The sequence below is a fragment of the Wenjunlia tyrosinilytica genome (assembly GCF_014646055.1).
Lineage (GTDB): Bacteria > Actinomycetota > Actinomycetes > Streptomycetales > Streptomycetaceae > Wenjunlia > Wenjunlia tyrosinilytica.
Map to the genome: position 1 here is coordinate 1 of NZ_BMMS01000043.1, position 40,607 is coordinate 40,607.

The 40,607-nt window shown below is 68.4% G+C and carries 35 protein-coding genes, 2 pseudogenes and 1 CRISPR repeat array; of the genes and pseudogenes, 8 read left to right on the forward strand and 29 right to left on the reverse strand.

The features are described from left to right. Nucleotides 1–486: 486 nt before the first annotated feature. From IEY86_RS31990 to IEY86_RS32060, 15 genes are all read right to left on the reverse strand, one after another. Nucleotides 487–3,288 carry a BTAD domain-containing putative transcriptional regulator gene (locus IEY86_RS31990; protein ID WP_189135409.1) on the reverse strand — a complete coding sequence of 934 codons (2,802 nt, stop codon included), beginning with the start codon at nt 3,286–3,288 and terminating at the stop codon, nt 487–489. A gap of 44 nt (nt 3,289–3,332) precedes the next feature. Next, nucleotides 3,333–3,785: a pilus assembly protein TadG-related protein gene (locus IEY86_RS31995; RefSeq protein WP_189135410.1), complete on the reverse strand. Its 453-nt coding sequence runs from the start codon at nt 3,783–3,785 to the stop codon at nt 3,333–3,335. Then, on the reverse strand, nt 3,782–4,162 hold the full coding sequence (locus tag IEY86_RS32000) for a TadE/TadG family type IV pilus assembly protein (protein WP_189135437.1): 381 nt from the start codon (nt 4,160–4,162) through the stop codon (nt 3,782–3,784). The genes IEY86_RS31995 and IEY86_RS32000 overlap by 4 nt, the downstream gene beginning before the upstream one ends. Nucleotides 4,163–4,212: 50 nt before the next feature. Beyond that, complete coding sequence (locus tag IEY86_RS32005) at nt 4,213–4,626, reverse strand: TadE/TadG family type IV pilus assembly protein (protein ID WP_189135411.1); 414 nt, start codon at nt 4,624–4,626, stop codon at nt 4,213–4,215. 4 nt (nt 4,627–4,630) lie between these two features. Then, nucleotides 4,631–4,828, reverse strand: a complete 198-nt coding sequence (locus IEY86_RS32010) for a hypothetical protein (RefSeq protein ID WP_189135412.1) — start codon at nt 4,826–4,828, stop codon at nt 4,631–4,633. Nucleotides 4,829–4,879: 51 nt separating this feature from the next. Continuing rightward, complete coding sequence (locus IEY86_RS32015; protein ID WP_189135413.1) at nt 4,880–5,779, reverse strand: type II secretion system F family protein; 900 nt, start codon at nt 5,777–5,779, stop codon at nt 4,880–4,882. Beyond that, the gene (locus IEY86_RS32020; protein WP_229698946.1) at nt 5,776–6,690 is read right to left on the reverse strand and encodes a type II secretion system F family protein; all 915 of its coding nucleotides are present in this window, start codon (nt 6,688–6,690) and stop codon (nt 5,776–5,778) included. The genes IEY86_RS32015 and IEY86_RS32020 overlap by 4 nt, the downstream gene beginning before the upstream one ends. Next, a complete protein-coding gene (locus tag IEY86_RS32025) occupies nt 6,687–8,036 on the reverse strand; it encodes a TadA family conjugal transfer-associated ATPase (RefSeq protein WP_189135415.1) in 1,350 nt (449 codons plus the stop codon). The genes IEY86_RS32020 and IEY86_RS32025 overlap by 4 nt, the downstream gene beginning before the upstream one ends. Further along, on the reverse strand, nt 8,033–8,845 hold the full coding sequence (locus IEY86_RS32030) for a MinD/ParA family ATP-binding protein (RefSeq protein ID WP_265805983.1): 813 nt from the start codon (nt 8,843–8,845) through the stop codon (nt 8,033–8,035). The genes IEY86_RS32025 and IEY86_RS32030 overlap by 4 nt, the downstream gene beginning before the upstream one ends. Nucleotides 8,846–8,886: 41 nt before the next feature. Further along, nucleotides 8,887–9,579 (reverse strand): SAF domain-containing protein, encoded by a 693-nt coding sequence (locus IEY86_RS32035; RefSeq protein WP_189135417.1) that lies wholly within the window; start codon nt 9,577–9,579, stop codon nt 8,887–8,889. Nucleotides 9,580–9,667: 88 nt separating this feature from the next. Next, nucleotides 9,668–10,306: a hypothetical protein gene (locus tag IEY86_RS32040; protein WP_229698948.1), complete on the reverse strand. Its 639-nt coding sequence runs from the start codon at nt 10,304–10,306 to the stop codon at nt 9,668–9,670. A gap of 200 nt (nt 10,307–10,506) precedes the next feature. After that, on the reverse strand, nt 10,507–11,049 hold the full coding sequence (locus IEY86_RS32045; RefSeq protein ID WP_189135418.1) for a hypothetical protein: 543 nt from the start codon (nt 11,047–11,049) through the stop codon (nt 10,507–10,509). Nucleotides 11,050–11,328: 279 nt separating this feature from the next. Beyond that, entirely contained in the window at nt 11,329–11,817 is a 489-nt protein-coding gene (locus tag IEY86_RS32050) for an ATP-binding protein (RefSeq protein ID WP_189135419.1), read from the reverse strand. A 410-nt stretch (nt 11,818–12,227) separates the two neighbouring features. Then, nucleotides 12,228–12,503, reverse strand: a complete 276-nt coding sequence (locus tag IEY86_RS32055) for a hypothetical protein (protein WP_189135420.1) — start codon at nt 12,501–12,503, stop codon at nt 12,228–12,230. A 165-nt stretch (nt 12,504–12,668) separates the two neighbouring features. Continuing rightward, on the reverse strand, nt 12,669–13,064 hold the full coding sequence (locus IEY86_RS32060; protein WP_189135421.1) for a helix-turn-helix domain-containing protein: 396 nt from the start codon (nt 13,062–13,064) through the stop codon (nt 12,669–12,671). Between the two features lie 186 nt (nt 13,065–13,250). On the opposite strand from IEY86_RS32060, the gene istA reads away from it, so the two are divergent. Further along, a complete protein-coding gene (gene istA, locus IEY86_RS32065) occupies nt 13,251–14,756 on the forward strand; it encodes an IS21 family transposase (RefSeq protein ID WP_189135422.1) in 1,506 nt (501 codons plus the stop codon). Continuing rightward, nucleotides 14,756–15,547, forward strand: coding sequence for an IS21-like element helper ATPase IstB (istB, locus tag IEY86_RS32070; RefSeq protein WP_189135423.1), 792 nt, complete (start codon nt 14,756–14,758; stop codon nt 15,545–15,547). The genes istA and istB overlap by 1 nt, the downstream gene beginning before the upstream one ends. A 1,049-nt stretch (nt 15,548–16,596) precedes the next feature. On the opposite strand, the gene IEY86_RS32075 is transcribed toward istB, so the two are convergent. The 3 genes from IEY86_RS32075 to IEY86_RS32085 are packed head-to-tail and all read right to left on the reverse strand — an operon-like array spanning nt 16,597 to nt 17,919. Continuing rightward, nucleotides 16,597–17,070 carry a DUF6302 family protein gene (locus IEY86_RS32075; protein ID WP_189135424.1) on the reverse strand — a complete coding sequence of 158 codons (474 nt, stop codon included), beginning with the start codon at nt 17,068–17,070 and terminating at the stop codon, nt 16,597–16,599. Then, the gene (locus IEY86_RS32080) at nt 17,057–17,506 is read right to left on the reverse strand and encodes a DUF6415 family natural product biosynthesis protein (RefSeq protein ID WP_229698949.1); all 450 of its coding nucleotides are present in this window, start codon (nt 17,504–17,506) and stop codon (nt 17,057–17,059) included. Before IEY86_RS32080 ends, IEY86_RS32075 begins: the two co-directional genes overlap by 14 nt. Continuing rightward, nucleotides 17,506–17,919: an ATP-binding protein gene (locus tag IEY86_RS32085; RefSeq protein WP_189135440.1), complete on the reverse strand. Its 414-nt coding sequence runs from the start codon at nt 17,917–17,919 to the stop codon at nt 17,506–17,508. Before IEY86_RS32085 ends, IEY86_RS32080 begins: the two co-directional genes overlap by 1 nt. Before the next feature lie 859 nt (nt 17,920–18,778). Between IEY86_RS32085 and IEY86_RS32090 the strand changes: the two genes are divergently transcribed. Together IEY86_RS32090 and IEY86_RS32095 are read left to right on the forward strand one after the other, a co-directional pair. Beyond that, a complete protein-coding gene (locus IEY86_RS32090; RefSeq protein WP_189135425.1) occupies nt 18,779–20,140 on the forward strand; it encodes an NsdA family TPR-like regulatory protein in 1,362 nt (453 codons plus the stop codon). After that, a complete protein-coding gene (locus tag IEY86_RS32095; protein ID WP_189135426.1) occupies nt 20,137–21,018 on the forward strand; it encodes a DUF1932 domain-containing protein in 882 nt (293 codons plus the stop codon). The genes IEY86_RS32090 and IEY86_RS32095 overlap by 4 nt, the downstream gene beginning before the upstream one ends. Before the next feature lie 190 nt (nt 21,019–21,208). Here IEY86_RS32095 and cas2e read toward each other — a convergent pair whose 3' ends face one another. The 8 genes from cas2e to IEY86_RS32135 form a co-directional block, all read right to left on the reverse strand. Further along, the gene (cas2e, locus tag IEY86_RS32100) at nt 21,209–21,538 is read right to left on the reverse strand and encodes a type I-E CRISPR-associated endoribonuclease Cas2e (protein WP_189135427.1); all 330 of its coding nucleotides are present in this window, start codon (nt 21,536–21,538) and stop codon (nt 21,209–21,211) included. A gap of 2 nt (nt 21,539–21,540) precedes the next feature. Next, complete coding sequence (gene cas1e / locus IEY86_RS32105) at nt 21,541–22,479, reverse strand: type I-E CRISPR-associated endonuclease Cas1e (protein ID WP_189135441.1); 939 nt, start codon at nt 22,477–22,479, stop codon at nt 21,541–21,543. A 56-nt stretch (nt 22,480–22,535) separates the two neighbouring features. Beyond that, nucleotides 22,536–23,192, reverse strand: coding sequence for a type I-E CRISPR-associated protein Cas6/Cse3/CasE (cas6e, locus tag IEY86_RS32110; RefSeq protein WP_189135428.1), 657 nt, complete (start codon nt 23,190–23,192; stop codon nt 22,536–22,538). Next, nucleotides 23,189–24,043, reverse strand: coding sequence for a type I-E CRISPR-associated protein Cas5/CasD (cas5e, locus tag IEY86_RS32115; RefSeq protein WP_189135429.1), 855 nt, complete (start codon nt 24,041–24,043; stop codon nt 23,189–23,191). Before cas5e ends, cas6e begins: the two co-directional genes overlap by 4 nt. Beyond that, entirely contained in the window at nt 24,040–25,167 is a 1,128-nt protein-coding gene (gene cas7e / locus IEY86_RS32120) for a type I-E CRISPR-associated protein Cas7/Cse4/CasC (protein WP_189135430.1), read from the reverse strand. The genes cas5e and cas7e overlap by 4 nt, the downstream gene beginning before the upstream one ends. Then, entirely contained in the window at nt 25,167–25,811 is a 645-nt protein-coding gene (gene casB, locus IEY86_RS32125) for a type I-E CRISPR-associated protein Cse2/CasB (protein ID WP_189135431.1), read from the reverse strand. Before casB ends, cas7e begins: the two co-directional genes overlap by 1 nt. 71 nt (nt 25,812–25,882) lie before the next feature. Then, entirely contained in the window at nt 25,883–27,463 is a 1,581-nt protein-coding gene (casA, locus tag IEY86_RS32130; RefSeq protein ID WP_229698950.1) for a type I-E CRISPR-associated protein Cse1/CasA, read from the reverse strand. Between the two features lie 843 nt (nt 27,464–28,306). Continuing rightward, on the reverse strand, nt 28,307–31,189 hold the full coding sequence (locus IEY86_RS32135) for a CRISPR-associated endonuclease Cas3'' (protein ID WP_189135443.1): 2,883 nt from the start codon (nt 31,187–31,189) through the stop codon (nt 28,307–28,309). Between the two features lie 171 nt (nt 31,190–31,360). Then, nucleotides 31,361–32,731: a CRISPR direct-repeat array (repeat unit 29 nt; unit sequence GTCCTCCCCGCCGACGCGGGGGTGTTCCG). 1,400 nt (nt 32,732–34,131) lie between these two features. Between IEY86_RS32135 and IEY86_RS32140 the strand changes: the two genes are divergently transcribed. Both IEY86_RS32140 and IEY86_RS32145 read left to right on the forward strand, forming a co-directional pair. Continuing rightward, on the forward strand, nt 34,132–34,383 hold the full coding sequence (locus tag IEY86_RS32140) for a hypothetical protein (protein ID WP_189135432.1): 252 nt from the start codon (nt 34,132–34,134) through the stop codon (nt 34,381–34,383). Beyond that, nucleotides 34,286–34,660, forward strand: a complete 375-nt coding sequence (locus IEY86_RS32145) for a DUF5956 family protein (protein ID WP_229698951.1) — start codon at nt 34,286–34,288, stop codon at nt 34,658–34,660. The genes IEY86_RS32140 and IEY86_RS32145 overlap by 98 nt, the downstream gene beginning before the upstream one ends. 4 nt (nt 34,661–34,664) lie before the next feature. On the opposite strand, the gene IEY86_RS32150 is transcribed toward IEY86_RS32145, so the two are convergent. Continuing rightward, nucleotides 34,665–35,252: a hypothetical protein gene (locus IEY86_RS32150; RefSeq protein WP_189135434.1), complete on the reverse strand. Its 588-nt coding sequence runs from the start codon at nt 35,250–35,252 to the stop codon at nt 34,665–34,667. Nucleotides 35,253–35,736: 484 nt separating this feature from the next. On the opposite strand from IEY86_RS32150, the pseudogene IEY86_RS37075 reads away from it, so the two are divergent. Both IEY86_RS37075 and IEY86_RS38305 read left to right on the forward strand, forming a co-directional pair. Then, nucleotides 35,737–37,061 (forward strand): annotated as a pseudogene (locus IEY86_RS37075) (IS701 family transposase). Next, a pseudogene (locus tag IEY86_RS38305) lies at nt 36,968–37,696 on the forward strand (helix-turn-helix domain-containing protein); the annotation flags it as partial. The pseudogenes IEY86_RS37075 and IEY86_RS38305, both read left to right, overlap by 94 nt. On the opposite strand, the gene IEY86_RS32160 reads toward IEY86_RS38305, so the two are convergent. Together IEY86_RS32160 and IEY86_RS32165 are read right to left on the reverse strand one after the other, a co-directional pair. Then, entirely contained in the window at nt 37,693–39,375 is a 1,683-nt protein-coding gene (locus IEY86_RS32160; protein ID WP_229698953.1) for an FAD-dependent oxidoreductase, read from the reverse strand. The pseudogene IEY86_RS38305 and the gene IEY86_RS32160 sit on opposite strands and share 4 nt — an antisense overlap. 29 nt (nt 39,376–39,404) lie before the next feature. After that, nucleotides 39,405–40,607: thioesterase domain-containing protein (locus IEY86_RS32165; RefSeq protein ID WP_229698954.1), on the reverse strand; the 1,203-nt coding region annotated here is incomplete at its 5' end.

Here is a 40,607-nt window from a genome sequence, read left to right on the forward strand (position 1 = left end):
CGGCGCCCCGGCACGGCGCCCCGGCACGGCGCCCCGGCACGGCGCCCCGGCACGGCGCCCCGGCACGGCGCCCCGGCACGGCGGCACCCTCGGCTACGCCTGGGCACCGCCGTGCCGTTCACGCACACGCGGAATGAGCGTTCTTGGGCAGAGCCGTAGAGGACTGTCTGGAAGGCGGGTTGGTGAAAGGAAGAAGAGGCAACGCAGCATGAGTGGACTGCGGCCGGAAGCGGGCAACTGCATGGGATGCGTGGGGTCGGGCGCCAGCTGTGGGGAGATCGGGACGCGTTGCTCCACCGATATTCAGTCGCCCTCGCCCGATGGTGGCTCGCAGTGGCCCTGGCCTGCGATACCGGCCCGGGCGGGGTGTCGTATCCAAGCGCGCACCCGGAAGCGGTGGCGGATGCGACACCGGATACGACAGGGCAACCGCCATCGGGCCGCCACACCCAGCAACCAGGCGCGCGGTGTGGTTGAACTGCGGCCCTACCGCGTCTGACGGGCGTGGGTCCTGGGTCCGATCAGTGCCTGGGTGCCGGGCTCGGGTTCGAGGCCGAGGTCATTCAGGTGCCGCTTCAGTCGCATGTAGATGTGCCGGGCAGCGTCGTTGCGCCCGGCGGCCTGGTAGAGACGGATGGTGTGCTGGGCGAGGCGTTCGTGGTCGGGGTGGACGGTGCTCAAGTGCTCCAGCATCGTCAGCACGGCTTCCCGGTCGCGTGGCACGGCGTCGGCGTTCTCGACCCGGCGGGCCACGAGGAGGGCGGCATCGGTGGCCTTCACAGCGAGGTGTTCGCGGATCGTGTCGGCCCACAGGTAGTCGCCGCTCTGGGCGAAGGGCCCGCGGTAGTGGGCCAGGGCATCGCGCAGCGGGGACAGGGCATCCTCGAGTGCTCTTTCCGTATGGGGGGCGGAGAGGGTCTCCTTCAGGCTTTGGCTGAAGTCCGCGAGGTCGGTTTCCACGAGTTCTGGATGGAGTTTGTGGAGTTCTCCTTGGAGGAGGATGAATTCCTGCGAGGTGATTCCGGTAGCGGCTCGCAGGGTGCGACGCACGGCGCGGCGCAGGTTCTTCAGTGCGTTCTGGTCGCTGCCTGGGGCGAGGTGGAGTTTGTCTGCGATGTCGGATGCGAGGAGTCCGGTGGGGTGGGCGGCGAGCAGGGCGAGGAATTCGTGGGCTTCGGGCCGCATGTTGGTGCCGATGGGGTCGGGGTTTCCGCGGGCGTGCAGGGTGACGGGTCCGAGGACATGGAGTCGTACTGGTCTGGTCTGTGCGGGCCGCGGCTCATCAGTCGCGCGCGGGCGAGGGGGGTCGTCGTCCGACGTGGGCTGGGTGGCGGTTTCGGCGGGCCGGCTGTCGGGGGTCGGCCTGGGGGTGGGGAGGATGCGCAGGCGGGGGCGTTGGCCGTGGGCGGTCAGCAGGACCTCGGTCACCTCGCGCCCGGCGTCGGCGGTGAGGTGGAACAGTCGGAGCGGATTGCGGTGTTGTGCGTCCACGCTGGGGCCGTCGGTGGTGCCGTCGCGGTCGATGTGCCATTGGACGGAGCCGGGGAGCGGGGCGCCCAGGGCGAGGACGATCAGGGTGCCGGGGCGGCTGCGGGCGGCCAGTGCCTGAAGCTGTCCGGTGTGGGCGGCGTCCGGGACTGCGAGCAGCACCAGGGTGCCGGGGCTCGACTGCTGAGCGGTGTTGGCCGGGTCCCATCCGGTGGTCGTGTGGACGGTGTCTTGATCTTCCTGTGTGTGGGCGTGGGTGAGGAGGTGCTGTTCGGCAGCCTGGATGGCCTGTGCGGTATCGGGGCTCTGGGTCAGTGCGGTGAACCTGGTGGGTAGTTGGGGCAGCAGGGTCTCGGCCACGTCTTCGGGGACGATCGCCGTGACGCGCGCAGGGCCGGGGCGTTGGCGTTCGGCGGCGGTGAGGATGCCGACCAGCAGCGCTCGTGCGGCGCCCTCGCAGCCGGGGCCGGTCCAGGTGCAGCCTCCGGGCACGGCCAGCTCGTCGAGGGGGACCTCGGTGCTGTCTCGGACGCCGATGGTGACTGTGTCGGCGCTTCGGGGTTGCTGGGGTGGGGTGCGGCGGGTGACCAGGCATTCGGGGTCCTCCTGGGGGCGGGGCAGGGTGGCCGCGTGGGCAGCCTGTGCGGCCTTGGCCACCAGTGGGCTCAGGGCGGGCACCTCCGCCTCCGGGTCGGGTTCGCGCAGACGGCTTCGGTGCCAGTACCAGTAGCGGCGCGCGGCCAGCAGGCCTGCTGCCGTGGTGATGCCGATCAGGCTCGCCTCCCCAAGGCCGATCGAGGCGGGGCCCGGCTTGGGGTCCGTATACCGGGGCGCGCTCTCGTCGTGGCTGCCCGGCCCTGTGGGTGTGTGATCAGCGCTTGCCCGGTGGCCGGTGCCCGTGTCCTGGTCGGGAGTCGGCGGTGGGGGTGCGGTCTCGTTTGGCGGCGCGGGCGGGGTTGAGGGAGCGGTGTCCGGGGCGGGGTCAGGTACTGGGTGCGCGGTGGCGGCGTGGGTGACGGGAATGCTCAGTTGCCAGCCGGGCGTAATCAGGTCCGGATCACTGAGACGGGCTCCGTCGTTTTGGACGCGGTCCTTGTTCAGCGCGTAGATCCGCGGCCATTTGAGTGCGTCTCCCATGTGCTTGTGCGCGATGTCCCACAGGGTGTCGCCTTCGATAACCGTGTACAGGATGTGCCGGACTGCTTCGGTCTCGCCTGATGGGCCGCGACGCTGCGGACCGATCCTGTGCGTCGTATCCGGGGCCGCGGGTGCCGCCGCTACGGCCGGAGAGGTGGGCTGTCGTTCCAAGGCGGGGATGTGAGGTGCTGTCGCGGCGGTGTTCGGCCGTGCCTCGCCGGGTGATGTGAGCTGTTGGGCGGCCGCCGTCTGCGGGCGCAACAGGCCGATCAGTGCGACGACGAGGGTGCCGATGCACAGCGCGGCCAGCGAGCCCTTCACGGAAAGCCCCGCCACATGTTCAGCGTGCGCGTGCCGGTCGCGCAGCAGTTGCGGAAGGTGGGTCGCGTACCAGATGGTCTCGCGGACGGCCGTGCAGGCGAAGGCGGCCCAGCACACCCAGCCCACCACGGCCAGCAGGTCGACTGTCAAAGGGTCGCTGACCGGCTGCGTCAGCCGTTCGCCGACCTCGTTCCAGGAGGCGAGGTGTTCGGGCCAGGGCAGGCCGCCGGCCTGCCACAGTACGTAGGGCATGACGGCCAGCAGGGTGAGCGTGGCAGCCAGGGTGCCGCCCGCCGTGGCGGCTGCGGTCAGACGCCGGCGCAGCTGGGGAGGGTGGGTCATCGCCGCGTTCGCTCTCTTCGGCCGGAAGGGGTGGTGCGCGTGCTCTATGCAGTGGTGCGTTCGGCGTGCGCGGTGGCGGTCGCCTGCGCGGTGATGGTGCGCAGGCCCACCAGTTGCAGGATCTGGGTGCGCTGGTGGTGGGTGACCTGGACGGTTACGGCATCGCCTTTGGCCGATGCGGTGCCGCTGTCTGCGGTGGAGGCGACGTAGGCGCGGGCCGCCGCGGCGGCCCTGTCGCGCATGAGGCGGACATCGTCGCCGCGCCGCAGTCGGCCGACGTCCAGTTCCTGGGCGCCGGTGCGGGCGGCTTCCTGGGCCACGTCCAACGCCTGTGCCTTGCCGGCAAGGGCGAGCCCGCCGTCGACGACGATGCCTGCGAACAGCCACAAGGCGGCCAGGATGCCGACGACGAACGCCGTCACCTGCCCCCGCTCGTCCCCGGCCGCCAGTTGCTGGATACGGGCGGGGACCAGGTGCGCCTGGATGCCTCGGTTCACGGGTCGCTCCGGAAGGTGTCGATGACGGAGTAGGCGGTGTCGGCGAGTACCACATGGCCGGGCAGCCCGGTGCGGGTGAGCCCGCCCAGGCCGGCGGAGCAGGAGACCTGTGCCGTCACGGTGGCGCCTGGCCTCAGGCCGCCGGTGGTCAGACGCACGCTCGGGCGGGTGCAGGAGGCTCCCGCCTCGCGCAGGGCTGCGCTCGCGGCGCGTTCGGCCCGGGTACGGGCGTCCTTGTCGGTGCGGGCCAATGAGGCGGCGCGGGCGGCTTGGTGGGCGGCGTCGGCCACGACGAGGCGGGCGTCGGCGAGCCGCCCGAGTGCCACCACGACCAGGAGTACGAGGACGAGCAGCGGTGTTACCAGCACCACCTCCACCGCCGCCGAGCCCCGCTGCCCGTCGTTGTCCGAGCGGCGCACCCACCGGGTCACGGCCGGCCTGCGCTGGGGGTGGTGATCCTCTCGGTGGGGCCGGAGGCTGTGCCGCAGGCGTGCAGCGCCAGGCCGGGGACAGGGAACACGCGCATCACCGTGCCCTTAACTCGCACGGTGGTCTGGGCGGCGGTGCGCTCGGCGGTCACCGACGGGGTAGTGAGGATGCGGCCGCCCAGCGCGGCGAGGCTGCGCTGGGCCTGGGTGCGGCCGTCAGCTGCGGTGCCGTGCTGGGCGCGGGCGGCGGCCAGGGCCCGTTGGGCGGCGTACTGGGCGATGTGGCGCGCGTGCCAGACCAGGGCGAACTGCACCACCAGCAGTGCGATCAGCAGCAGCGCGGGGACGACGAGCACCAGCTGCGTGGTTGCCGTCCCGCGATCACTGCGCCGTGTGGGAGGCAGTGGGGTCACCAAGCTAGCCGCCCAGGTCGATGCCGTTGGCCTTGGCGGTGACCTTGGCGACGATGATGCCCACCACGGTCAGGCCCAGGATGGCCAGCAGGGCGGTGACGACGATGGTCTCGGTGGTGTAGCCCGCGTCGGAGCGGGCGTGCCGGCGCACTTCGGCCAGGTGGGCGCGTACCAGGTGAGTCAGGGCGGCGAGTGGGAGCATGACGGTGCTCTTTCCTTGGGGTCTGGTGCGGTTGATGGGTTGATGGGAGCGTCAGCTCATCGACATGACGTGGGAGAGGGCCGGGTAGCCGATCAGCAGCAGGAACGCGGCGAACAGTCCGACCACCGGCAGTGACATCTGCTCCGTGGCCGCCTGTGCGGCGCCGTCGGCCTCCGAGATCCTGCGCCGTCGCATCGCCCGTGCCTTCGCCGCGAGTGAGCCGCGGATCTTTGCGCCCTCACTGCCCGCCAGGCTGACGGTCGAGGCGAGTTCGGTCAGGTCGCTGACGGCCAGCTGCCGCCCAAGATCGCCCAGGTGGGGCCAGGGGCTGGTGCGGGTGAGCTGCGCGATGTGCAGCGCGTGTCGCAGTTTTGCCGCCGCCCATCCTTGCGGTGCGGCGACGGCCTGGGCGAGGGCCTGCTGGACTCCGGCGCCGCCCGCGAGCGCGATCACCGTCAGGTCCAGGACGAGGCTGAGGGTGTGGCGCATCTCGCGGCGCCGCTGTGCGGCCTGCTGGCGTACCGACAGGTCGGGAACGAAGAACAGCACCACGGCCAGGGCGAGTGAGCCGGCCAGTGGAACCCACCATCCCGCCGCGATACCGGCCCCCAGGCGCAGCAGCAGCGAGGCGGCCCATGGGCAGATGAGTCCGGTCGTGGCGCAGACCGCCTTGCCCGCCAGGTGCCGGTCCTCTTGCGTGCCGCACACGGCCAGGTCCGCGCGCAGCGAGGCGGTGGGGAATCCGAGTGCCCGCACCAGCGGTACAGCGCGTGTGCCCAGCCGGGTGGCCCACTGCGCGTCGTCTGCCGCGCGCGTACGTGCTTCGGCGGGTGGGGCCGGTGTGTTGAGGGCGGTGAGGATGTCGGCGAGGGCGGGGCGGGGCGGACGCAGCCCGTGGACGAGAGCGGTAGCCCCGGCGCCGAAGAGCGCGCCGAGCAGCAGGACGATCACCGTGTGCCTCCCGGTTTGGTGCCCGCCGCAGCGTGGGAGGCGGCCGGGCTGATGAGGCGGACCGGTTCCTCGATGCGGCCGATCGCGGTCAGGTAGGTGAAGGCGGCGGCGAACAGCAGGCCCACCACCGCGAGGACCGCTTGCCCGGTGAGTGTGTTGAAGGGATCGAGATAGGGGCGGTTGAGGACCACGAGCCCCACCGCCATGCCCAGGGTGACGATCACCGTGACGCGCACTGCGGTGCGCACGCTGGCCCGTCCGGCGTCGATGCGCCGGCGCATGGCCACCTGCTCGCGCACCGACTCCGCCAGCTCACCCAGCAGCGGCGCGAGTTGACTGGCCTGCTGCTCGGCCGCCATGACCAGAGCGGCCACCACCACATCGGCCAGCGGGTCATCGACGTCCTCGGCGAACGCCCTCAGTGCGGCAGGCAGCGGACGCCCCGACCTGACGGCGAGGGCCAGCTCCCGCATGTCCGGCTCGAGCGCGCCCGTGGCGATGTCCGCGGTCGCGAGCACCGCCTGCTCCAGTCCGGCCGCTGCGGACAGGGTGTCGCGCAGCATCTCCGTCCAGGTGGCCAGCGCCTCCATGCGTTCCGTGCGCCGTGCGGCCTGTCGGTCCGGGCCCAGCAGACCGGGAAGGGTGAGCATGGCGACGGTGGTCAGCACCGCCGCCACCGGCCACGTCGTCAGCGCCCCGGCGATCACCCCGGCCGTCACCGCGATCACCACGCGCCGCGTGGTCCACTCCCGGGGCAGGCGCGCCGACAGCGCACGCAACGGGCCGGGGCGCTCCTGCGGCGCCGTGCGCCGCACGGCTCCGTAGCCGATGGCCACCATGCCGAGACCGAACACCGTCCCGCACACCACCGCGGCCGCCGTCCACACGCCGTGGCCGAACAGGCCGCTCACTGCGCCGCCCCCCACCACTGGGAAACGGCGCCCTGGGCGTCGAGCCCCGCCGCCGCCAGGTCGTCGAGGGTCTCGCTGCGCAGCGGGGTGGCAGGCGTGGCGCGTCCGTCGGGGCCGGGCCGGTAGACCTCGTTGGAGACGATCTGCGGCCCGTCCGCGTCGATGACCTCGCGCACCGAGTCGATCACCCGGCGGCCTGCGGTGTCCCAGCCCAGGTGGACGACGAAGTGGACCGCGGAGGCCACCATCAGGTTCGTCGCCTCCAAAGTGAGCCGTTCCGGGGACTGCGCGGCATAGGAGGCGAGCTTGGTGAACACCCCGCGCGAGGTGGAGGCGTGGATGGTGGACAGCGAGCCGTCATTGCCCTGACTCATGGCGTTGCACATCGGGATGACCTCGGCCCCGCGGATCTCTCCGACGATGACGCGGTCCGGAGACATACGAAGCCCCCAGCGCACCAGTTCCGCCTGGTCGATGCCGCCCTGGCCCTCGATGTTCGGCTCCCGTGCCTGCATGGCCACCACGTTCGGGTGCGCCACAGGGTCGGTGTCCAGGCCGAGTTCGAAGGTGTCCTCGATGGTCACCAGCCGCTCGGCCGGGGGGATCTCGTGGGCGAAGGCCCGCAGCACGGTGGTCTTGCCGACATTGGTGCCGCCGCCGATGACGATGTTCTTGCGCGCCCGCACCAGCGCTGTCAAAAACGCGGCGAGCTGCCCGTCGCACACGCCCAGCCGCACCAGCTCACTCATCGAGGCCGCTGGGAAACGGTGGCGGCGGATCGTCAGCGACACCCGGCCGGTCACCGCCATCACCGCGAACAGACGCGAGCCGTCCGGCAGCTGCAGGTTCAAACGGGGCATGCCGCGGTCGAAGCGCCGCTCCTCCCCGCCCGCGTGAGCCGCCAGCGTGCGGACCAACTCGACCAGTTCCTCGTCCGAGGCGGCCACCGGGCCCTCCCGGCGCCATGCGCCGGCCGCGTCCTTGACCCACACCACGTCGCAGCCGTTGACGCAGATGTTCTCCACCGCTGTGTCGGCCAGCAGCCGCTCCAGGCCGCCGGTGCCGAACAGCGCGTCCTCCACCGCCTGGGCGATCCGCTCCTCGGCCGCGGCATCAACGACCGCCCTGCCCTGGGCCAGCGCCAGCCGCCGCTGCTCCCCCAGCTCCTCGGCCACCAGCCGTCCCACGGTCATCCGCCGCGCCATCTCATCCTCCGCGGCCAATCCGGCCGCCTCGCGCTCACCGGCGTACGACGCCAGCCGGGAGGCCACGCGCCGGCGCACCCACACCCCCAGCTCCCGCTCACCGCCGGGCACCGCATCCGGCAGCAACAGCCGCTCGCTCATGACCGGTATCCCTCATCTCCAGGCCCCTGAACGAGCCCCGCCCGCATGCGCCCGGCCATCTGCGTGGCACTCATGGGGGCCATTGCTTCACCGCCCGCTCCTTGTGTCCCGCTACCGCTCTCCCGGGCTTGTGTCAGCCGACGGGCCAGCGACCTCGCGGCGCCGATCAGGTGCGGCATCCGAAACCCGGTCGTGCGCAGACCACCGCGGTACGGACTGTTCATTACGGCCACGCTCTTGGAATCCCAAGGCAGAAAGACCACCCGCTCGATACGGAGCGTCTTCGCGATCTCCTGTGCCGGGTACGGGCACGGACCCACCACGGCGAGCGTCAGCCGCCCGGCACGCTCGACGGCTTTCAGGTCGTACGCGGACACGTGGGTCAGCGGTTCCGCTCCGCCCCGCGCCACCAGCACCACCTGCTCGGCCGCATCCAGCAGCGGCTCGACATCCTCGGTAAGACGCCCCACATCCAGCAGCACCGTTCCCCGGTCGTGGGAATCCCCCCTCAGCACGCGCCCTCCGGCCTCACCGGCCAGCAGCCGCACCGCCTCCCGGCACGGACCACGCCCCGGCACAGCGACCACCGCCCGCACCCCGAAGGGCAGTTCGCTCGCCGCCCCGAGCAGGGAACCCGGATGCGGCCTGCCCGCCGCAGCCGCCACATCCAGCAACGACGGTGCCGCCGGCAGACCGAAGCGGATCATCAGATCACCGCCGGAGGGGTCCGCCTCCACCACCACCGGCCGCACCCCGCCGTCCGCCTCCGCAGGCCACCCCGCAGCCAGCGCCAGCGCCGTCGTCGTCACCCCCGGCGCACCCGTGACCGACCCGAGAACGACCAGCCCCCTCACGGAGCCTCACGCCCCTCGGCCGCAAGCACCACAACACGCGGACGCTCCAACTGCGCCGCCCGACGCGACGCCCCGGTCTCCACCAGCACCGTCACCACCCGCGGCCCACCGGCCGACTCCCCCTCCCGTACTCCGGTCACCGTTCCCGCCACCGCCGAGGCCCCCTTCTCCTCCGCCTCGCCGCGCACGGCTCCGGCACCGGCCGGGCCGGGAAGAACCGCGACACGCTCACCGCGCGCGAGATCCGGTGGCGCACCCCCCGGCTCCACCGCCAACGCCACCTGCGAGAACCCCTTCGGCGGGAAGGCAGCACTCGTGCCCACCTGGCCCGGCGCCAGGAACGACCCGGCCACCAGCGGCACCCTCGCCCGCCGCCCCAGCACCGCGGCCCGATCCTCCAGCGCCACCACACCCGCGTCCGCCGCCACCTCCACCACCCGCAGATCACCCGGCTTCAGCACCCGACCCGCCGGCACATCACGAGCCAGCACCAGCACCGGATCCCTCTCCCCCACCGCCCGCGCGACCAGCGTGAAGCCCACCGCCGAGACCACCACCGCACCCACCCCGGCCCACACCCAACCCAGCCTGCGCCCCCGCCCGCCCGTCACCGCCGGCCGCTGCTCCGGGCCCGAACGGCGCGCCCCCGGCACACCGAGCCCGCCGCCCTTCACGGCCGCAGAAGACATGGAGGTACCCACGATTCACCTCGCGATCAAGAAGATTCCGACTTCCACCAGCCCGGCCCGCCCATCGGGCCGCGCATCCTTCGGGCCGTCAGCGCGTGACGACGGCCTGCACTTCGTCCACCACCAGCCGCCGCCGGCCGCTCATCACCAGGCCCGGTACCACCCCGGACCGACCGCCGCCGCGCCACTCGACATCCCAGGTCACCTCCACCGACACCGTGTACGCCCCACCGGGCGCCGACAGCGACGCCCGGCGATAGGTGTAACCGCAATCCGGCGACGACGCCCTGGGGCTGAACGCGCCCGAAAACGGTGTCCCCGGGCCCCGGCACACCACCTCACCGCCCTCACCCATCAACCACACAGCCTTCCGCGGCCGGGCCGTCGCCGTCACCCGCACCCCCTCCACCGCAGCCGACACCGACACCGGCTCCCACGTCTTGTCCTCCACCCACATCCATGTGGGCACATGGACCACCTGAACGAAGTCCTCATCCGGACTCGTACGGATCAACGGCTTCGGCAACTTCAACCGCTCGACCGCCCTCTGCACGACCACCTCCACGGCAACCTGCTCCCCGCCGCCTCCCGGCTCCGGCTTCATCGCCTCGTCACCATCGAAGCGCGGCAAAATCCCCACACCGCCACCCAGGTCGTACTCCCAACCACTCGACGAAACCGTCGGCGGCCCCTTCGGCCCTCCACCACCACTGCGGGCCTTCACCACCGACCCATGACGCACCGGCCTGCTCCGCCCTGAAACGCCTCGGTGCTGTTCCACCTTCCGAGCCTCGGCATCACACGCACCAGGTGCGCACGTCACGCCGACGCCAGTGCTCAAGCCGTCGTCTGCCATAACGTCATATGACGCGAGCAGTAACGCGATGCACGCACCACCGATCGCCAATGGGAAGGCGAGCCCAGGCCTCAGCACGTCCCCACCGGGCCGATGTGGAGTCGTTCAACCCTCCAGACCCCACCCTGCTGCCGGACCGTCGCATCGATGCGATGGTGGCCACCGGGCACATGATCCTCGAGCTTGCCCTCACTGGTGTAGTGCAGCCAGTCGGTGGCGTCGGCACAGTCTCGAAGCACCATCTTCGTGGCTTCGCTGTTCTCCACGGCAGTGTCGAGGCGAAGGTGTCCCTTGGTGACAACGTCCTTCCTGCGGTCCCGCGCCATCATGTATCGCAGCAGCTCCAACGCCCTTCCGGAGGCGTGAGCCGTCAGTCGCGGATGCTTCGCATCCGATGTCACCGCAGCGGCAGCAAGGTCGTCCCACATGGCCCGGTAGGCGTCGAGTGCCTCCGGATGCTGCTCATGCCGCCTGGGAGACGCCGCTGTCTCGAGGGTCCCCTCAGGTAAGGGGCGGGCGTCTGAGGAGGCACCCGTGCAACCCGCCAGTAGTAGCCCTGCGATCACCGCGCTCACCCCTGCCAGGAGGGCATTGGCTCGCCGTTGCGTCTTCACCACTCCTACCTTCTGTCACACTCTCCACCCGGATGGCAACTCTCAGTGTTCGGATGCGTCTGGAGATACCCGGCGTGGTGGCGGTCAATCACCACGGGAGGGTGACTTCCAATCGGCTTTCGTTCTGGTGCCCGACGATGCGCCTCTTTGGTGTCAATTCCCTGAGAGAAAGCGGGCCTTGTCGCTCGTTCGAGCGACAAGGCCCGCTTTCAAGGGCACCGTGCGAGCCTGATGAAGCGTCCCCGCCTCCCCCGTCGTCGGCGAAGAGGCAGAGTGCTATCAGGGCCGGAATCGGCGAGGAACAGCGGGTAGGGCAAGCCAGGCCGTCTTGGTCCCCCGCCAGCTCCGGAACCCCCATGTGCCTTTGGTCAGTTCATGCACGATATGCAGGCCGCGTCCGCGCTCGGACAGCAGTGCGCACAGCGCCTCCAAGCCACCCCCACGGTCCTCCCTCACCAGGGTGAACGGCGCATCCGCCGGGAACACGGGAATGGCCGGGATGTGCGGATCACGGTCCTCGACTTCACAGATGACCTCCGCGGCGGTTCGAAGTAGTCGCATCTCGTACGGCCCCACCGCATGTTCCATTGCATTGGCGACGAACTCGGAGACGGCCAGCACCACATCGCTGATCACTTCGCCTTCGTAGCCGAGCTGGTCCAAAGCGCAGCGCAGGGCAGCGCGGGCCTGCGCCAGCGCATTGGGGGTGCAACTCGTCCAGCGCCACACGACAAACGGAGGCGCGCAAGCCGTGTGGTGCGGTTTCATCGCCGCCCTCCGCGAGCCGCATCGCGGCGCCTTGGGACGCGGCGATGGCGGCCTCTCCCGGGACGTACACAGGCTCGCGCTTCGACGAGCGCGAAGGGGCCGACTGCCGCAGCAAAGGGCAGTAGAAATACAGCGGTGAAGACAGTCGGAGCCACGAGACGACCTCCTCGGCGATCACGGTCGGACGCAACCACCACACCGTGGACTCCGGAAGAGCGGAACCCCCCTCTCACCAGCACTTTCAGAGACTCTCACTCCGGTCCGCAAGGGATTCACACAGGGCTGGCCCGGCTGTCCCGGATCACGCTGTCGCTGATGCACAGCGCGGCTGAGAGATCGTTTACGGAGACCCTCAGGGAAGGCTCTGTTCCGAGAGTGCAGAAACATGATGCGCACCAACACAGAGTCGCCTACGGCGTACCATCACCGCCTTCGGCATCCTTCGACCGTTCGACACCCTCGATGCGCTGCGCCAACCAGCGCATCGACTCTTCCCGAAATTGCGCCGTGTCCCATTCGGACGGGGTCTTGATTCGAGCGGCATCAAGCAAGCGGTACAGGTCGCGCTGCGTGACATGGCGGCACCACCACTCTTCGACCTCCCACATCACCGCCCGGAAGCGCTGGACAAGTGTGCGCCTCGGTGGCTCCAAGATCCGCCGAATATTGCGCTCACGGTTACTCATCCCGGTCTCCGCCCTGCCGAATCGACCGTGGCTGCCGGGCGTCGTTGGTGTCCTCTTCGACACTGAGGAATCTCCTGTCGTGATCAAACTCGTGCTCGTCCTATGCGCGTGGCCACGTCCCCGCGCGGGCTTTCCACCGATGCCCGGCGCGAGGTCCGGGTGGTGTTACCCGTCTGCTTGGCGGTCGGCCGGGGCAGCGCTGGCACCCTTCGCCAGATACCTGAGCAACGTCGCCGCCATCGGCCCCGACAACTCCTCCACAGACCCCTCAACGACGAAGACGTACACCGGCCTCGACTCGGCTCTGCGCCGTTCCGCCTCCAGCATCGGCAGCGCCGCCGCCAAGAGCCCGCCCGCGTCCAGCACCTCCTCCAGCCGCAACGTGTACCCATCCGTGGGGGTACGGGTGGCGGCCTCCACCTGGCCGACCAATGCCCCCACGTAGCCCAACTTCTCTCCCAACTCCATCTGCGTGAGTTGTGAGCGTCTACGGAAGTGACGGGCCACCTGCCCGAAGTATCTGAGCGCTTCGGAGGGCTGCATCAAACCCTCAACGATCACGATTCCTCCTCCTGTGCTTGTGGTGCAGGGTCGTCGCCCGCTTATCGCCAGCTCTGACGGCGGAAATGCAAAGCTCCCTGTAGGCGGTCTGATCGGCTCCCCGCAGGCGGACACGAGATGTCCCCGCTGAGGGACGCGTGATCCCTCTTGGCTGTCTAGACCACACGACCTGTTCTCTTGGCCGGTGTGAAGAGCAAAGAGGAGATCATGGAGATACTTGAGGCGTACGACCTCACGGGCAGTTACCGTGCGGCGGCCGAGCTGGCCGGGTGCGACCACCACACCGTGAAGCGGTATGTCGAGCTTCGCGACCAGGGTGGGGACGCGACGAAGCGCCTGCCGCGGCCGAAGATGATCGACGACTATCTGTCGAAGGTCGAGGAACTGATCGAACGCTCCGGCGGCCGAATCGGGGCTGACCGGGTGCACGACAAGATAAAGGCGATGGGCTTCACCGGCACCGACCGGACCACGCGGCGGGCGGTCGCCGCGGCGAAGGCGTCCTATCGCGCCGGCCACCGCCGGGTATTTCGACCGTGGATTCCAGAACCTGGACTCTGGGTCCAATGGGATTGGGGCGACGGCCCGAAAATAGCAGGCCGGAAAACATGGCTGTGGTGTGCCTGGCTGGCCTGGTCGAGGTTCCGATTCGTGGTCCCCGTGCTCGACAAAACCCTGCCGACCATCGCGAGTTGTCTGGATGCAACGCTGCGGCAGATCGGAGGAGCCCCGACCTATGCGCTGACCGACAACGAGCGGACGGTCACCAGCGACCATATCGCGCGAATACCGGTCCGTAATCCGCAGATCATCGAGATCGGCCATCACTACGGCCTGACGATCCGCACCTGCGTCCCCGCGGATCCGCAGTCCAAGGGCGGCTCCGAGGCGACGGTGCGGATCGCGAAACGTGACCTGGTGCCCACCGATATCAACTTGCGGCCGGCCTATCGGGACTTCGCGGAACTCGAGGACGCCTGCCGCCAGTTCACCACGGACGTGAACAACAAGGTCCACCGAGCAACCCGACGCCGGCCGATCGAGGCGCTCGCGGAAGAGCAGCATCGCCTGCACCGGCTGCCGGAGAATCCGTTCACCGCGGCCCTGGGCACCACCCGCAAGGTCGCAGGCGACGCGACGATCTCGGTGGATTCGGTGCGGTATTCGGTCCCGCACCAGCTGGCTGGGCAGACCGTCTGGGCCCGCATCCACGGCGACGAACTCGTCGTCACCGCGGTCACCGAGGACGGCGCCGCCGAGGCCGCCCGCCACCGACGGTCCACCCCGGGCAACCCGTCGATCAAGGACGAGCACTATCCGCCACGGGAAGATAAGGCAGGTGAACGGACCCCGAAGGCTGCATCGGCCGAGGAAGCCGCGTTCTTGCAGCTCAGTTCCGGGGCGGCGTCCTGGCTGGTCGAGGCCGCGGCCTCAGGGGCCCGCAGGATGCGGCCGAAGATGGCCGAGGCCGTCCAGCTTGCCAAGCTCCACGGGGCCGGCGAGGTCGACCGGGCCCTGGGGACCGCGGCGATCGCCGGCCGATTCGCCGAGAACGACCTCATCTCGATCCTCGATCACCACATCGGACGTCAGGTTGCTGAGCCGACCCGCGCCTCCGAGGACCACAGCCTCCAGCCGGGCACGTCCGCCTGGTCCCGATTCGGCGTTGCCCCTGAAGGAGACGAAACCTGATGGTCACCCCTCTTCGCAACATTTCAGGCTCGAACGGCGATCCGCTCGCCGAGGCGATTGAGCTGACCCGCAGGCTCAAACTCCCGCACATTCGCCGGTCGTTGACGGATCTCATTCCCACCGCGAAAGCCCAGCGCTGGGACCCGGCCGAGGTCGTCCGAGTGCTGCTGGCCGAGGAAGCCGCGGGTCGGGACGCGGCGAACCTCCGAACTCGTCGAAAGCGGGCCGGATTCCCCGCCGGGAAGACATTCGGCGACTGGGATGAAAGCGCCTCCTCCATCACCCGACAGGTCCAGGATTCGCTGAAGACGCTGGAGTGGATTTCCCGCAAGGAGAATCTCTGTGTCTGCGGCCCGTCCGGCACTGGAAAATCTCATTTCACAGAAGCGTTGGGACAGGCTGCGGTCGAGGCCGGCATGGCGGTCGCCTGGTTCGCGATCGAGGACCTGGGCGCCCTCGTCCGCCGCCACCGCGTCGACGATTCTCTCGCCAGGGCGATGACCCGGCTGATCCGAAGTGACCTCATCATTGTCGACGACATCGGCCTGCTGCCCGTCTCCGCGGACGCCGCAGAGGGCTTCTTCCGGCTGGTGGATGCCGCCTATGAAAGACGCGCAATGGCCGTGAGTTCGAACCTTCATCCGTCCGGGTTCGACGAGATCATGCCCAAGACCCTCGCCACAGCGACCGTCGACCGGCTACTTCACCATGCTCATGTCGTAGTCACTCAGGGTGATTCTTTTCGGCTCACCGAGGCGACCTCGGGCAAGGGGGTGAGGACGTTGAACTGAGCCCGTTCCAGGAAGGATCACGCAGACCAGGCGGGGAGATCCGCTGTCCGCGGGGAGTCCGTGGGGAATTCTCGTGTCCGCCAGCGCATGGGTTCAGCCGTCCGTCACCGGGGGTGAACTCGTGGCCATTGACACAGCTCCGCAGACACGGCAACCCAGAACTCGAGCAGAGATTCCAGTTACGAGTGATGCCTCACCGCCTGATCACCACGACGCCGGGCTCGTTCAGGCGCCCACGACGAGTAGGCAGCTTCGACCGGGCCGACTCCGTCGCGCTCCAGGTCACGGTGCTACGGCACAGGTGCCGCTGAGCGGAGTGGCGGTGACCTCCGCGCCCGTCTTCGCCGCGGCCAGCAAGCCGGACTTGAGGTCTCTCGGCATTCCGCCGGGGCCGAGACCGGACGCTTCTGTGGCCGTTTGGACCTGCTTCTTCTCTGGTCCGGATAGAGCGGCGTCGCATCCGGGGTGCGGGAAGCACGTCATGAGCGGCGATCGGTCTGCGTTCTTCGTCCCGTCTTTCATGAGGCGTGGCAGGATCTGCTTGGCTGCGGGTTGTTCGGTGTCTGCGGCGAGGTCGAGGTCACAAGGGCCAAGCGGGTGCGGAAACACCGTGAGGCTGGGCGCGGAATCCTGGACGAGATAGGGGTAGCACGGGGCACGAAAAGGAGGCGGGGAACGGCCCTCATCGCCTCTTCCACATGCGGCGCACGGATGCTCCTGCCCTCGACCAACTGGACCACGAATCGAGTGCGCAGGCGCTCCGGGGAAGCGTCGGCCGTGTCACTGTTCCCCTCGTTGACACTAGAGCTCCCGGCGCCCGCGCCAGCTTCGGACGCGGCGTTGTCACTCGTTCCCATGACTTCCTCTTTCGCCAATGTTGACAAGGTGCTTTGGTCCTTGCGTGGGCGGACCAGGCGTTTCAGCGGAAGATGACGTGCTGGGCGGCCAGCCCTCGCAGTCCCGGCTCCAGCCGGCTGCGGCGCTTCAGGTCCGCAGAGGGGGCGGTGTAGGGCGATGATTTGGCCGTCGAGCAGCAGTTCACCTGTGTCCTAAAGAGAAGGACACCGTTGCCCAAGAGGGCCGCCCACCCCCTCTACTTGGTTCTTGGGTCTGCGTTCGACGGGCTCCGCAACGAAGGCGAACATGCCAGCGTCCTCATAGCCGTAGAACCGACCCAGGGCGGCATCGTCCCACCTCGGCGCGGTATCGCCCCACTCCACCATGTCGCACCTGTCGGGGTGAGAGCGCGAGACCAGGCGCAGATGAGGGAATCCCGGTCGGCCTTCAAGAATTTCCCGTACGGCGACCGCGTAACGCGGATGGCTAACGGAGTAGGAGCCACCCCTGCGCCGGCCGCCGACGGGGACGGCGAGCAGCGGCGCCCTGAAGATGCGGATGGCGATGCTGTACTCGAGCAGCGAGCGATCGGTGAGTCTGTCCCGGTACCACTCGTAGTCGTACGCCTCTTGCGGTGGCAGTGTCGTCACGCACAGCGGAGGCGTCATTCTCCTACTCGTCGTCATGCGCACACCTCAGGAAGCCATTGGCTGTCAGGCCTTCGAGCAACTCGTTTGTGACCCACCCCAGCCGCCGCAAATGCCCCACTGCCTTTCGGTAGTCACCGGGCAGTTCCTCGGACCGCAGTTCGCGGGCTCGCGCCACAAGCACGTTCATGCGCTCGTCCCTCTCGATCGTGAGGCCGCCTACAGCGATCCGGACCAGCCGCACCAGGCTGCCACGCAGGCGCTCGGCGAGTTCACCCACCTCGTCCTCGCGCGGCGCTTGGTCGCCGAGGACGGCGCCAAGGTCGTCCAGGAGGGTTTCCCCGTCGAAGGGCTCCCAGTCCCGGATCTTGGTGAGAACGCGCTCGAGCGCATCTGCGTCCATCGGCGGCGCCCAGGGCTTGACCAGTTGCCGCCGCCTCGGGCTTGTGGGCATGGTGATCAGCAGGGTGTGCATCAGCGCCTCCGGGCAGGCAGGGCGCACCAGGCAGTGGTTCCGTCAGGGCTGGTGCCACAGAACCCGTGATGCTGCTCGGCGATCCACCGGACAAGGAGGAGACCACGGCCGTTCTCGGCGTCGTCGTCCGGACGCCGGATTCGCGGCCGCCGGGCGGTGCCATCGCGTACGGTGATCCGCAGGATGCTGCCGAGGAGCCGAAGCGTCATGGTGATCTGCGTACCGCGGCTGTGCTCGATGGCGTTGGTGACCAGTTCGGAGACGACGAGTTCCACATCGTCGGCCAGGGCAGCGAGGCCGCAGTACCGCATGCGGGCCTTGGCCAAGTGGCGCATCGCGCGGACGCGGCGGGCGTCCTGCTCCGGAATGTCGTCGTGATCACGGCGTAGGCTGATCGGAAACCTCACGGTCATGGCGTCGCACTCGGGTCGGCGCCGTCCGATCGGCTCGCCTTCGCCGCGCTCGTCGCACAGGAATGCCGTCCCAGTGAGGGGCTGATCCACTGGACGGGATTGCTTTGGGCTGTAGGGCGCCACTGGGAACGTCACGTCGGGTCACCACCGGCCCGAAGCGCCTCGACCCGAAGCGAAAACCTGGGTTTGCGCTCCGACCGTAAGACGCCATGGGTGCGGGGCCGATCCAAGCTCCGCTCATTGTCGCGGCCGTGCACGCTCACCGCGGAGCCATCAACGGGTTCCGTGATGACGGCGAGGCCCGCGGTAGCCGCCAGGAAGCTGCGCCAGGCGGCACGGCATGCAGAGCCCAGCATCGAGCAGTGGCCGCGGAACACCTCCTGGAGAGGCCATTCCCACTCGTCGGCACGCGTGTTCGCCTGTGCACGCTTGTCTGTCGTCGCTGCTCCGCAAGCGCGGCGCTGCAGCGCACTCGTGCGGAGCTGCTGGTTCGCTGGAATCCAGGGTGGTTGGCCGGGCCGCCACTGCCATGAAGGTTCGTGCCTGCGAGGAGTGCTCTCCTGCAGGCCCCATGTGAAGGCCAGTCGACTCATCTTGTACTTCCCCTCGTCCGCGCACCGGTCGACATCAACGGAACGCGACGACACGACTCTGTTCCGCGATGTTGAGATGGGAGTCGCAGCTTGGAGGAGGAACGTCGTCTTAGCGAGTGCCTTAAGGATGTCGTGTGACGTCTTGCTTCGTCGTCCCGTTGTCATCTGGCCCGCTGGGCCCTTCCTCAGGGCGAGTGCACTGTCGCCGCGCCCTTCCGGTGTCTAGCGTGGAGATCAGGTGTAGACACGAGCCCAGGGAATCGGCTATGGAATCGGAACCGCCCCTCTTTCAGATCCTCGTCAACGACCGAGGCTGGCGCGAGTACGAGGTCTTCATTCAGCGGTTCGTCAAGGCCGCACGGCAGTTGGCGGAGCTCGAGGGCCCCGCCTCGATCGCAACGATCACCATCGAGCGTAGGCAGTTCTACCGGTGGATGCACGGAGAGCTAAGGTCTGCCCCAAGACGAGAAGCCAGCCGGGTCTTAACCTTCATGTTCCAGCTCCCCGTAGAGCGTCTGTTCGCTCCCGCCCCTACCAGCTCACGAAGCCTTCGAAATGAGCAGGTGGAAAGCAGCAGTGCAAGTGATTGGTACGAGCACGACGCTGAGGATCTGGTGACGGCAGCGGCGCAGGAGTCGGCGCGATTCGCCGTCAGGGCGGAGAGCAGCAACGTGGGCCCGCACACGATGGAACAACTTGAGTCGGACATCCGGCGCATCGTCACCACCTACCCGAACCGCCCGGTGGGACCCGCCTTTCGGGAGGTCCGTGAACTCCGCAACCGGGCGTTCGAGCTACTGGAGGGTCGCCAACCTCCCCAGTACACCCGAGACCTGTACGTGGCTGCCGGCGTCCTGTGCGGAGTCCTGGCGAACGCGAGCTTCGATCTCGGACGCTATGAGGCGGCGGAGACCCAAGCACGAACCGCATTCATGTGCGGTGAGCTCGCCGGCCACAATGGGCTCCGTGCCTGGGTACGAGGCCTTCAGGCTCTGATCTCCTACTGGGAGGGGCGCCCCCGCGACGCCGTGCGCCTTTCCGAGTCCGGCAGCGCGTTCACTCCTGAGCACGGCACGGCGCATATCCGGCTGGCCAGCATCAGGGCCCGTGCGCACGGCCAGCTCCAGCAGGCCAACGACGCGCTCACTGCGCTGCACGGTGCCGATGCCTTGAGGGACCAGCTCACCAGCGAGGACGACCTGCCAGGCGGCATGATGGCCTTCCCGCAGGAGAAGCAGCTCTTCTACGCAAGCAGCACCCATCTTTGGCTCGGCGGAGGCCAGCATCTGGCCGACGCCGAGGTGCGCGCTGAGCAGGCAGTGAACATGTTCGAAGCCGCGCCTGCCGACCAACGCCGCCTGGGCGAGATGTCACTGGCCCGCATGGACTTGGCGACCGCCCGTCTGAACCGCGGCGATCTCGACGGTGCTGCCGCCCAGATCCATGATGTACTCGCCGTCAGCGCGCGCCGGGGCACCGAGAGCGTCAGGAGGCGCTTGGGCCAGTTCGCCCGCACCCTCGCGCAGAGCCCGGCGGCCGGCTCGCCCGCCGCGATCGGCATGCACGAAGCCATTGCCGCTCACCACGAACACAGCCGCGCCGAGCTCGCACCGGGAGGAACTCCATGACCACGCTGACCGTCCTGCACCCAGGCGCGATGGGCTCAGCCGTGGCCAATCAGGCCGTTGGCGTCGGCCACCAAGTTCTATGGGTGCCCGAACACCGTAGTAGAGCGACGCGCCAACGTGCTGGCAGCGCCGGGATGTCAGCATGCGCCGCCCTTGAGGAAGCGCTCGACGCAAGCGAAGCGGTCCTGTCCATCTGTCCCCCGCATGCGGCCGAAGATGTCGCGGTAGCCGTCGCCCGCTGCGGGTTCGACGGCCTCTACCTCGACGCCAACGCCATCAGCCCACAGCGCATGGAGCGCATCGCCGAGGTAATCCGGCCCGCACCCGTTGTTCTCGACGGCGCGATCATAGGCCCCCCGCCCACCGCTGCGCGCACATGCCGCCTGTACCTCGCAGGCGACGACCAGGACATGGGACTTATCGACGCCCTGTTCAAGGACACATCCGTTCAGCCACGTATCGCAGGTCACCGGATCGGCGCGGCATCAGCGCTCAAGATGTCCTTCGCAGGCTTCCAGAAGAGCGCTCGCACTCTCGCCGCTGTCGCGCACGCCCTTGCCGACGCCCACGGCGTGGCCGACCTCCTCACCGCGGAGGCCAAGACGATGACCTCCCAGATCCTCTCCGACCCCGACTACCTCCCCAGCGTCGCCGCCCGCGCCTGGCGCTGGGCACCCGAAATGACGGAGATCGCCGACACCCTGCACGCGGCCGGACTCCCCACCGAAACCGCAGAGGCCACGGCGGCAGTACTGGCCCGCTGGGAGCAGGACAAGGACCACTACGACCTACCTCTGGCCGACGTCCTCGACCACCTGCGGCAACAGCCGGGCTCCCCACCAAAGCAGCCGAAGAGCACGGACCACTCAGCCTCCTGAGCAGGCCATCGCGGCACGGGGCGAGATCGGCGAGATGACCGGCTGGGCCTCACCGTGTGGAGCCCCATCCGCCACGGTTGATTCCCCACACGGCGAATTCGACGGGGAGGACTGCCGTGCACGCCCTTGCGGATCCTCTCCATCGCGAAGCGCCCTCGCGTCGGCGGGGAGGATCTTCGTGACCTGCACGTTAATCCGGGCTTTGCATTCCTTTTACTGTCGGCCGTAGGGGAGGAGCCCCCGTCATCCTCATCAGCGTCAGGCCGTCGAAGTCGGCTGGGACCCGTCTGCGCGTTCCGGCTGTGCGGATCTGATAGCCCTGTTCTGTGGCTGCCGGGTGGACGAGGATGGCAGCACCGTCGCCCAAGACATCGGTGACGGCGGTCCAGAGTTCGTCGCGGACTCGGGCAGAGACGCTGCCGACGAAGATTCCGGCGACGACCTCGGTGGTCCAGCGGCTGAGGGCACCGCGCAGATGGGCGGGGACGGCGGTGGTGGCAATGACGAGCATGGAGGGCATGGTCAGTCTGCCTCTCGGGCGTAGTTGACCCCTGCGGGCAGGACCCCGGCCTCCGGATCCCATAGGTGGACCATGCGGACATCTTGTCGTTCGGAGCGTTCCTCGTCTCCTTCGCCGTCCGCGGCATCGGGGGTGAGGAGGGCCTGGACGTCGCGGATGATGCGGGGCATGAGGCGTACGAGGCGAAGTTCCGCGCGAAAGGTGCGGCGGGCCTCCTGCTCGGGGTTGGCGGACTGGTGGAGGGAGAAGGCGAGCGGGAGCGTGATGTGCGCCTTGTACAGGTCGGCGACGTCGTACACGAAGGCGTGCTGGGTGCCGGCGTGGACGAAGCCGAGGGCGGGCGAGCAGCCCAGGGCGAGGAGGGCGGCGTGCACGACGCCGTACAGGCAGGTGTTGGCGGCGGACAGAGCGAGGTTGACCGGGTCCTGGGCGTGCCACTGGTCGGGGTGGTAGTTGCGTCGGAAGCGTTCGATGCCGTGCTGCTGGGCGAGGATGCGGTAGAGGGCCTTCATGCGCTGGCCTTCCATGCCGCGCAGTTGTGCGAGGGTCGTGCCGTCGGGTAGGTCGGCGTCGTCGAAGCGCTTGAGGTACATACGGGCGGCGACGTCGAGCCGCCGCTTGGGGTCGGCCCACGCGGTGACCTGCTGTTCGAGCCAGTGAGTGGTGAGGGAGTCGGGGAGGATGCCGGCGTAGGCGCGCACCGCCCCGGCCCCGGTGCACAGGACGCTGGTACCGTGGCGGGCCACAGTCGCCAGGGCACGGGTGGTGATGGAGACGCCGGGGCCGAGTAGGAGGCAGGAGATGGCGGCCGTGGGGATGTAAACGGTATCGGTGCGTTCCCCGTCGACCTCGATGCGGGCGCATACGCCGGTGTCGTCCTGCACGATGCGGACCATGTCCAGGTAGAGGAAGGACAGCGAGTCGGCGACTCGGGGGAGCATGGCGAGTGTGGGGGCGGCGAGCCGTGCGCGGGCGTCGCCGCTCTTGCGGGGTGCGCTCATGCGGTGTGTGCGGGGGCGAGGCTGAGCAGCCCGGCGCCGTAGGCCTTGCCGCGTCCGATTCCCGACAGCAGGGCTTCGGTGAGTGCGGCGGGGTCGGTGACGGTGGCGGTACCGTCGAAGCGCAGGAGGCTGTGGCGCATGCCGGATGCGTCAGTCGTGCGCGAGAGCACCGCCGGGACGGCCGCCGGTGTGAGGGTGTGCAGTTCGAGCCCGGCGTCCGCCGCGCGCCGGATCCACCACTGGTCGGCGTCGGCCCCGGTCAGCGGGACGATGCGCCCGCGCTGATCCTTGCGCTCCAAGGGCAGGCGTTCCCGCTTCACCGGGTTGACGACGATGCGGTACCGGACTCCGAGGCCCTTGCGCAGGGCGGTGAACATCGGCGTCAGATCACGGGTCTGGGTCCGGCCGTACCGGTCGGGCAGCCGTGAGGTGTCCAGGACGTTGGATGCCTGGACCATGAGGATGGTGCCGTGCTCCACGGTGTCAAGGCGGTAGAGCATGCCGGTGATCCGGCGGGCCTGTGGGCCGAGGCCGTCGGGGACCATCCGCATGAGTGTCTTGTGCATCTGGTTGGCGTCCCGCAGGTCCCGCTGCACCGCACGGTCTTGCAGGTTGAGGTCGATGCGGGCCAGGAATGCCCGAGGCTGGTTCATGCGGCCGTGTCCTCCGTGGCGTAGTCCATGAGCCGCTGGCGCAAGGTGCGAGGCTGGTCCTCGTGCGGGACGTCGGTGTTCTGCGTCCGCTGGCGGCCATTCTCCTGGGGAAGCAGGGTCGCGGACAGGTGCTCCACGGTGCGGTACAGGGTGCGCTTCCTGTGGCTGCGGTGGTGCTGGGCGAAGCTGACGGGGGTGTCGTTGGCGGAGAGGACGACGGTGTCCTCGGCTGCGGTGGTGGGCAGGCGCTCCCAGTAGAAAGTCACCGGGACCGTCCGGTCCGCGCCGGTGCGGTCAGGGCTGCGGCCGTGGTCGTCGCCAGGGCTGAGTGGTACGTGCTCGCGCAGTTCCGCGGCGGGGTCCTGGACGCAGGTGCGCAGCAGGAACGGCTCGTCCGGTGGGCACGAACGGCGTCCGAGGTAGGGCGCCCAGTGCGGTTGGCGCAGTGCGGCGGCGATGCGGTCAAGGGTGTCGTCGGGGCCGGTGACGGCGACGACGAACACCGCGTCCGCGAGGTAGTGGCGCCGGGTGATGACGGCGTCGCCCTTGTGCTTGCCGCCGCTGGTGGCGGCTGTGAGCTGGTCGGGCAATCCGCCGCCGACGGTGTGGAAGTCGGAGAGCAAGGTGCCGGGCCGGTCCACGCGCACGGTGAACCCCAGGTCGGCATAGACCTCACGGCCTGCCTCGTCGGCTGCAAGCGCATGTAGCCGGCTGCGGCCCTCTGCGGCGGCGAACATTCCGATAAGGCCAGATCGGGTGGGAAACGCGGCGGTGTCCCGGACTGCGGTGAAGGCGGATCGCTCTCCCCAGGACTGGAGCGGTCCGGCAAGCCGGAGCAGCAGTGCGCTCACTGCGCGTTCCCCGGCGTCGGGAGGGCGGCATCGACGGCCGCGTCGATCAGTTCGCAGAAGGAGTCGTTAGGGTCTCCGAGTGACCCGAAGGTGTCGGTGCCGACGGTGGCGTGGCCGTGGAAGGGACGGTTACGGTTGCCGGTGAGGCGGTTGATGTCGCGGGCGTAGGCGGCCAGCGCCTCGCGGGAGGGACCGGAAAATCCACCGGCGCGGTCGGCGGAGACAGGTGTTTCGAAGGCGGCGGCCATCGACACGGGCCTCTGGTGCCGCACAGCCAGATAGGCGAGATCGGGGACGGTGTGCGGCGCGGTGCTGTTCCGCTTGGCCTGGGGGAGCGACATCAAGAACTGGTCCGCGAAGGAGGCGAGCACGGTGCGGGCGGCCTTGTGGTCGCCATCGAGGTTCTTCAGCAGGTCGGTAACGTTGACGGACGCGAAGCGGTAGAAGACCCCGGCGCCGAACTCGGCGGTGTTGAGATGGCCGCTACCGGTCTCCTCGGCTGGCAGCCAGTCGTCCACTGCGGTGAAATAGTCCCGCTGCGGCTCGGCAGCGTGAGTGGTGAAGGCATGCGCCACCTGGGCAGCGCCGTCCACGTTGCCGCCGGGGAGCTCCGCGAGCATCCGGCCCAGAAGACTGATGGAAGCGGTACGCCGCTTGAGGATCTGCTCGATGCGGTCGGCGGGCAGCAGCGCACCTGGGTTCTTCTTCCCCAGGCCTTTCTCCAATGCGTCCCGGTGCTCCAGGCACACAGCGCTGAGGTCGTCGATGCCGCCTTCGGGCAGGAACAGCAGGACGGATGTGTGTCCCCCATTTTCCGTTTTGAGGGCCTTCTTCACGCTCGCGCTCGCAGCGACCTGAGCACCGGCGAACTCGGCCAGCTCCACCGGCCAGCCCTCCCGCTCCAGGGCGTGCCGGACCTTGACGGGCACCAAGCGAGTACGGGCGGCCCTCTCCCCCAGGTCCGCCTCGACGCCATGCCGGATGACCCGCTTCCACGACTGACTAGAGACCCGCAACCGCAAGGCGTTCCCGTACTTGACGATCTTGGGCGAGCCCAGGTCGTCCCGGTTCAGATTCGCCACAGGGACGGACTGGATCGCGTTGAAATCGGCAAAGACGGACATCAGTTGGTCTCCTCGGGGGCGTCGGTGTCGATGCTGGGGGTGTCGGCACGATCATCAAAGGTGCGGACACGGAAGTAGCTCTCCAGCCAGCGGGTTGCGATCCGGTCCCGGTCGTAGTTCCACCAGGTCAGGTCCTCCAGCAGCACCGCCCAGTCGACTGCGACGCCGTGCCCTTGGAGGTACCTGGCCATAGAGGGCAGGCGGGGGTGGATGGCCTCGGTATTCTGACGTGCCATCAGGTGCAAGTCCGACTCTGCAGTGCTGGGTTTGAACAGCTTCTTGTTCACGCCGGTGGCCAGTGAGGCACCCAAGTTGGGGCGCTTCCACCAATCCAGTGCAGGCACCGCGACGGCATCGGCCGAACGCGCAGCATCAGCGTCGCGCGCGGCGCGCGGCCTGTCGGCGATCAGAGCCGCTACGGCGTAATGAGCACGCTTCGCATCCGGGTGCAGGTCCTCGGACAGGCGGGGAACGAGGTACCGGTGGAGCCGATTGCAGCGCTCCACCGGCAACCCGCGCCCGCTGCGCAGATCCGCCCGAACCCCCTTGTCCCGCTCGCACAGACCGAGGACGTAGCGCACGAACGCCTCGGAATGCCTCTCCTCGGCTGGGGTCTGCGCGGAGGGCGTGGGTGACGTAGTCATGAAAACTCCCTGGGGCACTGGCACTGGGCACTGGGCACTGGCACGGAGCGAACAGGAGGAGGGGCCGTTGGTCAGCGGCCGGCCGAGCGGGGTATGGCCGCGCGGATGCAGCGGCGGGCGCGGCTGCGGGCGCGGGCCGTGCGCACATCCGCCCGCACTGCGCCGATCGCCGAGTCCAACGCATCAAGGGCGGCATCGACGAAGGGCTGATGGGGCGGGGTGTCGCACCGTTCAGGAGTGACAAGCCCCCAGAAGACCAACCCGGCCACCGGCCAGTACTGGGCAAGAGCGCGGTCCCGCCAGGGCCCGGGCCTCTTGGCGTCCAGCCGCACCTTCTCCGCGTCTTCCTGCCCGGGGTCGGTGGCAAGCTTCCAGGCCAACCGGGCGGCGTACTCAAGCATGCCGCCGACCTCGTCGGCGGCCTGACGGCACTGCCCCACATACAGAGCCATCCGCTCGTCCACCTCCTGCTGCCAGCGCAGGACCGGCGGGGTGCTCGCCTCGAACCAGCCGCTGTCGCGCTGCTGCCCGTCCTGATCGAACCCGTAGGCCCGCACCCTGAGCACGGGCAGCAGCGCACGCGGCAGGTTCTCCAGGGCGTAGGGCCGCTTGGACTGGCCGTCGTGGTCCTTCAAGAGCAGTGCATCCAGGTCACGCCACAAAGCGCGTCGACCGTCGGCCGGGCGTGGGAATCGGGTGCCGTCACCGGACTTGGGCGGGTCGAGGATCACGTACGGGTCGGAGGCAGCCTGGGCAGGGGCGTGGGTTGACCAGGTCACAAACGCGTCGGTGACGGTGGCGTGGTCGGCGGAGGGTGCAAGCAGAACGGCATGGCGGGCGCGGCCGGTCAGCAGCCGCCCAGGCCAGGTGACCTTCGGCAGCGGACCGAGCGGGTTGAGCAGCTCCTCCATCTCCCAGGGGCACCGGTCCTCCTCGTCGGGCTCCGCGCCGCTCCCGCCGGGGACCGGCACCGACAGCACAAGCGTGGTGAACAGATCCGGCGCCCAGGGGTGGAAGGAGACGGTCTTGCGCAGGGGGCCCGCATCTCCGCTGCCCGGCCGCACGGAGGTGATCCGGCGCGGGGTGCACTGCCCGGACGGGCCGTAGTACAGCTGGGCGATCAGATGCCAGGCAGCCTCCGCAGGAGAGACCGGCACCGGGTCGGTATCCATGAAGTGGCCGAATAAGACGGCGCCATTGACGCCTGTGGGCCGTCCGAAAACCAGCTTGTTCACACCCGAGGAGTTCGGTTTCCCCTTGGCGTCCAGGCACTCCTTGTCCAGTCGCGGGTCCTGCAGGAAGGGGCGGTCGCCGAACAGATCGAAGCGGCCCTCGGGCACCTCACGGTCGAGGTAGGCGTCCACGGCCGAGGCATCGAAGCACCGCCGCGCCAAGACCCTGTCACGCGCATGGCGCCACTTCCTGACGTTCTCGGCCAGGTCCATGTCGTCCAGGCGCTCTTCGTCGTTACGGGCGACGCGCGCGGTAATGGCCGCAAGGATCCGTAGCAGCCCGGACGCCGCCGGCGGCACCGGCAACTCCAGATCCTCGATTTCGTGCGCTCGATGTAAAAGCTCCCGGAGCCCCACCCGCATAGACCGGCCCCCCAGGCGTACGGGAATCCACGACTCATCCCGCAGGTCAAACCCCAAGATTCCCCTCCTGAACCGGTCCCGAAGCGCCGTGCGATGGCAGCCTCCAGCACCCCCACGGTCTCCCTGCGGGGAGTGGCGATGGTCACACAGTGAAGCAGGGCCCACTGACAACGCACATGCATTTCAGCCACGCCACAAGGCTCACAGCCGCGGCGCACCTGGTTCTCAGAGCGCTGCACCGACTCCGCCCACGCCCTCTTCGAGTGGAACACCCCCGCACCCCACGAGAACCAAAAACGCCGTCCATGACGCGAGCAGCGTCTCACAAGCGACGGGGACAGTGGTGACCAACGGCGTGCCCCCTCGAGAAGAAGCCCTGGAAGCCTCGTGTCGGCCGTTTCCCACGAGACCGAAGATGTGTGGGGGACTCGGTGCCCTTGCCAACCCATTGTCGGCTGGGGTACAAACGTGACGCCCCTTCAGAGGCTCGTCTTCCAGCTCATCGCTGCGTCCACAAGGCCGAATCAACCGTGGAGTCACCATGCGCGCCCTGCCTGCGCTTCCGGCACATCCCGCATTAGCCGGGGGCACCGACCGTACGTTGCCCTGGCTCGTGATCCTCGTCGTTGTTGTGCTGGTGCTCCGACCCGATGCCAACGTCGCCACCACATGTGCAACCATGCTGATCGCAGTGGTCGAGGCGGTGCGCCGAATGACGAGGTAGTTTCCGGTTCCAGAACTGAGAGGTCGGAGTCACCGTAGCTCCACCCCCCGATGGTCCGCCCTTCCTGTCCCCACCGCTGTGGGGGTGTTCCAATGTGCGGAGGTCTCGGACCGCTCGCGCAAATCGTCTTCCCCGCCGAAGCGGGGGTGCCACTCACGTAGTGCGGGGCCAGATCATTATCGGCGCACCAACCCCAACTCCGCGTCCAGCCACATCCGCTTGCCTTTCACCTCCACCGCCTGCACTTCGCCGCCGCGTACCGGCTGCCGCAGCAGCGCCAGGTCGCCGAGCATCGGGTGATCGCTCCAACCGTCCGGGATATTGAAGGTCGCCTCGGCGTCCTTGAACCAGTCGGCCCGCACCGGAATGGTCCGCCTCATCACCGCGCGGACATCGTTCACGGCGATCCGGCCGTCACTATCCGGGGTGGGCAAGGCGTAGTTTCCTTCCTCGTCCAGGGTCTCACTCCCGTCCTCCTGCATGTAGACGCACAGTAGCCGGACCGCGTCAGCGCCGAGGCGGGTGGCGATCTGCCACTCGCCCTCAACTCCCAGGGAATGCAGGCTGTGCAGCTCGTCGACAGAGCCGACACGCGGGACGGCAATTGACTCGCCCATGCCCCGTTGCGCGAGGTTCTCGCCCTCGAACTCCACCCACGCCTTCTCCCTGCGAGGGCTGTCCCAGTCGAAGCGGTCGGAGCGGTCGCCGTGCACCTTCTCCACCAGCGCCTGGACATCGTCCGGGATGTTGATCGGACCCGGCCCCAGGCCCGCTAGCACCTCGGAGGTCTCCAGCAGGAGGTGTTCGGCATAGACAGAGCCCCAGTGTTTCGGTACCTGCCCACCCCCGGCCAGAAGCGGATCAAGGACGACCAGCCTCGGCCCGGTGCAGGCCGCCCACGCCGGACGCGGCTTGCCGCCGGGCCGTCCGTGCTGCGCCCACCACACCTCGTGGCGCCAGCACCGCCCGGCCCGCTGAAGCAGCAGCGCCAGCGGGGCAAGATCGCTGACCACAAGATCGGCATCGAGGTCAAGGGACTGCTCGACCACCTGGGTCGCCACGACCACCATGCGTCCGAGGCGCCGACCGGGACGTCCCATGCCCTGCGAGACCAGCCGGGTCCGCCCCTCCCGCACATCGCCGGGAAACCGCGCGTGCAGCAGCACCAATTCCACCTCGCCCAACCCTCGGGCCGCACAGCGGTCCCTCAGCCAGGTGTAGGTGTCCTGCGCCTCGCCCACCGTGTTGCAGACCACCAGCGCGTACCCGCCCACCTCGCCACCACATTCCAAGAGCAGCGGTTCCAGGACGCACTCGATCACCGCGAGCCTGGCCCGCTCCCCGCCCTTTCCCAAAGGTGTGTGCACAACCGACTCCACCTGGACCGCCAGCTCCATGCGCCGCTGCGCGGCCTGATCCTGCCGATCCGGCTCACCGATCCGCTCGCATCTCGCGGTGGCCGCGTCCACGTAGAGCCATCCCGGGTACGGAACCTCGAACGAACGCCGCTTCAGCTCACGGACAGAATGCTTCCCGACACCTCTGAGGTACTCCTTGACCAGCCGGTCGCTCACCGAGACCGGAAGTGTCGCGGACAACAGGACCACCGGCACCCCATACGCTCCCAGCCAGTTCAGCAGCCGTCCCAACAGGACCTGCATGTACGGGTCGTAGGCATGCGCCTCATCGACGATGCACGTCTTGCCGGACAGTGCCAGAAGCCTCAACGCGTTGTGCCGAATCGGCAGCACGGCCATCAGCGCCTGATCGATCGTTCCCACAGTCCACTGCGCCAGCAGCGGCCGCTTCCCGCCCCGCAGCCACTGCCGGGGCCGCATCGCAGCCTGATGACGCGCCGCCGTGTCCCCCTCCTCCTCGCCATCACACACCAGCACCGCTGGCCCCCCGCTCAACTCGCCGTCCGAGTAGGCACTGTTCAACCAGGCCATGCTGTGCGTCAGCGTCAGCCCCGCGCCCGCCGCCCCCTGACGGTCCAAAACACCCGCGACGCGGGCGTGCATCGGGTCGCTCGTGGCCATCGTCGGCAGCAGGAACGCAAACCCCCGCGTACCACACACCTGCGACAGCAACCGCTCGGCCTCCAATGCCGTCTCGCTCTTGCCGTCCCCAGGCGCGGCAGTGACCACCAGGATGCCAGCCTTCCCTGCCTCCGGGACTGCCAACGCCTCGGCCAGCCCTCGCGCGACCGACCGCTGCAGCGGATTCGGCTCACCCTTAATGTCGTACGCCTCCGCGAAATCCTTGCGTGCCAGCTCCACCGGCACCAGACCCGCCTCCCGCACCAGCTCTACAGCGTCTCGGCATGACTTCTCAAAGTGTTCCTGCAGCGAGGGCCGAAGGGCGTGCTGGCGCCGTTCGAGATAAGACTCCTGGCTCACCAGCCAGTCCGCAAGGATCACCAAGCCCGTCACCAGCACCGCCGCCGACGCTTCGAAACGCTCGGGCAACGGCGGCACACCCAGCAGATCGTGCACCGCGGCCGCGTGCACTGCCCTTTGATCAGCCCACTTCAGGCCGCCGAACAACTCCTGATAGCCAGCAAGATCGGTCATGCCCCGGTTGAGCCGGGAAAAGACACCGTGGTGCCCCCCGATGATCTCCGCAACCCGGTCAACCCCCTCGTCCTCCGCCATGCCGGTGTCCCCAAGCCCGAGCGCAGCAAGCACCGCGGGAGCCGCCTGCATCCCCGCGACGGCATGCCCGATACGTGTCGTCCCGAGCCTTTCCCCCTGGTCCCGGACGAACTCCCGGCTCAGCCCCTCCTTTCCCCGGGCATCGCACAATTGGAACCCCGACAGCTTCCCGATGTCATGAAGCCCGGCACACAGGGCAACCAGCACACGTGCCTGCGCAGGATCTGCCTCAGCCCCGAGCCCCACTGCGATGCTCCTACGCTGGTTCCCGGAGAGGTAGTGATCCCACAGATACAGGGCCATAGCCGCCGCATCCAGCAGATGCCGCACCAGCGGATACGGCCGATCAAGCCCTCGGGACTTCCCCCACGCCGACTCGTCCACCGCCCGCCCCGGCCTACGCATCACCGCGTACCCCTCCTACTTGAACTCCGTTGCCCATCGGCCGCATCCAACCATTAAGCACCGACAAGGCCGTCGGAACAGCATGTAATCTGCGCACGTGACCCAGAGGATGCTCTCCGAGAACAGAGTAAAGACACGGCAAAGCCCCTGCTAAGCCACAGCTCAGAAAGGGTCCTCCCCGCCGACGCGGGGGTGTTCCGGCATCCCCCGGAGACGTCGCCCATGCCATGGGGTCCTCCCCGCCGACGCGGGGGTGTTCCGTACCGGGCGAGGCCGGGCAGGGAGTCGGGTCCGTCCTCCCCGCCGACGCGGGGGTGTTCCGAACAGCGCCAGCACGGCGACCGGGGTCTGAGTGTCCTCCCCGCCGACGCGGGGGTGTTCCGCCCCACGTGAGCGGCACCTCCAATATCGAGTGGTCCTCCCCGCCGACGCGGGGGTGTTCCGCCGTAACCCCACCATCAGGAGCCCGCGCCATGGTCCTCCCCGCCGACGCGGGGGTGTTCCGTCCGCGGCAGAGCTGGTCCGTACCCAGTTGGCGTCCTCCCCGCCGACGCGGGGGTGTTCCGGTCGAGAACGAATGCGACGGCAGAGCCTGGCAGTCCTCCCCGCCGACGCGGGGGTGTTCCGTCGCCGTAGGCGACTTAATGGCCACGCTGCCCGTCCTCCCCGCCGACGCGGGGGTGTTCCGCGTGACGGTTCGAAAAGCTGAGGGTAGGGAAAGTCCTCCCCGCCGACGCGGGGGTGTTCCGTACGCCGATGCCGGGCACGTCCACCCGGGGCCGTCCTCCCCGCCGACGCGGGGGTGTTCCGTCCCGGATGCGGACCCGCTCCGGCAACGCCGGGTCCTCCCCGCCGACGCGGGGGTGTTCCGCGAGACCAGCTCATACGCAACCTGTGCACGCCGTCCTCCCCGCCGACGCGGGGGTGTTCCGGCCCACGGCATCACCATCGTCCCGGTCTACGCGTCCTCCCCGCCGACGCGGGGGTGTTCCGTGATCGAGTTCGGTGCCGGGACGGCGCAGGACGTCCTCCCCGCCGACGCGGGGGTGTTCCGCCCTCACCGTCGTCCTCGCCGCGCTGATCGACGTCCTCCCCGCCGACGCGGGGGTGTTCCGACCGACCAGGCCGCCAGGGGCGCCAAGTCCACGTCCTCCCCGCCGACGCGGGGGTGTTCCGTTGTACAGGTAGATCTCCAGGCCGGGCACCCGGTCCTCCCCGCCGACGCGGGGGTGTTCCGTCACGGGCGGACTCCGATCCACGTGGTGAGCAGTCCTCCCCGCCGATGCGGGGGTGTTCCGCCCTGGTCCCCAAGGCCGCCCTGGCGGGCAAGGTCCTCCCCGCCGACGCGGGGGTGTTCCGCTACGGCGCGACATCGACGACGCCGCATCGGCGTCCTCCCCGCCGACGCTGGGGTGTTCCGCGGTCCCCCGACCCGGCGGCCTATGATCACGCGTCCTCCCCGCCGACGCGAGGGTGTTCCGAACCGGCCCGTCCTGCGCGTCACGGACCCCGGGTCCTCCCCGCCGACGCGGGGGTGTCCCGAGTGTGTGCGATCCGCCTTCGCGGCCTTTGAGGGTCGGTTGCCCCGGAGGGAGACCGCCGCCGCGTTCACGGGTCATTCGAGTGCGGCCCCCGCGTCGCATCCCTCGCACGAGCCAGTCACCACGAACGACGGTCCGACCAGGCTACGGGCGCCGAGCCGGCGCTGTGCAAGCAGCTCAGAGAACCTCGATCGCCGCATCAGCCGACACGCGCCTTTGGTAGATGCGCCGACATCGTCACGACGAGGAAATCTCCGCAGGCCACGGCTGGTGCGCTACGACCAGCCCTCGTTCGCGGCTCCTGCCGAAGGCTCGAACCTGCGGCTTGCAGACTCGTTGACCATCCCAGGTCGACGCATTCGCGAACGGTGCTGCTCCCGCTTGTCCCAGATTCCGGGGCTCGCGCGGCGGGCCCGCTCGTCGGACCGATCGACACCATGCGACATCACAGCACGCGGCGCATGCACCAAGTCCCTGGTGCACGACGGTCATCAGCCCGCCCCGCCCATCAGACTGGCCCCTTGCCCGTCCCGTCACTCCCCCAAACTGCTAGTGACGCCCCGTCCACATCGGTGCCCCGGCGTGGATCAAGCCTCCGGGCAATCCGTCCAGTTGACCATCCGGCGGCCCCGCGGCGAGGTCGTTACCGCGTCGTACGGCTGGGTATGGCGCTCTCGGATTGGGAGTGACCCGTCTGCGGGGGAACGCCAAGGGGCTTTGCCTCCTCTTGGCGCGGCGCGCGTTCAGTGGGGCTGGCGCCGGGAGGGCGGCCACCTGCGCACACCAGTTGGCCGAGGGTGCCAGGCGAAGACCTCTCCCCCCGTCGCATGGGGAGCGCGACGGCGTGCTCCCACTCCGGAAGGGGGTCGGGAGTCGTCAAGGGGTTCTTATGCCTCTCGATGGGCGGTGCATCCATACCGCTGGGGTGACAGTGGCACGTTGCGGCTGACGGCTGCGCCCAGCGTCTCCGTACCGCGTCCCATGTCGACCGGATCGGGGGATGGACGAATCGGGCATGATTGACACCTGGGGAGCATGGGAGCACGAGGGCTCCCAGCTCGCTCCCACGTGGGAGCAAACGCATGTACGACAAAGGCCGTCCCCGCTGTGCGGGGACGGCCTTTGACCTGCTCGTTCTCTGTCGGGACGGCGGGATTTGAACCCACGCCCCCTTGACCCCCAGCGGCACGGCTCTCCTCCTCAAGTGCTCCATTTCGAGACCTTCGCAGGCCTGCCGCGCCGTCAAGCTCCGTACGACGCCGAAACAGCGCAGTCAGCAAGTGGCCAAAACCACTGCCCAAGTGGACGATGCCTCCAGCTGCAGTAGCAGTCACCAATGCGGGTTTCACTCTCCGCCAATCCCCCGCCCAGCTTGCGGTCTACGCCTCCTACCATTACTCCATGGAGCACACGTGGGATCAGCCTGCCCACCCGTCGGCTGCCGACTACTCGGACCCCAGCCCCCTGGAAGACCACCAACTGCCCGAGGTCGCGGCCCTTCGCGAGCAGGGCTGGGAGTTGGCGACCGAAGAGCGGCTGTTCGGCTTCCTGCCCCATGTCTGGGCCGAGGCAGCACCGCACATGGGTCCCCGACCGGTCCACCCACTACATCCGCGAGTACCGGACCCGGCGAGCCGGAGAACCCGTGGATGAGGAAGTCATCCGCCCCGCAACGGCCGCAGAGCTGCAGTACGAGGAGGACGACGTCAACGCCGACCTGGACCTGAACGGGGTTCCCCCACGCCCCGACGGCCGGCTGTGGCTCCTCAGGCCCTTCGGAGGGTTCGCCACCGTCGAGGACATCAAGACCCACCTGCTCCACCTCTACGAGGCGCGGCGGATCGACGACCAGTACCACCCCGAGCAGGCCCGCCGCATCAAGGCTCAGCTGGCCGCCGACGAGCTCTCCCGACTGCCCGGACAGACCTGATGGATCACGCCTTCCACGGGACCTGGTAGTACTTGCAGTGGCCGGTGTTGCACTTGCTCCACCGGCCCGTGTGGATCGCCCCGCGGATCTTGAACTCGGCGTCGTGGCCATGAGCCCAGAACATGCCGGTCATGTCGTCGTGGTGCTTGCGGCCGTCGCGCAACCTGGCCTCGTTGTACATGTACCTGCTCGACGAGGGGTTCCACGACCGCGTGAACCCTCGGTCGATGGAAGCGAACACCGGTTCGTTCTTCCCGCAGTAGTCGTCCGGGCCGTGACTGATGTTGATCCGGCAGTTCAAGGGGAACCTGTCGGGCTGGACCTGCGGGCCGTAGTCCCAGTCGATCAGACTCCGCCAGCGAGGGAACTCTCCGTCGAAAGCCTGCCTGTTCACCAGGTCGAAAGAGCCGATGAACCCGTTCTGGTTGCCGTAGACAACATTGCCCTTGACCTCGGCGATCGTGTGGTTGTGGTCTATCAGCCGTCCGCACACGTCATGCTTCTCGCACCAGGAGTCGTAGTCGTCGGCGCGCTGTGCGCCTCGGCGCGGCGGCGGCGAGGCCCGGTAGTCGGTCGCTGCGGCAGCAACCATCCGGTCCACGGGCTTGCCCCAGAGTCGGAGGTGATCGTGAGCACCCCTCCCAGGCACGTCCACGCTTGGGGGCGCTCGTGCCGGGCCCGCTCCACACACGCACTCGTCCCGGAACCACCTCCACTCGTGGCGTCCAGCGGATGCCAGGGCTGCTCGGCCGAAGCCACAGCAGTAAGCGCAGCCACCGCCACCACCGCAGCCATCATCTTGCCGTTCAACGTGCTCCCCTTCCGTCGCGCGCAGGCATGACAGAACATGTCTACGAACACGGCGGTCGCCGTGCGGCATCAAGAGCTGCGAATGGCCGATACGAATAGAACGTTTAGCCGATTTTGTTGCTCTGACTGGACATGCAATTCTGCGGGACTGCGTTGTTGATCGTCGCCGGTCAGTCACGGCAGCTGTAGTTCCGGCGCCTGTGCTGCTCAGCGGCTTGCGGGGTCCGGTGTGGGCATCGGTACGGCCACCGTGATCATGAACGTTTGTGACGACGTATCAAAACCAGGTGGCCGTAGAGGCCACGATAGCCCGGGTCGCGTGGGGCAGGCTGTTCGGGGCGGCGATGGATGCGATCGCGGGCTGCTTCGCCCGGCGTGAGACCCGTGCCACGGCGGCGGAGGTGGACACGCGCAACTGCTGGACGCTGGCCGAGGCCCTCGGGCATCCAGGCCCGCACCGGCTCCAGCACCTGCTGTCACGGGCGAGGTTCGACCATGACCGGGCCCGGGAGGGGATCACCCGCCTGATCGTGCGTGAACTCGCAGGTCAGGACGTGGTGCTGGTCGCGGACGGGACCGGGGACGCGAAATCCTCGATCGACTGCGTCGGCGCCGACCGCCAGTATTGCGGCGCGATCAAAGGCGTCGGGCTGTGTCAGGTCGCCGTGCACCTGGCCGCCGGCACCGCGTCGGCGCGGGTGGTGATCGACCGGACCTTGTACCTCCCGAGGGACTGGGCTGCGGACGAGGAGCGTCGCAAAGCGGCCGGCGTTCCGGAAGGGATCATGTTCGCGACGAAGCCGCGGCAGACGGCCGCCATGGTCGAAAACGCGCTTGAGCTGGGTGTCCAGGCGCGCTGGTTCGCCGACGACGAGGTGTGCTCATGCCGCGAACTGCGCAGGAACCTGCGGGAGCTCGGTCTCGGCTGCGCGGGTCGGCGCGTCCCACACATACACGGTCACAGATGGAGCGGGCCGCAGGTGGAAGGCCCGACAGATGATCAACAAGGTGCTGTCGCACCAGTGGATGCGCATGCAGACCGGACACGGAACGAAGGGCACCCGCGAGTACGACCGGACCTGGCTCGATGTCCGTGCGGACGACAACCCCGACGGACACGGAGACGACGGTGACGGCACCAGCGTCCTGGTCCCTCGCCGGCACCGGTACACCGGCGAAATCTCCTTCTTCCGCTGCTGGACACCCCAAGACGTCACCCTCGCCCAGCTGGTGGAGGTGATCTGCCGACGGTGGCGGATCGAGGAGACTTTCCAACTCGGCAAGACCTTCAGCGGCCTTGACGAAGGGCAGGTGACCTGCTGGAACTCGTGGATGCGCTGGTCGCTGTTCTCTCTTGTCGCATCCGCCGTCCTCACCCTGACCACCGCCGCCACGACCACGACCGGCCCTGCCGGACCGGCCCGTCTCGTTGACCTGCCCCGAACTCGTCCGACTCCTTTGGGCGTTCGTCCACACACCACCAGTCCGGGACGCGGAACACACCCTGCACTGGATGGCCTGGCGCGGCCACCATCAAGCCATCGCAGGAGCCTGCCACCAGCACCGACACGCGCTCCAGGACCAGCCATGACCAGAACCACAGCTGCCGTGACAGTGCACGCCGAACTCGACACCAACCCGTACCCCACCGGCATCCAGGTCAGCGACGAGGAGATCGCTGCCCTGCCGATCACCCGGCACCGCTTCCATGGCGACTGGAACTACACCCTTGCCCCCCAGCATCCGCTGGACGCGGCAGCGACCAACAGCACGTCAGACCAGTTGCCGGTGAACAGGCCGCATCGCCTCACTCAGCGTTCGCTGCAAGGACCCGGAACTGACCGGTATGACCCGCCAACAGCTCAGCGAGCTCATCGACGCACTGACTCCTGCGCTGGAGGTTCAATGCGAGCGAGTGCTCAGCAAGCGTCGCGGTCCCGAGCACCTGGTCGCCCCCGGTACCGGCGCCAAGCCAAGCTCACCCCAGGTGACCGGATCCTGGCAACCGCGCTCCACCTGCGCAAACTCGCCACCATGGACCTCCTCGGCCAACTCTTCGGCGTCACCGCGATGACCATCAGCCGTGCGAAACAGGAAGTCCACCCACTCCTGGAAGCACACGGCCACCACATCAACACCTCGACCGCCCGCCTCCGTACACCAGCCGACGTCGCGACGTTCCTCGCATCCGGCCCCACCCAAACCAAGGCCAAAACGACGAGTTAAAGATCTCCACGCCCTAAGTGTCCCGCCACGCCGGCGTACATCGCCCTCAATGTCTGCCGATCGTCCGCGTCTGGGTTGAACACCGCCTTGAAGCTCGTCTCGCTCCAGACCTCGCCCGAGATCTCTACCAGACGGCGGACGAGTGTCCGGCAGAAGATCCCGTACGTTCGTTCGTCCGCCGAGACCTCACGCATCCAATTCCGCCTGTCGTGCACCTTCGCCATCAGGACCGTGTCCTCGTCGAACAGGCGCGAGTCGAGGAACATTCCCTCGTTGCCGACGTAGAACTTCTCATTCTGATCAAGTAGGTCGACGAACTCATCGGTCAACTGGTCCGCCCACGCCAGCATCCGCGCTAGCTTCCCGTTCATCACCGCCTCGTCGCACCGGCAGTCGACACCGTGCGCCCGGCCGAACCACAGGAGGATTCGGTGGTCCTCAAAAGCATCCGGCACGATGCGGTTGTAGTACACGCGATTGCGCAGCGCCAGCCACGCACTCCAGGCGTCGAACGAGCCTCGTGAGACATAGTGGCCGACGCTGTTCAGCAGCTTCTCGTACCGGCTCCGCATCCGGATGTGGTAGTGGTGCACAAGCCCAGGGAGCTCGTGCGACCTTCCGGCGCGGTCGGACGTAATAAATTCAACGATGAGTTTGTTGCTCTCCGTGAGAATCCACGAGGAGGTGGCGAACATGGGATCGAGGACCGTGCCCGCACCACCCGTCAGGAACCACCGATCTTCCGAGAACTGCTCCTTGGCGAAGCGAGCGAAGTTCTCACGCACACCGAAGTCACTGAGCACCGGATCAGGCCCGAGGAGGGCGCGAACGGCCCTATGCTCCTGAAGGAATGTCACAAAGACGTCCGCGGTGCCGATGTCCAGCTTCACGTGCCGCCGGTCGAACGCAACGCCGATGCTGTGCCGCGACTCAGAAATCGGCATCACCCAGATGCAGTACCCGCGGTACATCAGGTACACCATCGAAGACGCCCGACCCCAGTGCGGCGCGCGTCTACGCCACGACGCGTCGCCGAGGTCATCGAGCGCGACGCAGCCTTCGAAGCGACCCCAGACCGCCGCTATGGGGTTGCGGTCGTCCTCGGACACCAGCTCGAACATGCGAGACAACGGTGACGCTTCTCCGGCCGCGTCCACGAGCCACCTGCACCGGATGACGCCCGCGGTGGTCCGCACGCGATGGCCGTTACGACCATCGATCGTGATTGCCTCGGCCGGCGACTCACCCGGTCCGCAGTTCAACACCTCAGTCCCAAGTAGAACGCGAACCCCGCTCCTCCGATTCATGTCGCAGAGCTCGCGCTCCAGCATGGGACGGTCGATCAGGTAGGTCGGGATCGAGTGGGGAGTCCGGCCCCCGATCTCAGACATGCGCTCAATTGGCAGATCCCGGTCCGCGGAGTCGAAGAAGTAGCGCATCCCGGAGCTGACGATGTGGTGCTTCCGCAAGTACGGTCCGATTCGAAGCACGCGGTTCGCGTAGTCGGAGAACTCCTCGCCCGACGACTCGTCCAGGCCTGGGGAGAAGTCGGTGGCCTTGTCCACCACCACAACCGTGAGATCCGGCTGCTCAAGCGTCAACTGGCGTGCCAACGTCCCCCCGGCGAGACCGGAGCCGATGATCAGGACGTCACATTCGATATCCGTATCGCTACCCACGACATTCCTCCTTCTCATCAGGCTGCGATTCATACGGCAGAGTGGTCCGCACTACTCCACGGCTCGAGCTCGCGCGTGACGATCCGCGCGATCGCCTGAACATTCGCGGTTCCGAACATCGCCCCGTAGTCACCGGGCAGGCGGTGGGTGGTGATCCCCCCGCCGACGAGGGCGGCCCACGCCGAGTCCGGGCGCTCCGGGTCGAGGCCCGGCCGCCGGTCCTCGGCGAGGAAGTACAGGACGCGACCGGCATAGGCGACGGGACGGTAGGCGTGCAGCGCATCCACGTTGGCAAGATAGACGTCAAGGACCTGGCGGGCCTGTGCATCCGGTTCGTCCGACGATGGGAGGTCCCGATCCGCCAGACGTTCGACGAGGAGCGCGTCCGCGGCTTCCGCTGAGAGGCTCCCGTGCACGTTGGCGGGCATCTCTCCGGGGCCGGGGGTGTCGAACAGGACCAGCAGGTGCACCGCCTCGCCCGCGGCACGCAACCGCTGAGCCATTTCGAGAGCGACCAGGCCGCCGAACCCGGCGCCGCCGAGCACGTACGGACCTGTCAGCTGGACGGTGCGGAGCTCATCGAGGTAGCTCGCTGCCATCTCCTCGACGCTCCGCCGGATAAAGGCAACTGCGTCGCCCCCTGCCGACTGAAAGCCATACACCGTTTGCTGGTCTGGGAGTTGGCGTGCGAGGTCTCGATAGAGGAAGACGCTTCCCCCGACGGGGTGGACGAGAAAGAGCGGGGCTTGCCCCTGGTCGCCCTGCTTGAGCAGCACCAAGGACGAGCTGGCCGACTTCCGCACCTCCTCCACCGCGGCCGCCAGCTGCGCAACCGTCGGAGACTCCAACAATGCATGATGCGGAAGCTCCACCCCAAACGCCTCCGACGCCCGCGACACCACCTGCAACGCCGACAACGAATCCCCACCGAGCTCGAAGAAATCATCCTCGACACCCACCGGACTCACCCCCAGCACGTGCTCAAAGTACCCCACGACAACCGACTCCACCTCCGACCGAGGCCCCACAAACACCGACCCCAACGAAACCGGCCGCTCGAACGTCCTGGACGTCAGCTCGGCGGGGGCCGCCCTGGCCGGTACGGGCGCGATCGGAGACGCGGTGACGGCGGGGAGTCCAGGGGCGTCAATCCAGTAGCGCTTGGTGTCGAATGCGTACGTCGGCATCGGAACCCGACGCGGTGTCCGGCCCTCATGCAGCGCCGCCCAGTC

What these genes read in the sequence shown, in the direction of transcription:
- IEY86_RS32080 (WP_229698949.1), bottom strand. Translation starts at nt 17,506, where the DNA reads ATGCACACCCTGCTGATCACCATGCCCACAAGCCCGAGGCGGCGGCAA.
- IEY86_RS31990 (WP_189135409.1), bottom strand. Translation starts at nt 3,288, where the DNA reads ATGACCCACCCTCCCCAGCTGCGCCGGCGTCTGACCGCAGCCGCCACG.
- IEY86_RS32090 (WP_189135425.1), top strand. Translation starts at nt 18,779, where the DNA reads ATGGAATCGGAACCGCCCCTCTTTCAGATCCTCGTCAACGACCGAGGC.
- IEY86_RS32055 (WP_189135420.1), bottom strand. Translation starts at nt 12,503, where the DNA reads ATGAGTAACCGTGAGCGCAATATTCGGCGGATCTTGGAGCCACCGAGG.
- IEY86_RS32075 (WP_189135424.1), bottom strand. Translation starts at nt 17,070, where the DNA reads ATGACGACGAGTAGGAGAATGACGCCTCCGCTGTGCGTGACGACACTG.
- IEY86_RS32050 (WP_189135419.1), bottom strand. Translation starts at nt 11,817, where the DNA reads ATGAAACCGCACCACACGGCTTGCGCGCCTCCGTTTGTCGTGTGGCGC.
- cas7e (WP_189135430.1), bottom strand. Translation starts at nt 25,167, where the DNA reads ATGTCCGTCTTTGCCGATTTCAACGCGATCCAGTCCGTCCCTGTGGCG.
- IEY86_RS32025 (WP_189135415.1), bottom strand. Translation starts at nt 8,036, where the DNA reads ATGAGCGAGCGGCTGTTGCTGCCGGATGCGGTGCCCGGCGGTGAGCGG.
- IEY86_RS32145 (WP_229698951.1), top strand. Translation starts at nt 34,286, where the DNA reads ATGTCTGGGCCGAGGCAGCACCGCACATGGGTCCCCGACCGGTCCACC.
- IEY86_RS32035 (WP_189135417.1), bottom strand. Translation starts at nt 9,579, where the DNA reads ATGTCTTCTGCGGCCGTGAAGGGCGGCGGGCTCGGTGTGCCGGGGGCG.
- istB (WP_189135423.1), top strand. Translation starts at nt 14,756, where the DNA reads ATGGTCACCCCTCTTCGCAACATTTCAGGCTCGAACGGCGATCCGCTC.
- IEY86_RS32135 (WP_189135443.1), bottom strand. Translation starts at nt 31,189, where the DNA reads ATGCGTAGGCCGGGGCGGGCGGTGGACGAGTCGGCGTGGGGGAAGTCC.
- IEY86_RS32010 (WP_189135412.1), bottom strand. Translation starts at nt 4,828, where the DNA reads ATGCTCCCACTCGCCGCCCTGACTCACCTGGTACGCGCCCACCTGGCC.
- cas2e (WP_189135427.1), bottom strand. Translation starts at nt 21,538, where the DNA reads ATGCCCTCCATGCTCGTCATTGCCACCACCGCCGTCCCCGCCCATCTG.
- cas1e (WP_189135441.1), bottom strand. Translation starts at nt 22,479, where the DNA reads ATGCTCCCCCGAGTCGCCGACTCGCTGTCCTTCCTCTACCTGGACATG.
- cas6e (WP_189135428.1), bottom strand. Translation starts at nt 23,192, where the DNA reads ATGAACCAGCCTCGGGCATTCCTGGCCCGCATCGACCTCAACCTGCAA.
- IEY86_RS32150 (WP_189135434.1), bottom strand. Translation starts at nt 35,252, where the DNA reads ATGGTTGCTGCCGCAGCGACCGACTACCGGGCCTCGCCGCCGCCGCGC.
- casB (WP_189135431.1), bottom strand. Translation starts at nt 25,811, where the DNA reads ATGACTACGTCACCCACGCCCTCCGCGCAGACCCCAGCCGAGGAGAGG.
- IEY86_RS32095 (WP_189135426.1), top strand. Translation starts at nt 20,137, where the DNA reads ATGACCACGCTGACCGTCCTGCACCCAGGCGCGATGGGCTCAGCCGTG.
- IEY86_RS32085 (WP_189135440.1), bottom strand. Translation starts at nt 17,919, where the DNA reads ATGACCGTGAGGTTTCCGATCAGCCTACGCCGTGATCACGACGACATT.
- IEY86_RS32140 (WP_189135432.1), top strand. Translation starts at nt 34,132, where the DNA reads ATGGAGCACACGTGGGATCAGCCTGCCCACCCGTCGGCTGCCGACTAC.